Source organism: Allorhizocola rhizosphaerae (assembly GCF_003426775.1).
GTDB classification, from domain to species: domain Bacteria; phylum Actinomycetota; class Actinomycetes; order Mycobacteriales; family Micromonosporaceae; genus Allorhizocola; species Allorhizocola rhizosphaerae.
In genome coordinates this window covers 1-42,453 of record NZ_QJUG01000054.1, presented here as the reverse complement: position 1 = coordinate 42,453, position 42,453 = coordinate 1, and the positions used below count along the sequence as shown (strand labels likewise).

General features: G+C 68.4%; 39 protein-coding genes, 2 pseudogenes and 1 riboswitch. Of the genes and pseudogenes, 15 read left to right on the top strand and 26 right to left on the bottom strand.

Features of this window, described 5'->3' with window-relative positions; translation table 11 throughout:
- Window positions 1-299, top strand: a pseudogene (locus tag DM816_RS14110) (hypothetical protein); the annotation flags it as partial.
- Window positions 300-412: 113 nt separating this feature from the next.
- Here the strand turns inward: DM816_RS14110 and DM816_RS14105 are convergent.
- Entirely contained in the window at window positions 413-1,564 is a 1,152-nt protein-coding gene (locus DM816_RS14105; protein WP_117210682.1) for an FAD-dependent monooxygenase, read from the bottom strand.
- Window positions 1,565-1,628: 64 nt separating this feature from the next.
- Between DM816_RS14105 and DM816_RS14100 the strand changes: the two genes are divergently transcribed.
- The 4 genes from DM816_RS14100 (at window position 1,629) to DM816_RS14085 (ending at window position 6,027) form a co-directional block, all read left to right on the top strand.
- Window positions 1,629-2,267, top strand: coding sequence for a TetR/AcrR family transcriptional regulator (locus DM816_RS14100; protein WP_117210681.1), 639 nt, complete (start codon window positions 1,629-1,631; stop codon window positions 2,265-2,267).
- 101 nt (window positions 2,268-2,368) lie between these two features.
- Window positions 2,369-3,541, top strand: a complete 1,173-nt coding sequence (locus DM816_RS14095) for a sensor histidine kinase (RefSeq protein ID WP_211588686.1) — start codon at window positions 2,369-2,371, stop codon at window positions 3,539-3,541.
- Between the two features lie 159 nt (window positions 3,542-3,700).
- On the top strand, window positions 3,701-5,209 hold the full coding sequence (locus tag DM816_RS14090) for a multicopper oxidase family protein (RefSeq protein ID WP_117210679.1): 1,509 nt from the start codon (window positions 3,701-3,703) through the stop codon (window positions 5,207-5,209).
- A 152-nt stretch (window positions 5,210-5,361) separates the two neighbouring features.
- A complete protein-coding gene (locus DM816_RS14085) occupies window positions 5,362-6,027 on the top strand; it encodes a response regulator (protein ID WP_117210678.1) in 666 nt (221 codons plus the stop codon).
- A gap of 78 nt (window positions 6,028-6,105) precedes the next feature.
- Here DM816_RS14085 and DM816_RS14080 read toward each other — a convergent pair whose 3' ends face one another.
- Genes DM816_RS14080 through DM816_RS14070 form a run of 3 tightly spaced genes read right to left on the bottom strand, consistent with a single transcriptional unit; the run spans window position 6,106 to window position 9,798 of the window.
- A complete protein-coding gene (locus DM816_RS14080) occupies window positions 6,106-8,004 on the bottom strand; it encodes an acyl-CoA dehydrogenase family protein (RefSeq protein WP_117210677.1) in 1,899 nt (632 codons plus the stop codon).
- Between the two features lie 40 nt (window positions 8,005-8,044).
- Window positions 8,045-8,782, bottom strand: a complete 738-nt coding sequence (locus tag DM816_RS14075; RefSeq protein ID WP_117210676.1) for a TIGR03943 family putative permease subunit — start codon at window positions 8,780-8,782, stop codon at window positions 8,045-8,047.
- Window positions 8,779-9,798: a permease gene (locus tag DM816_RS14070; protein WP_117210675.1), complete on the bottom strand. Its 1,020-nt coding sequence runs from the start codon at window positions 9,796-9,798 to the stop codon at window positions 8,779-8,781. Before DM816_RS14070 ends, DM816_RS14075 begins: the two co-directional genes overlap by 4 nt.
- A 30-nt stretch (window positions 9,799-9,828) precedes the next feature.
- Window positions 9,829-9,931: riboswitch (TPP riboswitch) on the top strand.
- Between DM816_RS14070 and DM816_RS14065 the strand changes: the two genes are divergently transcribed.
- From DM816_RS14065 to DM816_RS14050, 4 genes are all read left to right on the top strand, one after another.
- Window positions 9,930-10,511: an ECF transporter S component gene (locus tag DM816_RS14065; RefSeq protein ID WP_117210674.1), complete on the top strand. Its 582-nt coding sequence runs from the start codon at window positions 9,930-9,932 to the stop codon at window positions 10,509-10,511. Its footprint overlaps the riboswitch before it by 2 nt.
- Window positions 10,508-11,788, top strand: coding sequence for an ABC transporter ATP-binding protein (locus DM816_RS14060; protein ID WP_117210673.1), 1,281 nt, complete (start codon window positions 10,508-10,510; stop codon window positions 11,786-11,788). Before DM816_RS14065 ends, DM816_RS14060 begins: the two co-directional genes overlap by 4 nt.
- Window positions 11,785-12,492, top strand: a complete 708-nt coding sequence (locus DM816_RS14055) for an energy-coupling factor transporter transmembrane component T family protein (RefSeq protein ID WP_281274324.1) — start codon at window positions 11,785-11,787, stop codon at window positions 12,490-12,492. The genes DM816_RS14060 and DM816_RS14055 overlap by 4 nt, the downstream gene beginning before the upstream one ends.
- 35 nt (window positions 12,493-12,527) lie before the next feature.
- Window positions 12,528-13,718 (top strand): S8 family peptidase, encoded by a 1,191-nt coding sequence (locus DM816_RS14050; protein ID WP_117210672.1) that lies wholly within the window; start codon window positions 12,528-12,530, stop codon window positions 13,716-13,718.
- Here the strand turns inward: DM816_RS14050 and DM816_RS14045 are convergent.
- Genes DM816_RS14045 through DM816_RS42540 form a run of 4 tightly spaced genes read right to left on the bottom strand, consistent with a single transcriptional unit; the run spans window position 13,708 to window position 16,290 of the window.
- Window positions 13,708-14,499, bottom strand: a complete 792-nt coding sequence (locus DM816_RS14045) for an isoprenyl transferase (RefSeq protein WP_117210671.1) — start codon at window positions 14,497-14,499, stop codon at window positions 13,708-13,710. The two genes, DM816_RS14050 and DM816_RS14045, sit on opposite strands and share 11 nt — an antisense overlap.
- Window positions 14,496-15,248 carry a DNA repair protein RecO gene (gene recO / locus DM816_RS14040; protein WP_117210670.1) on the bottom strand — a complete coding sequence of 251 codons (753 nt, stop codon included), beginning with the start codon at window positions 15,246-15,248 and terminating at the stop codon, window positions 14,496-14,498. The genes DM816_RS14045 and recO overlap by 4 nt, the downstream gene beginning before the upstream one ends.
- Window positions 15,249-15,250: 2 nt before the next feature.
- On the bottom strand, window positions 15,251-16,126 hold the full coding sequence (gene era / locus DM816_RS14035) for a GTPase Era (RefSeq protein ID WP_117210669.1): 876 nt from the start codon (window positions 16,124-16,126) through the stop codon (window positions 15,251-15,253).
- A gap of 26 nt (window positions 16,127-16,152) precedes the next feature.
- Window positions 16,153-16,290, bottom strand: coding sequence for a hypothetical protein (locus DM816_RS42540; RefSeq protein ID WP_162907452.1), 138 nt, complete (start codon window positions 16,288-16,290; stop codon window positions 16,153-16,155).
- A gap of 126 nt (window positions 16,291-16,416) precedes the next feature.
- Between DM816_RS42540 and DM816_RS14030 the strand changes: the two genes are divergently transcribed.
- Together DM816_RS14030 and DM816_RS14025 are read left to right on the top strand one after the other, a co-directional pair.
- Window positions 16,417-17,010 (top strand): ClpP family protease, encoded by a 594-nt coding sequence (locus tag DM816_RS14030; protein WP_117210668.1) that lies wholly within the window; start codon window positions 16,417-16,419, stop codon window positions 17,008-17,010.
- A gap of 2 nt (window positions 17,011-17,012) precedes the next feature.
- Window positions 17,013-17,657, top strand: a complete 645-nt coding sequence (locus tag DM816_RS14025; protein ID WP_117210667.1) for an ATP-dependent Clp protease proteolytic subunit — start codon at window positions 17,013-17,015, stop codon at window positions 17,655-17,657.
- A gap of 382 nt (window positions 17,658-18,039) precedes the next feature.
- On the opposite strand, the pseudogene DM816_RS45500 reads toward DM816_RS14025, so the two are convergent.
- The 12 genes and pseudogenes from DM816_RS45500 to DM816_RS13965 all read right to left on the bottom strand — a co-directional run.
- Window positions 18,040-18,294: pseudogene (locus DM816_RS45500) on the bottom strand (helix-turn-helix domain-containing protein); the annotation flags it as partial.
- A gap of 224 nt (window positions 18,295-18,518) precedes the next feature.
- Window positions 18,519-19,313: an HpcH/HpaI aldolase/citrate lyase family protein gene (locus tag DM816_RS14015; RefSeq protein ID WP_117210665.1), complete on the bottom strand. Its 795-nt coding sequence runs from the start codon at window positions 19,311-19,313 to the stop codon at window positions 18,519-18,521.
- A gap of 109 nt (window positions 19,314-19,422) precedes the next feature.
- The gene (locus tag DM816_RS14010; protein WP_117210664.1) at window positions 19,423-20,601 is read right to left on the bottom strand and encodes a CaiB/BaiF CoA transferase family protein; all 1,179 of its coding nucleotides are present in this window, start codon (window positions 20,599-20,601) and stop codon (window positions 19,423-19,425) included.
- Window positions 20,602-20,644: 43 nt separating this feature from the next.
- On the bottom strand, window positions 20,645-22,489 hold the full coding sequence (locus DM816_RS14005) for an alpha/beta hydrolase-fold protein (RefSeq protein WP_117210663.1): 1,845 nt from the start codon (window positions 22,487-22,489) through the stop codon (window positions 20,645-20,647).
- A gap of 2 nt (window positions 22,490-22,491) precedes the next feature.
- Entirely contained in the window at window positions 22,492-24,357 is a 1,866-nt protein-coding gene (locus tag DM816_RS14000) for a formylglycine-generating enzyme family protein (RefSeq protein ID WP_117210662.1), read from the bottom strand.
- Entirely contained in the window at window positions 24,354-25,208 is an 855-nt protein-coding gene (locus tag DM816_RS13995) for a ribokinase (RefSeq protein WP_281274323.1), read from the bottom strand. Before DM816_RS13995 ends, DM816_RS14000 begins: the two co-directional genes overlap by 4 nt.
- Before the next feature lie 117 nt (window positions 25,209-25,325).
- Complete coding sequence (locus DM816_RS13990) at window positions 25,326-26,639, bottom strand: ADP-ribosylglycohydrolase family protein (protein WP_117210660.1); 1,314 nt, start codon at window positions 26,637-26,639, stop codon at window positions 25,326-25,328.
- Window positions 26,636-27,802: an ADP-ribosylglycohydrolase family protein gene (locus tag DM816_RS13985; RefSeq protein ID WP_117210659.1), complete on the bottom strand. Its 1,167-nt coding sequence runs from the start codon at window positions 27,800-27,802 to the stop codon at window positions 26,636-26,638. Before DM816_RS13985 ends, DM816_RS13990 begins: the two co-directional genes overlap by 4 nt.
- Window positions 27,799-29,061 (bottom strand): ABC transporter substrate-binding protein, encoded by a 1,263-nt coding sequence (locus DM816_RS13980; RefSeq protein WP_117210683.1) that lies wholly within the window; start codon window positions 29,059-29,061, stop codon window positions 27,799-27,801. The genes DM816_RS13985 and DM816_RS13980 overlap by 4 nt, the downstream gene beginning before the upstream one ends.
- Window positions 29,062-29,092: 31 nt before the next feature.
- On the bottom strand, window positions 29,093-29,914 hold the full coding sequence (locus DM816_RS13975) for a carbohydrate ABC transporter permease (RefSeq protein WP_246001936.1): 822 nt from the start codon (window positions 29,912-29,914) through the stop codon (window positions 29,093-29,095).
- Window positions 29,911-30,786, bottom strand: a complete 876-nt coding sequence (locus tag DM816_RS13970) for a carbohydrate ABC transporter permease (RefSeq protein ID WP_117210657.1) — start codon at window positions 30,784-30,786, stop codon at window positions 29,911-29,913. Before DM816_RS13970 ends, DM816_RS13975 begins: the two co-directional genes overlap by 4 nt.
- Window positions 30,783-31,787 carry a LacI family DNA-binding transcriptional regulator gene (locus DM816_RS13965; protein WP_246001935.1) on the bottom strand — a complete coding sequence of 335 codons (1,005 nt, stop codon included), beginning with the start codon at window positions 31,785-31,787 and terminating at the stop codon, window positions 30,783-30,785. Before DM816_RS13965 ends, DM816_RS13970 begins: the two co-directional genes overlap by 4 nt.
- Window positions 31,788-32,034: 247 nt before the next feature.
- Here DM816_RS13965 and DM816_RS13960 point away from each other — a divergent pair, with 247 nt between their 5' ends.
- Window positions 32,035-33,426 carry an FAD-dependent oxidoreductase gene (locus DM816_RS13960; RefSeq protein WP_117210655.1) on the top strand — a complete coding sequence of 464 codons (1,392 nt, stop codon included), beginning with the start codon at window positions 32,035-32,037 and terminating at the stop codon, window positions 33,424-33,426.
- Window positions 33,427-33,568: 142 nt separating this feature from the next.
- Here the strand turns inward: DM816_RS13960 and DM816_RS13950 are convergent, their stop codons facing one another.
- Window positions 33,569-34,558 (bottom strand): LacI family DNA-binding transcriptional regulator, encoded by a 990-nt coding sequence (locus tag DM816_RS13950; RefSeq protein WP_162907453.1) that lies wholly within the window; start codon window positions 34,556-34,558, stop codon window positions 33,569-33,571.
- A gap of 78 nt (window positions 34,559-34,636) precedes the next feature.
- Between DM816_RS13950 and DM816_RS13945 the strand changes: the two genes are divergently transcribed.
- The 3 genes from DM816_RS13945 to DM816_RS13935 are packed head-to-tail and all read left to right on the top strand — an operon-like array spanning window position 34,637 to window position 37,608.
- Window positions 34,637-35,782, top strand: coding sequence for a Gfo/Idh/MocA family protein (locus DM816_RS13945; protein WP_117210653.1), 1,146 nt, complete (start codon window positions 34,637-34,639; stop codon window positions 35,780-35,782).
- A 49-nt stretch (window positions 35,783-35,831) separates the two neighbouring features.
- A complete protein-coding gene (locus tag DM816_RS13940; protein ID WP_117210652.1) occupies window positions 35,832-36,830 on the top strand; it encodes a dihydrodipicolinate synthase family protein in 999 nt (332 codons plus the stop codon).
- On the top strand, window positions 36,814-37,608 hold the full coding sequence (locus tag DM816_RS13935) for a sugar phosphate isomerase/epimerase family protein (RefSeq protein ID WP_117210651.1): 795 nt from the start codon (window positions 36,814-36,816) through the stop codon (window positions 37,606-37,608). Before DM816_RS13940 ends, DM816_RS13935 begins: the two co-directional genes overlap by 17 nt.
- Window positions 37,609-37,621: 13 nt before the next feature.
- On the opposite strand, the gene DM816_RS13930 is transcribed toward DM816_RS13935, so the two are convergent.
- From DM816_RS13930 to DM816_RS13910, 5 genes are read right to left on the bottom strand one after another with little or no spacing between them, the layout of a single operon-like run.
- A complete protein-coding gene (locus DM816_RS13930) occupies window positions 37,622-39,094 on the bottom strand; it encodes a glycosyltransferase family 39 protein (RefSeq protein WP_117210650.1) in 1,473 nt (490 codons plus the stop codon).
- A gap of 27 nt (window positions 39,095-39,121) precedes the next feature.
- A complete protein-coding gene (locus DM816_RS13925; protein ID WP_117210649.1) occupies window positions 39,122-39,421 on the bottom strand; it encodes a cytidine deaminase in 300 nt (99 codons plus the stop codon).
- Window positions 39,414-40,721 (bottom strand): hemolysin family protein, encoded by a 1,308-nt coding sequence (locus tag DM816_RS13920; protein ID WP_117210648.1) that lies wholly within the window; start codon window positions 40,719-40,721, stop codon window positions 39,414-39,416. The genes DM816_RS13925 and DM816_RS13920 overlap by 8 nt, the downstream gene beginning before the upstream one ends.
- Window positions 40,722-40,757: 36 nt before the next feature.
- Entirely contained in the window at window positions 40,758-41,279 is a 522-nt protein-coding gene (ybeY, locus tag DM816_RS13915) for an rRNA maturation RNase YbeY (RefSeq protein ID WP_117210647.1), read from the bottom strand.
- A gap of 4 nt (window positions 41,280-41,283) precedes the next feature.
- Window positions 41,284-42,309, bottom strand: a complete 1,026-nt coding sequence (locus DM816_RS13910; RefSeq protein ID WP_117210646.1) for a PhoH family protein — start codon at window positions 42,307-42,309, stop codon at window positions 41,284-41,286.
- Window positions 42,310-42,453: the final 144 nt, after the last annotated feature.

Below are 42,453 nucleotides of genomic sequence, written 5' to 3'. Positions count from 1 at the left end.
GCGATCTGGCGACCGTGCTGGCGTGGCTCACCGGCGGGGTGCCCATCCTGATCGCGCTCGCGCTGTGGTTACCGTTTCGTGCCTTGTGGATCCGCGCGGCGTCGGCCGCGGCCCGGGTGCGCAGGCGGCCCGGCGGGCAGGAGCTGCTGGCGTTGCGCGCGCTGGCCAACGCCCCGCTGCGTCGGCTGTCCAATTTGGACGAGGACGTGGTGGCGGGCTGGCGCACCGGCGACCCGTCGTGCGTCGACGCGCTGGCCCGCCTGGAGCTCCGCCGGCTCGGGCTCAAACCTTCGCTCTAAGACCTTGTGCGGTGGCGTGCGCCTTTTCCAGCGGCAGCTCGCCGCCGTCGAGACGCCGCTACGGCGGCACCACCGACCGAGCCGAACAGACCCTCGCCGCCACCTGCCCTTGTTCACTGACTTAGCGGTTCACAGCCGGGTGGGGGTCGCCAGTCGGCGTGGCGGCTCATCGAGCGCAGCGCCAGCCGCGGTGGCGTCAGCCGCATGATGGTGTTGCGGGCGGCCACGGCGATGGGGTTTTCCAGTTGCTGCCCGAAGCGGCCGATCATGCGGGACGCCTTCGCGACCTGCTGGCTGCGCGGACGACGCTGCTGGTCATAGGCGGTGAGCCCGTCCGGCCGGCCGGCGAGGCAAGCCAGGACGATCGCGTCCTCGAGCGCCTGGTTGGCACCCTGGCCGAGATTGGGTGTCATCGCGTGCGCGGCGTCACCGAGCAGGGCGACCCGGCCCTTGACGTACGTCGTGAGTGGCTTGTCGAGACATGCGAGGTCGTCGCGCAGGACGGTGCTAGTCGCCGTGATGAGGGCGGGGATCGGGTCGTGCCAGTTGCCGAACCGGGCACGGACCCGGGCCATGTCGTCGCCGGCCGGTCCGCCGGCCGGGGCGTTGACGGCGGCGAACCAGTAGACGCGACCGTCGATGAGCGGCACCATGCCGAACTCTGCGCCCCGGCCCCAGCTGATCGCGACGGCAAGGTCGCCGTCCCAAACCGGCGTGACGCCGCGCCACGCGGTCACGCCGATGTGTGCCGGTGCGGCGGCCTCAGGCCAGAGCAGCTTGCGCACTGCGCTGTGGATGCCGTCGGCACCGACCACGAGATCGGCATTTACTTGAACTGCCATGTCCTTGTTTTGATAGGTGACGTCGCCGTCCGTGGTGACGGCACGCACCTCCGCGCCGGTCACGACGACACCGTCTGGCAGGGCTCCAAGCAGGATCTCGTGCAGGGCGGCGCGATGGATGCCGATCGCGGGTGTGCCCAGCATGCGTTCCAGCACGCCGGCCTCGATGCGGGCCAGCCACCTGCCGTCGCATCTGCGGGTGCCACCGGACACGTCGGCGTGGCCCTGCTTGCGCACGTCGGCGCCGAGGCCCAGCGCGTCGAGACAGCGCAGTCCGTTGGCCTGCAGGACCAAGCCCGCCCCGACGGGTGCAAAGGCGGCGGCACGTTCGAGGACGGTCACCTGCCAGCCCGTGCGATGTAGACCGATCGCCGCGGTCAGCCCACCGATGCCCGCCCCGATCACCACTGCCGTCCGTGTCATCACTCTCTCCTTCTACAAATGTAGAAGTCCATACTACAGCCGTAGAAAGGGGTGGCCAAACACCATGCCTACCGACCGCTTCGCGGCCCTGACCGACGCCGCGATCGCAGTACTCGCCGAGCGCGGGATGCGCGGCCTGACTCACCGTGCCGTCGACACGCGCGCCGCGCTGCCGCAGGGCACCACATCGGCGTATTTCCGTACTCGCAAGGCGCTCATCGAGGCGGTGGTGCGCCGGCTCGCCGACCTCGACCGGGCCGACTTGGACGAGGCCCGGCTGCCGACCGAAGCCGGTATGTCGGTGACGGCGATAGAAGACATCGACGCGTTCGCCGCGGGCATCGCCGCCCTCCTGGATCGATGGATGAGTACCGAACGCGACCGCGTCCTCGCCCGCTACGCGTGCCTGCTGGAGGCCACGCACCACCCCGAACTGCGGACCATCCTCCGGTATGGGGAAGCCTCACGCGCGCAATCGACGGCGATGTTGGCCGCCGCCGGTGCCCGGCATCCGGAGCAGGCCGGCGCTCACCTCGTTGCCTGCATCGACGGGCTGCTGTTCGACCGGCTGGCCGGAGCAGGCAGCAGCAGCGCGCCGGCACCCGGAACAGCCGCCAACCGTGCGGACCTGACCATCGCGATCGCCACACTGCTGCGGGCCTTCGCCGGTCAACGCCCCGAGGTGGCGACTTCCGGTTCATAATCGGCACCTCACGGCGCTCGAGGTCACGGTCCCGGGCTAAATGGACGCGCGAGCGCGTGCGGGCGGGGGCGGTGCGCGGCGGGCTGCTTACAGTAGTCGCCATGCGGCCCTGGGAGTGGACGCCGATGCGGCGCGACATGGTGCTGGCGGCGCTGATCCTCATCCTGGATGTCGTCACCGTGCTGAACGCGGACGCAGGCGGCCGTCCGCTGTTCCCGGTCGGTTGGGCTCTGCTGGTGCTCAGCGCCGGTGCGCTGGTCGTGCGCCAGCGCCACCCGATTCCGGTCCTGGTGGTGAGCAGCGTCTGCGCGCTGCTCTACTACCCGCTGGGCTTCCCGGACTCGCCGATGGCCCTCTCGTTCGTGCTGACGCTCTATGTCGTCGCCCGCGACTGCCGTCGCCCGGTGTCCATCTGCGCCGCCCTGGTAATGGCGATCGGCTTTCCGCTGGCGCCCGTCGTCGTCCACCGGCTGGCCGGTGAGCGGAGCGAGGCCGCGCAGGCGCAGACCGGCGTGGCCATCGGCGCTATCGTGCTCCTCACGATCGCCCTCGGCGAGATGGCCCGCGGCCGGCGTGACCGTGTCGCCGCCGCCGAGCAGCGGGCCGCTGAGGCGGAAGCGACGCGGGAGCACGAGGCGTGGCGGCGGGCCACGGCGGAACGCCTGCGCATCGCGCGGGAGTTGCACGACGTCATGGCGCACCAGATCTCACTGATCAACGTCCAGGCCGGTGCCGCCCTGCACACCCGCGACCCGGATGGGGCTTTCGCTGCGCTGGAGGCGATCCGCGCCGCAAGCAAGGAGGCGTTGCGCGAAGTCCGAGAGGTGCTGGGCGTGCTGCGCCAGGTTGACTCGCAGGACCCCGTGCGACCCGCACCGTCGTTGTCCCGGTTGCCGGAGCTGATTGCACAAACTGAGGCATCCGGTCTGCCGGTCCGGCTTACCGGTGCCGGCGCGGTGCCGGCCCTGCCCGCGCCGATCGACCTGGCGGCGTACCGGATCGTGCAGGAGGCGTTGACCAACGCCGTCCGGCACGCGCCGGCGAGCACGGTGCGGGTGGATCTCCGGCACACCGGCACGGACATGATCATCGAGGTCGAGAATGACCGGACGGCGCGGGGGGACACCGTCGCGATGCGACCCGGCAACGGTCTGCTGGGCATGAGGGAGCGGGCCGCGGCCGTCGGGGGAGAGCTGCACGCGTGTCCCACCGCCGGGGGAGGTTTCCGGGTGCGGGCACGGCTGCCGGTGGAGCCCGAGGACGGCACCGGTTGAGGCTGCTTGTGTTTGAACACGCACTGGAAATACACCTCCGGTCGTACCGGGCCGATTCGGTGTACCTCTGAGGTTGTACGTTGCAGCACAAGGAATCCGGGGACTTTTCGGGGACGCTCAGGCGATCGATTCGCGCCGGAGCCTGGAACCATCGTTGATATGAAGCGCAGAAGTGTTCTCCTCCTTGCGGGATTGTCCGGTGCGTCCGTCACCAGCCTGGCCGGTGCCTGCAGCGCCGGATCCGACAGGAACTCCGGCAACGAGAGCTCCTCCGGCGGCGCGGACGGCTTCGGCAACGCCCTGCGGATCCCGCCACTGCTCATGCCGGAGGTGGGCGCCGACGGGGTGAAGCAGTTCACGATGACCATGCAGAGCGGGGGCCGCTCGGAGTTCCTGCCGGGCAAGACCACCCAGACCTGGGGCATCAATGGTGCCTACCTCGGTCCCACGCTGCGGGCATCCCGCGGCGACAAGGTGCGTATGCGGGTGACCAATCGGCTCGGCGAGACCACAACCCTGCACTGGCACGGGGTGCGCGTCCCCGCGAAGATGGACGGCGGCCCGCACCAGATGATCGAGCCCGGCGCCACCTGGAGTCCGGAGTGGACGATCGACCAGCCGGCCATGACCGGGTGGTACCACCCGCACCTTCACAAGAAGACAGCCATGCAGGTGTACCGCGGCCTGGCGGGCTTGATCATCCTTGACGACCCGGACGAGCCGGACCTGCCCGGCGAGTACGGCGTCGACGACGTCCCCCTGATCGTCCAGGACAAGAGATTCAAGCGCGACGGCCGGCTGGACGAGGGCGGCGTGGAGGACGGCACCTGGGGATTGCTCGGCGACAGCATCCTCGTCAACGGCACGCTCGGCGCGCATTTCCGCGTCACCACGCAGGCGGTGCGCCTCCGGATTCTCAACGCCTCCAACGCACGGATCTACCGCGTGGGGTTCGCCGACAACCGCACATTCCACGTGATCGGCACCGACGGCGGACTGCTGGAGCGACCCGCCGAAGTGGACCGGGTCAAGCTCAGCCCCGGCGAGCGCGCGCAGATCGTGGTGCGGTTCGCCCCCGGCGAGCAGGTCGTGCTCAACAGCATCGGCGAGACGGCGCGGGAGGCCGGCGACCCGGAGGAGGACGATTTCGCGCTGATGAAGTTCGTCGCGGCGCCGCAACTGGCCCCCTCGGCCGTGCTGCCCTCGGCCCTCGGCGGGGTACCCGCCACCCCACCGCCACCCGGTGCCCGCGTGCGCACCTTCAAACTCTCCGGTTCGGAGATCAATGACAAAGAGATGGACATGAACCGGATCGACGAGGTGGTACCCGCCGGGGCGCACGAAATCTGGGAGATCAACAATGCCTCGTACGCGCACAACTTCCACATCCACGAGGTGCATTTTCGAGTCCTGGAGATAAACGGCGCGCCGCCACCGGCGTACCAGCGGGGGCCCAAGGACACCGTCTTCATAGCCAAGGGCGTGAAGGCCCGGCTGGCGGTCTCGTTCGGCAGCTACGTCGACCCCGTGTCGCCGTACATGTACCACTGCCACATCCTGCGGCACGAGGACAAAGGCATGATGGGCCAGTTCGTCGTCGTCGAACCGGGGACCGAGGAGCAGGTCTCGCGGACGCTTTTGGCCAGGGCCACGCATCACCACCGTTGATGCTTTCGCCAAAGCCGCTCCGGGTGATTCGGTGTGCCCGGGCGGAAGCCCACGCCCCGCAATACGATGGGCATCATGCGCCGTACCGGGCTCACCTCACCGCACCTTAGCGCGCCGTGGTCCGTCCGGACGCCGACCGAGGGCGAGACCGCGTGATCAGGGTGGTCCTCGCTGACGATCAGACCCTGGTCCGGGCAGGTTTCCGCTCGATCCTGCAGGGTGAGGCCGACATGACCGTCGTTGCCGAGGCCGGTGACGGCCTCGAGGCGGTGCGACTCACCGCCGAACACCACCCCGACGTGGTATTCATGGACATCCGGATGCCCAACGTGGACGGGCTGGAGGCGACCCGGCGGATCGTCTCGGACAAGCGACTGGACGCCGTCAAGATCGTCATTCTCACCACCTTCGAACAGGACGAATACCTTTACGGCGCGATCCGCGCCGGCGCGAGTGGCTTCCTGGTCAAGGATGTGGAGCCAACCGAACTGGTCCACTGCGTGCGGGTGGTGGCCCGGGGCGACGCGTTGCTGGCCCCCTCGCTCACCCGCCGGCTCATCGCCGACGTGGCCGCCCGGATGGCCGCACCGGCACCGGCGGCCGAAGTGGCCAGCCTGACGGCCCGCGAGGCGGAAGTCCTGGACCTGGTGGCCGCCGGACTGTCCAATGACGAGATAGCGCAACGCCTAATGATCAACTATGCGACGGCCAAGACCCACGTGAGCCGGATCCTGTCCAAACTCGACCTCCGCGATCGCGCCCAGCTGGTCGTCTGGGCGTACGAGTCGGGCCGGATCCAGCCGCGCTGGATGCGCTGACCCGCTCCAGGGGGAAGCTGGCCGGGCGACGCCGATGGCGTGTACCCCGAAAGGCACACGCCACCAGCACACAAAAATCTACGTGAGCTTGCGTAAAAGGTTGGGCTCGGTGGACGGGCCGGGCTGCCAGTGGGTGACCCACTCCCCCTGCTGCAGGGGCGGCGGCACGATGCCCTGCTCGGTGAACGCGTAGCGGCCGTCGAGGAGCTTGCGCGCCAGCGCCACGTCGTCGGCGTCGGTGTTGTTCCACAGGGCGTGCTCGAGGATCACGACGCGCTGCCGCGCCTGGCGGCAGAACAGATCGGCGAGCTCGACCTCCTCGGCGCGCCCGCTGTGCCGCGCCCGCGAGCACACGGCCGCGATGGCGAACAGCTCCGCCCCGATGTCGACGATGCGCGCCAGGAACGCCTGCCGGTGCTCCAGGCGGCCCTGCCACCGGGCCATGCCCTTGAACGTCTGGCGGGCCAGGCGGCGCGCGGCCCGCTCGGCATAGCGGACGTGAGGGGCCAGCGCGCCGTAGCGACGGTATCCGCCGAAGAGTCCAGGACCGACGAAAAGCGTTGGCAGCCAACGGGCGTAGAATCCGGTCGCCTTGAGCAATGCCTTGGCCTTCTGGCCGGGCTTCGCCTTCGGGTTGATGATATCGCCGGCCACCGACAGGTGCTTGTCCACCGCTTCGCGCGCGATGAACAAATGCATGATCTCGGTCGATCCCTCGAAGATGCGGTTGATCCGCAGATCGCGCAGGATCTGTTCGATGCCAAGGGGTTTCTCGCCCCGGGCGGCCAGCGACTCGGCGGTCTCGTAGCCGCGCCCGCCGCGCACCTGCACCAGCTCATCGGCGACCGTCCACGCCTTCTCCGAGCCGAACAGCTTGACCAGCGCCGCCTCGATCCGGATGTCGTTACGGTCGTCGTCGGCGAGCAGGCAGCACAGCTCCAGCATGGTTTCGATGCCGTAGGACGTGGCGGCGATGAACCCGAGTTTGGTCGCCACCGCCTCGTGCTGGCCCACCGCGCGTCCCCATTGGACCCGCTCAGCGCTCCAGCCCCGGCCGACGGCCATGCACCACTTCGTTGCGGCGACACACATCGCGGGCAGCGAGAGCCGGCCCGTGTTGAGCGTGGTGAGCGCGATTTTGAGGCCCTGGCCCTCGCCGCCGATGACATTTTCGGCCGGCACGAACACGTCGTGAAAACGCGTCACGCTGTTTTCCAGGCCGCGCAGGCCCATGAACGCGTTGCGCCGCTCGACCGTCACGCCCTCGGCCGTGCCCTCGACCACGAATGCGGTGATCCCGCCACGGTGACCGTCGCTCTTCGGTACCTGTGCCATGACCACGAGAAGCGTTGACACGGAACCGTTTGTGGCCCAGAGCTTCACGCCGTTGAGCTTGTATCCGCCCTCGACCGGCACCGCGGTCGATGACAGCCGCGCCGGGTCGGAGCCCACGTCGGGCTCGGTGAGCAGGAACGCCGACACCTCGCCCGCGGCCAGGCGGGGCAGGAACTTCTGCTTCTGCTCCTCGGTGCCGAACAGCTTGAGCGGCTGCGGCACGCCGATCGACTGGTGGGCCGACAGCAGCGCGCCAATGGTCGGGCTGGCCGAACCGACGAGCGTCAGGGCGCGGCAGTAGTCGAGATTGGACAGCCCAAGACCGCCGTATTTCCTGTCGATTTTCATGCCGAAGCAGCCGAGCTCGGCCAACCCACGGAACACCTCGTCGGGGATGCGGGCGTCCCGCTCGATCTGCATCCCGTCGATGTGGTTGGCCGCATACTCCCCCAGCTGCTCCAGGAAGCGCTGGGCGTCCTCGCTCGTCTTCGCCTCCGGCCAGGGATCGATCAGATCCATCCGGAGCTTGCCGAGGAACAGCTGTTTGCCGAAGCTCGGCTTGCGCCACTCGGTCTCCCGCGCCGCCTCTGCCACGCTGCGGGCCTGCTCGGCGGTGACCTCTGCTCGCTGCGTCGTGGTCATACCACACACGCTAGCGCGATAGGTTACCGCGTGGTAGTAATCACTCGTATTGGTTTCGGGGCGGCTCGATCGGCTTCCACTCCAGGACGTCGATGAACGGGATGTCGTTGTTGCTCACCGGATCCTTGGCGGTGGTGGCCGTGTAGATCCCGACGACCTCGACCCACTGGTTCTCGCTCAGGCCCTCCGGCGGGCGGCCGGTCATGCCCACCTTGATCGCGCGGGCGTCGGCGGCGCAGCACGACAGCATCATGCGGGTGAGCACCTGCTTGCCGTCCGGGCCCTGCGAGATGAATCCGGAGATCTGCACCTTGCGATCCTTGCCCGCGCCGTCCTTCATGGACACGCCCTTGTCGAAGATCGCGCGGGTGGCGTAGTCGAGCACACTGATCTTCGCCGGGTCGCCCTCGGGCAGCGGCGGGTACAGGTCGGCCTCCTGCAGCTTGGCCGACCCGCTCTGCCCGGCCGCGAACGCGCCCAGCGCGGGTGGGGCGACCAGCAGCAGGCCCAGCACGGGCGCGATCAGCATCCAGCCGACGCGCGGCTCGTGGTGCTTCTCGTGGCCATGGTCGTGGCCGTGGTCGTGCTCCTCATGGTCGCTCTTGCGCAGGTCGTGATAGATGGTCATGAGTGCGGCGACGACCAGCAGCGCGCCCGCCGCGATCAGGAAGGGCTGCAACGACTCCTTGACGTAGCGCAGATACATGTCGGTGAGGCTGGCCTTGAGCACGGCCCCACCGAGGAGCAGCAGCACGACGCCTTGCGCTTGTCGGTTCATGAGAACACCAACCATCCGGTGAGAGTGGCGATGCCGGTCGCGACGACGAGGGTGGTCGGCGCGAACCGGAACGCGAAGCGGCGGCCGAACACGCCCGCCTGCATCGAGATCAGCTTGAGGTCGACCATCGGCCCGACGACAAGGAAGACCAATCGCGAGGTGAGGGAAAACTGGCTGAGCGACGCGGCGACGAAGGCGTCGGCTTCAGAGCAGATTGATAGCAGTACGGCGAGAATCGCCAGCGCTATGACGGACAACCACGGGTTGTCGGCGATGGCCTGCAGCCACTGGGCCGGCACGATCACGTTGATCGTGGCGGCGGCCATCGCGCCGAGCACGAGGAACCCGCCCGCGTGCACGACGTCGTGGCGCAGCGCGCCGAAGAACGCCCGCGTCTTGGACAGGCCGTCCAGCTCGGGCCGGTGCGGCAGCTTGATCCACTCGGTCTTGCCGAGCCGGAGCCACAGCCAACCCATGATCATGGCGACGACCAGGGACGCGAGCCCGCGCCCGACCACCATCTCTGGGTTGCGCGGGAACGCGACGGCCGTGGCGGTGAGCACGATCGGGTTGATCGCGGGCGCGGCGAGCAGGAACGCCAGCGCCGCGGCCGGGGTGACGCCGCGCCGGATGAGCGAGCCCGCGATCGGCACCGACCCGCACTCGCAGCCCGGCAGGACCACGCCCGCGCAGCTGGCCACCGGCACGGCCAGCGCCGGGTGCTTGGGCAGCGCCTTGGACCAGAACGAGCGGGGCACGTAGACGGCGATCACGGCCGACAGCGCCACACCGAACACGAGGAACGGCATCGCCTGCACCATGATCGAGACGAAGACGGTCGTCCATGTCTGGAGCAGCGGGAACTCGACGATCTTCTGTGCGATCGGCCCGCGGAAGACCACGAGAGCGATCAGCAGCAGGGCCAGAACCTCGACAGACCCGATCCGGCGCTCCTTTTTGGGACCCGGGGGTGTGTCGGCCGCTACGTCGGGGCGTTCGGTGACGGTCACGCGCATAGGTTAGCTGCTCCGGCCGGTGTAGTCTCTAGTCCACGACAGGGGAGCGTCCAAACGGACGCTGAGAGTGCATGTGCAGACCCTCGGACCTGAACTGGGTAATGCCAGCGTAGGGAGTCAGGAGTAGTGCTATGAACAGGTTCGCGTGGCGGACCGTCGATATAGTCGTCGCATCCGTGATCGCCGTCGCGTTCGGCGTCGTCTTCTGGGCCTGGAACCAGCTGTGGCTCGCGACCACACCCGCGTTCACGTTCTACCCGCCCGCCCAGGGCCTGATCTACGGGGTGTGGCTGGTGCCGGCCGTGCTCGGGGCGTGGATCATCCGCAAGCCGGGCGCCGCCCTGTACTGCGAGTGGCTCGCGGCCATCATCTCCGTTGCCCTGGGCAACGCGTGGGGCGGCAGCGTCATCTGGCAGGGGCTCGTGCAGGGCATCGGGGCCGAGCTGGTGTTCCTGATCGTGCTCTATCGCGTGTGGACGATGCCGGTGGCGCTGCTCGCCGCGGCGGCGAGCGGGATCGGCGCGGCGCTGTGGGACACGTTCGTCTGGTGGGCCACGGCCGACTGGGCCACATTCCGGCTCCCGCTCATCGTGGCGACGGTGGTCAGCGCGATCGTGATCGCCGGGTTCGGGTCGCCGTTACTGGCGCGCGCGCTGGCCGCCACCGGTGTGCTGGACCGGTTCCCGGCCGGGCGGAGCCGAGCGCTGGTTTGATCCGGCTACGGGGATTCGGCTGGCGGCACGCCGGGCGTCGCGCGTGGGCGGTGCGCGGGCTTGACCTGAGCATCGAGCGCGGTGAGCGGGTGCTGCTGCTCGGGCCATCCGGTGCGGGCAAGTCCACGCTCCTGCAGGCGATGGCCGGACTGCTGCCCCCGGACTCGGGCCAAGGCGAGGGCTCGATCCAGGTCGATGGCCGGGCCGGGATCGTGTTCCAGGACCCGCAGTCGCAGATCGTGATGTCGCGCGCCGGGGACGAGGTCGCGTTCGGCCTGGAAAACCTGGGCTGGCCGGCTTCGCGCATCTGGGCACGGGTCGATGAGGTGCTCGGCCGGGTGGGGTTCCCCCATGGTCGGGAGCGGGACACCTCCGCGCTGTCCGGGGGCGAACAGCAACGGCTGGTCCTCGCGGGCGCGCTCGCCGCGCGGCCCGACGTGCTGCTGCTGGACGAGCCCACGGCCAACCTCGACCCGGCGGGAGCTGCCATCGTGCGGGATGTGCTCGCGACCGTCGAGACCATGGTGCTTGTCGAACACCGCATCGCCGAGATGCTCCCGTTGGTGACTCGCGTGGTCGTGCTGACTCGCGACGGGGTCGTGGCCGACGGGCCGCCGTCGATTTTGGACGGTTCGCTTGGCGATGAGCTCGCGGCGGGAGGGGTGTGGGTGCCGGGACGGCCGCTGCCCCAAATCCGCGCCGTCAAAGCGCCCGGTGACCGTCTGGTGTGGACGGACACGCTTGAGTGCCGTGAAGGCGAGGTGGTCGCGCTCACCGGGCCCAACGGCTCGGGCAAGACGACACTCGCACTCGCGCTCGGCGGTCTCGCCCCGCCGCGCGGGGGTCGCGTGATGACTCCCGACGGCGATCCGTTGCGGTTCAAGCCCAGGGCGCTCGCGGCCCGAATCGGCTCGGTGTTCCAGAACCCGGAGCACCAGTTCGTCGCCGCAACCGTGCGCGAGGAGCTGGCGCTGGGCGGTGTGTCGCCAGGACGTGTCGAAGAACTGCTGGCGCGCCTGCATCTTGAGCGCCTGGCCGCGGCCAGCCCGTTCACCCTGTCGGGCGGTGAGGCGCGCAGGCTCAGCGTGGCAACGGCTCTGGCGCGGGCACCCCGGCTGCTGATCCTCGACGAGCCCACGTTCGGGCAGGACCGTCGCACATGGATCGAGCTTGTCAAACTGCTTGCGTCGCTGCGCGACGCGGGGCACGGAATCGTCGTGGCGACACATGATCCGGACGTGGTGGCGTGCCTGGCGGATCGCGAGGTGGCGCTGTGAAACACAGGGCTCCGGTGGCCAAGCTCGCGGCGGCACTCATCTTGCCGGTGATGCTGCTGTTCAGTCTCAATCCTCTGGTACCGGCGATCGCCCTGGCCGCTGAGCTGGCGTGCGTGCCGCTGTTTGGCCTGAGCTATCGCTCGCTGCTGCGCAAAGCCGCGCCGCTGTGGTTGTCGGCGGCCGCAATGCTTGTCATCTACACGGTTTTCGGCACCGCACGCGGTGGCGAAACCCTGTTGGCGCTCGGCCCGTTCACCGTCACCACCGAAACCCTCGCCACGGGCGGCGCGCTGGCGTTGCGGCTGCTGGCCGTCGCGCTCCCCGCGGTGGTCGTGTTCGCCACCACCGACCCGACCGATCTGGCCGACTCGCTGATCCAGCACGCCCGTGTGTCGCCCCGCTTCGCCATCGGCGCGCTGGCCGCGTTCCGCCTGGTTGGCATGCTGCGCGACGACTGGGCAATGATCACGATGGCGCGCCGGGCTCGCGGTGTGCGGCCCGGATTCGCCCGGATCGCGTTCGTGTTGCTGGTCGGCGCGATCCGGCGCGGTGTGCGCCTGTCGATCGCCATGGACGCCCGCGGTTTCGACTCCCGCACGCCCCGGACCGTCGCACGCCCCCAGTCGTTCACGATGGCTGACGCGATGCTCGTGGTCGGCGCGATAGTCCTTGGGGCGCTTGCGCTCTGGCTCGGTACCAAATGATAGAAATTTATGGATTCGTTGGTTAGAATCGCCGCATGAGGTGGCTCGCAGCCTTCACGGCCGGTCTGATGGTGGCGACGTATTCGAGCGCGGCTCCGGCATCCGCCGCCAATTATGGCGAGATCCTGGATTCCGGAGGGGCGACGGCGATCGCGGACAGCTACATCGTCGTGCTGAAGGACGCCGCCGACGTGCGATCGGTCGCCCAGTCCATCGCGAGCGAACACGGCGCAAAGGTGGGCCACGTCTACACGGCCGCGTTGCGCGGGTTCTCACTGACCGTGAGCGCGGCCGAGGCGAAGCGGATCGCCGCGCGCCCCGAGGTCGCGTATGTGTCGCAGGATCACCGGATGAGTCCTCAAGGCACGCAACCGAACCCACCATCGTGGGGGCTGGACCGCATCGATCAGCGCGCGCTCCCCTTGAGCCAAAGCTACACCTTCGCCAATATGGCGGGCGACGTCACCGCATACGTCATCGACTCCGGCATCTACATTGGACATCCCGACTTCGGTGGGCGGGCGCGGTACGGATGGGACTTCGTCGACAACGACGGCATCGCCAACGATTGCACCGGGCACGGGACTCACATCGCGGGCATCATCGGCGGCAGCGTCCACGGCGTGGCCAAGCAGGCGAAGCTGGTCGCCGTCCGAGTCCTGTCCGGAGGGGCATGCGGTGGCGCGAGCTCGTCGGTCGCCATCGTCATCGCCGGGATCGACTGGGTCACCCAAAACGCGATCCGCCCGGCCGTGGCAAACCTGAGCATCGCCACCGCTCCCCACACGGCCCTGGACAACGCCACGGCGAACTCCATCGCCAGCCGCATCACCTACACGGCCGCGGCCGGCAACAGCGCCACGAACGCGTGCAACTTCAGCCCGGCTCGGGTCCCGCTTGCGGTCACCGTGGCCGCCAGCACGATCACGGGCGGCTGGGACGCCAGGGCGTCGTTCTCGAATCACGGCACGTGTGTCGACCTGTTCGCGCCCGGCGTGAACATCGTCTCGACCTGGATCACGAGCGGGACCAACACGATGAGCGGCACCTCCAGCGCGGCCGCGCACGCCGCCGGGGTCGCCGCGCTCTACCTGCAGGTCTACCCCACCGCGACGCCGCAACAGGTGCGCGACGCGATGGTGGGCAACGCGACCGTGAACGCCATCGCGCCGGCGCCGCCGGCCGGGACCGCGAACCGCCTGCTCTACAGCGGCTTCATCCCCTAGGGATCTCCGACTTCGCGGGCGCGACCGGGTTGGGGATGGCCCCGCCGAAGCGGCGGTCGCGCTGGGCATACAGCTCGCACGCGTACCACAGGTGGCGGCGATCGAAGTCGGGCCACAGGGTGTCGAGATAAATGTGCTCCGCGTAGGCCGACTGCCACAGCAGGAAGTTGCTCGTCCGCTGCTCCCCGGATGGGCGCAGGAATAGGTCGACGTCGGGCACCTCGGGGTGGTAAAGGTACCGGCTGAAAAGCTTCTCGGTTATCTTCTCGGGTCGGATGCGGCCGGCGGCGACCTCGCGCCCGATGGCCGCGGCGGCATCGGCGATCTCGGCCTGACCGCCGTAGTTCACGCAGAACTGGAGCGTGAGCTTGGAGTTGCGCCGGCTCATCTGCTCGGCCGTTTCGAGCTCGTCGATGACGCTCTTCCACAACCGACCGCGCCGCCCCGACCACACGACCCGCACTCCGAGCTCGATGAGCTGATCGCGGCGGCGCCGAATCACGTCGCGGTTGAAGCCCATGAGGAAGCGCACCTCCTCGGGCGAGCGCTTCCAGTTCTCGGTGGAAAACGCGTAGGCGGACAGGAACGGCACCCCGATTTCGAGCGCACCCTCGATGGTGTCGAACAGCGAGAACTCGCCCCGCCGGTGTCCCTCGGTGCGCGGCAGGCCACGCTCCTTGGCCCAGCGGCCGTTGCCGTCCATGACGATGGCGACGTGATTGGGCAACACGGGCAGTCTGGGCGGCTTTGCCCCGGACGGGTGCGGGCTCGGCGGTCTCATCGGTTCTGGCTCTCTCTTCGATCAACTAGCGGCAGGGATCGTAACCCGCGTTCGAGGTGCCACTGCAGATGCGCCGCAACAAATCCACTGGATTCACCCCGGACCTTCACATCCGACGCGTCGGCCGCCACCCAGTCGCCCTCAAGCAGGGCGCACATGAGATCGAGCGAGGCCTGGCTCGGATGGGCGGCGCCGGGCGGGCGGCAGTTGGGGCACACGACCCCGCCCGCGGCGATGGAGAAGGCGCGGTGCGGGCCGGGGTTGGCGCAGACCGCGCAGTCGCGCAGGGCCGGTGCCCAGCCCGCGTGGGCCATGGCCCGCAGGAGATAGGCGTCGAGCACGAGCGTCGTCGCCCGCTCCCGCCCGGCGAGCGCGCGCAGCGCGCCCACGGTCAGCAGGTAGAGGCGTAATGCCGGTTCGCGCTCGACCGGCGTGAGCCGCTCGGCCGTCTCGGCGATCGCGTTGGCGGCCGTGTAGCGCGGATAGTCGTCCAGGAAGTGCCGGCCGAACAGATCCTTGCCCTCCACCTGGGTCACGGTGTCCAACGTGGACCCCTCACTGCACTGCACGTCGACCAGGCCGAACGGTTCGAGCCGACCGCCGAAGCGGGAGGTTGTCTTGCGTACCCCCTTGGCGACCGCCCGGACCCGGCCGTGCCGGCGGGTCAGCAGCGTGATGATCCGGTCCGCCTCGCCCAGCCGCTGCACCCGCAGCACGAGGGCGTCGTCGCGGTAGAGGGGTCGGCGCATGCCTAGAAGCCTAGTTTGCGTAACTGCTTCGGATCGCGCTGCCAGTCCTTGGCCACCCGGACGTGCAGGTCGAGGTAGACCTTCGTGCCGAGCAGCTCCTCGATCTGCGCCCGGGCCCGGGTGCCGACCTCTTTCAGACGGGTCGCGCGGGCCCCGATGACGATCGCCTTCTGCGACTGCCGCTCGACGTAGATGTCCGCGTAGACCTTCGTCAAACCGTTGGCAGGAATGATTTCCTCGACCAGTACCGCTATCGAGTGCGGCAACTCGTCACGCACACCTTCGAGCGCCGCCTCGCGGATCATCTCCGCGATCAGCACATGCTCCGGCTCGTCGGTGAGCATGCTGTCCGGGTACAGCTGAGGAGACTCGGGCAGATGGCTGATCATCACGTCGGTCAGCACATCGAGCTGGTCGGCGGTGACGGCGCTGACGGGAACGACGTCGGCGAAATCGCCCAGCCGGCTGACCGCCATCAGCTGCTCGGTCAGCTCCTTCTTGCCCACCAGGTCGGTCTTGGTCACGACCGCGACGAGCTTGGCCTTCAGCGCGGCGATCTCGGAGGCGATGAACGTGTCGCCCTTGCCCACCGGCTCATTCGCGGGAATGCACAACCCGATCACGTCGACCTCGCTCCACGTGGAGCGGACCAGATCGTTGAGCCGCTCGCCGAGCAGCGTGCGCGGGCGGTGCAGACCGGGCGTGTCGACGAGCACCAGCTGCGCCTCGGGGCGGTGCAGCACCCCGCGAATGATGTGCCGCGTGGTTTGGGGCTTGCTCGAGGTAATCGCGATCTTCTGACCGACGATGGCGTTGGTCAGGGTCGATTTGCCCGCGTTGGGGCGGCCAACGAAACAGGCGAAACCGGCGCGATACATCCCTGGAGGTTATCTCGACCGGGCCGTTATGCCTTGCCCTGACGCGCTTTCTTCGCCACGCGCCGCGCCTGCCTGGGTGTGAGCTCCTTGCGCCCGGTCTGCGCCTTGTAGGCGGCGACCCGCTGCTCGTTGGCCAGGTAACCGATCTTCTTGTCCGTTGCCATGGCACGAAGGCTAACACGCGACCTTGACTCTGCTGAGAGCAGAGTAGCTGTCAGCAGATTGCCTTGGATCGGGTCGCCGCGTGCACGACCGTTGAGGCCGAATCACCGACGGAATAGGAGATCGCCATGCACGCGGGAACGCTCGATGATCAGTTAGCCACACGCCTGCTCCACGAGCGCATCATCGTCCTGGGCTCCGATGTCGAGGACGAGATCGCCAACCGCATCTGCACCCAACTGTTGCTGCTGTCGGCGGAGGACCCGCGCCGCGACATCGGCCTTTACATCAACTCGCGCGGCGGTTCCGTGCTCGCCGGGCTGGCGATCTACGACGCCATGCGGCTGATCCCGAACGACGTCATCACGGTGGCGATGGGATTGGCGGGCAGCATGGGGCAGTTCCTGCTGTGCGCGGGGACGGCGGGCAAGCGGTTCGCGCTGCCGCACGCGCAGATCCTGATGCACCAGGGTTCGGCCGGGCTGGGCGGGACGGCCGCCGATGTCGAAATCTACGCCGGGCAGCTGGAGCGGCTCGGCAACCTGATGAGCGCACTGACGGCACAGCACACCGGGCAGACCGTGGAAACCATCAAGAACGACGGCAAGCGCGACCGCTGGTTCAGCGCACGGGAGGCGCTCGAATACGGGATCGTCGACCACATCGTGGAGCGGGTCGACGACGTGCGACCGCACGTCGCCAAGCGGAAAGTGGGGATCTGACAATGGGCCAGTACACGATACCGACGGTCATAGAAAGGACGTCGCGGGGCGAGCGAGCCTACGACATCTACTCGCGCTTACTGTCGGAAAGAATCGTCTTTCTTGGTACGGAGATCGACGACGGCGTTGCCAATGTCGTCATCGCACAATTGCTGCACCTGCAGGCCGAGAGCGCGGAGCTCGAAATCGGCTTCTACATCAACTCCCCCGGCGGCTCCTACAGTGCGCTGACGGCCATCTATGACACGATGCAGTACGTCCGCCCGGACATCGCCACCTTCTGCGTGGGCCAAGCCTCAAGCGCGGCCGCCGTGCTGCTGGCGGCGGGCACGCCCGGCAAGCGGTCCATGCTCCGGCACGCCAAAGTGGTCCTGCATCAGCCTTCTACGGAGGATGGTTGGTTCAACGTCGCCCAGGGCACACTTCCCGACCTGGCGATCCGGGCCAAAGACGTGGCCCGCATGCGAGCCGAGATGGACGAGATCCTGAGCCAGCACACCGGCCACCCTATGGACAAAATCCACCACGACATCGACCGCCAACGCACCTTCACCGCCCCCGAAGCCGTCGCCTACGGCCTCGCCGACCAGATCATCACCACCACGAAACTCAACACCCCGAGGTCGGCACAACTGGCGGCCGCCTGACACCCGGCGGCCGTTGAAGTTCTTCGCGGGGCTGCATCTCGGCGCCGAGTTACCGGTGCAGAGATGTAGCCCGCGCGACAGTTCATCCGACCCTTTTGATGCGGCAACCTTCACGACACCGCCACACACGGCCAGCCGGCTCAAACAGCCACACACCCGCGTCCCCGCGGCAGCACCACCACACCGCTACACACGACCGGCCGGCTCAGGCAGCCAACGCATACGCGTCGCCGCGGCGGCGCATCGGCGGCGCCACCACGCCGGGACCGTTGCCGGCCGCCGTGCCCAGCCCGTCAACGGCCACGCGGCGGCCCACGGCCAGCGATGCCACAATGCTCTCGCCGGCCACGCTTTCACCGTTGAGGTGAAGGACGACGGCGACCAGCAGATCGGACAGGTCGATGCCCAACGCGTCGCAGAGCGCGGCCAGGACCTCCGACGAGACCTCCTTGCGCCCACGCTCCACCTCGGACAGGTAGGGCAGCGAAATCCTCGCGGCCATCGCCACGTCGGCCAGTGTGCGCCCCTGCTCAAGCCGCTCCTGGCGCAGCGCCTCGCCCAGCACCGAGCGCAACAATGCTCGCGTGCGCCGACCCCTGCCCCACTCGGGGGCGGCCGGTATCACCGGATCCGCCATGATGTCCTCTCATCGCGCACGACTTAGCTTCGTCCTGTATAGCGGTTAACCGGCACGCAGGGGCAGCCCTTTCGCTCAAGGCGAACCCGGCGAGCTCGGCAGTAGACCCCCGGCGCACCCACCCGCTACGCCGCATCAGCCAAACACGGTCAACCCGCGCGGACCGCCGCCAGGCGGGGGGCACCCACCTCGACCACCCGCTGCGCCGCATCAGCCAAACACGGTCAACCCGCGCGGACCGCCGCTTGGCAGTGGGCGTCCAGCTCGACCACCCGCTGCGCGGCGGCGACGAGGGCACGGTCGGCGAAGCGGCCGTCGGGCAGGACCAGTGCGCCGGAGTCTTCCGTCACCGATGCGAGCAGAGCCTGCGCACGGCTCACCTCCTCGGCCGGTGGGCGGAAGCCGTCGACGATGGCCGGGAGTTGCTTGGGGTGCAATGCCGTCCGGCCGAGGAATCCGTGCCGCCGCCCCTGCGCACAGCTTGCCCGCAGACCGTCGAGATCGGACAGATCACTGTAGACGGACATAGCGGGCGGAGGCAGGCCCGCCGCGCGGGCCGCCACGACGATGCGGCTGCGCGCCCACAGCAGACCTTCGTCGCCCACGAGGCCGAGGTCTGAGCGCAAGTCTTCTTCCCCAAGCCCGATCGCACCGACGCCCGCGACCCGCGCGATGTCGAGCACCACCTCCAGCCCGAACGCCGACTCGATCAGGCAGTGCAGCGGCGCGTCGGTGAGGGCGGCGGCCGCGAGCACCTGCGCCCGCGACTCGACCTTGGGCAGCCGCCACCCTGCCACGCCTGGCGCGGTGAACAGGTCGTCGAGGGTGTTGATCCGCACGAAGGCCGGCACGTCGCAAGCGTCGGACAGGAATTCGCGCACCGCATCCCGGGCGTAGGCCTTGCGCCCCGAGGGCACACCGTCTTCGAGATCGAGTATCACCGCGTCGGCACCGGACGCGACGGCCTTGGCGAACCGCTCGGGCCGGTCGCCGGGCACATAAAGCCAGGTGAGCAACATCAGCCGCCCCCCGCTCCGGCGACAACCGCGTCACCGGACCCGCGCAAAGCGCGATCCCCGGGTGCCGCCGGCTCCGGACCGCCGCTCGTGTCACGCCACCCGAACACCATCAGATGACTCCCCTCTCCCGCAGGTCGTCCAATTCGGACGGTCCGAGGAATCCGAACACCTCGGCGGTATCCTGCCCATGCGCCCGCCCCGCGAACCGGATCTCGCCGGGCGTGGCCGACATCCGGAACGGGATGTTTTGCATCTTCACCGAGCCGAAGTCGTCATCGTGCACCTCGATCACGGTCGAAAGCGCCTGATATTGCGGGTCGGCCACGATGTCGCGCACGTCGTAGACGGGTGCGATGGCCGCCTGCGCCCGCTCGAACGCCGCGATCACCTCGTCGCGCCCCCGCACGCCGATCCAGTCGGCCACGGCCTTGTCGAGCAGCTCGCCGTGTGCCGCCCGCCCGGAACCGCTGGCAAACCACGGCTCCGCGATCACCTCCGGCCGCCCGACCAACCGCATCACCCGCTCGGCGATGCTGTGCGAGCTGGTCGACACGGCCACCCATCGCCCGTCCGCGCACCGATAGGTATTGCGCGGCGCGTTGTTGTTGGACCGGTTGCCCAGCCGCGGCTGGACGTAGCCGAGCTGATCGAGCCACGTGATCTGCGGACCGAGCATGGCCATGATGGGCTCGATGATGGCCAGATCGATCACCTGGCCGGACCCGCCGCGCGAACGGGCGGTCAGTGCGAGCATGACGGCGTATGCCGTGGCCAGCCCGCTGATCGAGTCGGCAAGCCCGAACGGGGGCAGGGTCGGCGGACCGTCCGGCTCGCCGGTGGCCGTGGCGAACCCGCTCATCGCCTCGGCCAGCGTGCCGAATCCGGGCCGCGAAGCGTAGGGCCCGAACTGGCCGAACCCCGAGATCCGCGCGATCACCAGGCCCGGGTTGGCCGCGTGCAGCTCGCTTGGCCCGACGCCCCAGCGCTCCAACGTCCCCGGGCGGAAATTCTCGATCAGCACATCGGTCTCGGCGGCCAAGCGAAGCAGCAGGGCCGCACCGTCCGGGTGGGACAGGTTGAGCGTCGCCGTGCGTTTGTTGCGCCCCAACACCTTCCACCACAGCCCGATGCCGTCCTTGGCCGGTCCGTGCCAGCGCGCCGGGTCGGGCTTGGCCGGGTGTTCAAGCTTGATAACGTCGGCGCCGAAGTCGCCCAGGAACGCGCCCGCCATCGGCCCGGCGAAGATGGTCGCCAGCTCCAGCACTCGCACACCCTCTAACGGCTTCATCACACCCCAACCCCACTCGGCACGGCGGCACATCCCCATGGCGTCACGGCAACCCCACCTCGCCGAAGAACACGTCGCCGTCGCCCGAAAGCCCGGTCACGAGCAGCCTGCCGATGCTGGAGTAGGCCGCGTATAGGTTTTCCTCGCTGAACGCGTCGGCGCCGTCGGCCCGCCCCGTGCCGAACTGCAGCACCGATGTCTGCCGCCCGCGCCGGTCGAGCCGGATCACCACCACGTCGTGGGCGCCCGCCGGCACGGTCCACACCGCGTCGCTGAACCCGGCCACCGCCACGCCGCCATCGGGCAGCGCCACGACGTCGGCCCCGGTCCCCCGGCCCAACGCCGCGCGCCACACCTCCTTGCCGCTCGCGTCGTAGGCGATCGTCGTGAGATCCGCGCCGGTCGCCACGGCCCGCCCGGACCCATCGATCGCCACCCCGGCGAGCATGCCGCCGGGCGCGGCCCACCGCCGCGCCCCATCAGGCGCGTACGCCGCGATCCCGAACGTGCCCACCACGTAGACCTCGCTCGCTGTTGCCGCGACCGCGAACCCCTTGTCTTCGCTCGTGGCCTCACCAAACGTCGTCTGCCACACGATCTCGCCGCTGCCTGCCACCCGCGCCAGCACGACCTGCTTCTCCGACCCCGTGTAACCGGTGACGTAAACGCCGTCGCCACCCGGCACCGCGGTCAGCCCATAGATCCGGTCCGGCTGCGCCGGATCCCCAAACGTCTTGCGCCACAGAACTTCACCGGTCGCCGACACCCGCGCCAGGAGCATGTCGCGCCCGCTGTATCCGCCCGTGACGACCCCGCCGTCGGGCAGGGCCACCACGCCGTAGAGCCGGTCGGCCACCCCGTCCGCGCCGAACGTGACCGTCCAGCCGCCCACGCGTTTGACCACCGCGTCCTGCCCACCCAGCGCGAGCGTGACGGACCCGTCCGGGTGGGCGGCGACTCCCCCGGCCCGGTTGGCCGTCGGGCTGCCGTAAAGCGCGCCCGGCAACCCCATCGGCGGGGTGATGCTCAACGTCCGTCCCAGGTGACTCAGGCCTTCGGCGAACCCGGCCCGCCACACGCTCCAGTCATGCCCGCCGTCGAGCACGCGGAACTGCGCGGCGATGCCCGGCACCCGCCGGACCGCGTTGTATAACTTGGCCGCCTCGAAGTCCAGGTCGTGCTGCGGCTCCGGCCCGGCCCACTCGTCGTCGCCCACCGCGATGAACAGGCGCACCGGCAGGTCATCGTCCACTTGCGACAGCAGCGCGGGGTAGTTGAGCCGCGCATAGACCGCCTCGTCGAACAGCACGTCGCCGTTGCCGAACGCCCCGAACCCGCGCGCCGACGAGTCGGCCGGTGGTTGTGGCGTATACACAGCCGGGCTCAGCACCAGCGCATGGGCGAACAGGTCCGGGTGGGCCAGCGCGTATCGGATCGCGCCGAACCCGCCCATCGAATAACCGCCGATGAGCCGGGCCTGCCGGTGGGCCGCCGTCCGATAGGTGGCGTCGACGTGCGCGACCAGATCGCGGGTCAGCGCGGTCTCCACGGCGAACCCGTCGACGTGCTGCGAGTCCACGTAGTAGTTGCCACGCTCGCTCCACGGCGCGTCCGGCATGACCGCGATGACCGCCGGCACCGTGCCCTTCGCGATGAGCGCGTCGAGATCGGACTTCACCTGCGTCCACGCCTGCATGGTGTCGCCCCGCCCGTGCAGCAGATAGAGCACGGGATAGCGCTGGTCTCCGCGCTCATACCCATGCGGCAGATAAACGTTGTAGGTCTGCGTCGCGTGCAGCGTGCCCTCCTGCACCCGCTTCGCCGGAGCCGCGCCCGGCAGCACGGCGACCAAAGCCAGCGCCACGACCGTGGCAGCGAACCACCTCATGCTCACTCCAGATCTATTGCACAGCGGAAACCGATGGAGGGCGAGCGGGTCAGGCCCGCTCCGAGTAGGAGTAACTTTGCGGACACACAAGGCGCTTGCGGGCCCCCGTCGAAGTACCACTCCGACCCACTGGCCCGAAATTCGCTGCCGCCCTTGACAATACAGAACCGGGTGCGCCCATCGGAGTGTTCGCTCTCGGTGAGGTTCCACACGTGAGGTTTGGCTCGGCTGACCAGACCCGCCCCGAACGCGATCTGCCACTCATCCTCCGTCGGCAGCCGCATCCCGGCCCAGCGCGCGTAGGCACGCGCATCCTCCAGGTCGACACCCGTTGCGGGCGCATCATCCTCACCAAGGTGGCCGGGATCAAACTCGCGATACTGCGCGTTCGTCACTTCGCGCACACCGATGGCAAACCGTCCAATCTCGACCGTGCGCCGCATCGTCGCCCGGTTGTGCAGCCTCGGTGGCAACGGCTTCCACTCGTCGACATACGGAGTCTCGCCATACAGCCCGGTTTCGCGCTGCCTGTACTCCACCGTCAGTTCGAATCTTCCACCCTCAACGGCTACCATCCCTTGCGGCACTTCAGACCTACGCACGACGGGCGTCGGCCTTCGCACCGCCATGCGCGCCGGAAATGCTGGATCACCAAGCTCGATCCGTTCCGGAGAAATCGGCTCCAGCGCTGGAAACACGGCGGCCACGCCCCCCGCCGGAATCCGGCCACCGATCTCCACGAAGCCACCGCCCAACGCGGTCACAGTCAGCGCGATCCCGGCGGCCGGATCGACCCAGTGCCGTCCGGGCACGTCCTCGGTGATCAGCCAAGGCCCGTCATACACATCGGAATGTCGATTCACGACAGTCCAAAGCGGAAGGCCATTGTGGACCCATCGAGAAGAGAAGACCTTTTCTCCGGTACCGGATAACGGCGTCCACGATTCCGATCGCAGCCACTCCGGATAGGCCTTCTGCACGCGGCGCATCGCCCGCAGCACCGACCGGTCGCGCTCGTTCCAGCCCACCCACACCCCGAAAACGCTCTCCCACACGAGCATGCCGCACCCGTTGAGCCACGCCGAGTGCAACTCCTCAAGATGGTCGCGGTGCCAGCGGCGCGTGTGGTGCATCATGTGCCGCCGCTCGAACCACTTGGCGCGCAACACACCCGGCACCGCCGAGTCGGCAAACCACTGTGCCCACGACATCGCATGGTCCCCGACGCGGGCCAGCGGAACGCGCGATTCGCCCTCCAGCACGACCCGCTCCGGAAGTGCACCCCGCAGATCGCTCTCCTTGAGCGTGTCGAGGAAGACGCCGTCCACACCGAGCTGTTCGACCAGCTTGGCGAGCTCTTCGGCGTGCGGCCCGCCGGGCAGGGTGTCCCACGGGTTGTAGTCCACAAAGACCCGAACACCCCTGCGCTGGAAGGCCTCCACCACTGCGGGCAGATCTGGTACCTCATGATAGAAATCGAATTGATTCCGGCTGTCGATTCCTATCACCGGGTACGCGTGCCAGAGCACAACGCCGTCGAACCCACCGAAGTCACGGTCGGCCGCGTCCAGGAAGCTGTCCACAGTGAACACTTTGCGCCGGTGGTCGTAGAGTGTCTCGTCCCACAGCCACGCCAAGCAGATGGTGAAGCAGTCCAACGGGATGGAGTCGTAGTGCGATCCGTCGTAGGCGATCCGGTCGCGTGCCTCGGCCCGCCAACGCGCCAGCTGGTCCCTCCACAGAGGCCAGTCAGCGGGATTGTCGGGTGCAGCAAAGACTTTCGCCTCGTCCAATGCGGACAGATCGGCGCCCGGCACGAGCGGCAACGGCGTCGGCAGGTCGATCGGCCGTGGCACATAGGGATTCATCGGATCGCCGCCTCGATCTCCTCGCGGGTGGGCGGTGACGCCCCTCGCTTCATCGTGGACAGCGCACCGGCGGCACACGCCCGATGCAGCGCTTGCACGATCTTCCGGCCCTCCGCCCAGGCGACGGCGAGCGCTCCCGCGAACGCGTCACCGGCACCCGTCGTGTCCACGGCCGGCACGCGAGGCGCGGGCACGGTGATGCCCGCGCCCGTGCGGGAGTAATAGGCGGCACCGCGCGCACCCAACGTCATGACCACGTGCGGCACCGTCTCCAGGATGCCGGGCATCGACGCCGCCTCATGCTCATTCACGATGAGCACGTCGACCGCGGCAAGCAATTCGGGCGGCAGCGGCCGGGCCGGTGCGGCGTTGAGCATCACGATCGTGCCCGCCGAACGGGCCGCGGTGGCGGCCTGTGCGACCGTCGGGAGTGGAATCTCCAGCTGGCACAGCAGCACATCCGCAGCCTCGATGACCATGCGATCCTGCACGTCCAGGCGGGTGAGCGTGGCATTGGCGCCGGGCGCGACCACAATCAAGTTCTCCGCGTTGGCGTCGACCGCGATCAGCGCCACACCTGACGGGCCGGGCACAGTCCTCAGCCGAGCCACATCGACCCCGGCATCGATCAGGTGGTCGCGCAACGCCTTCCCAAACACGTCCTGCCCGACCGCGCCCACAAACGCGCACCGCCCACCGGCCTTGGCCGCCGCGACCGCCTGATTCGCGCCCTTCCCACCCGGAATCGTCGCGAAACTGTCGCCCAGCACCGTCTCCCCCGGAGCCGGCAACGCCTCCGCCGTCACCACCAAATCCATGTTGGCACTACCGACAACCACAACCCTACTCAACGGCGTCCCTCCGCTTCGCTCCGCGGCGCATGCCTACCGATTCGCTCGGGCAAACCCTCACCACAATGGCGTCCCTCCGCTGCACATATCCTTTGGTTCGCTCGGGCAAGCCCTCACTCACGTCGCAAGCCTCCTCGTCCAGGCCGCGAGCTCGCTGAACGTCACTCCATCCAGGCCCGCTATGCTCGTGTGCAACGTGTCGCGCAACGGATCGGTCCACACTTTCGGAAGCGTCCCGGCGAGTGCACCCGTCACCGAGCCGACGGTCGCCCCGTTGGAGTCGGTGTCCCAGCCGCCGCTGACCACCGCGCAAATCGATGTGCTGAAGTCCCCCTTGCCATGGGCCAACGCCGCGGCCACCAGGGCGGCGTTATTTCTCACGTGCACCCAATGAAGTTGCCCGTGCTCCCGATAGAGCTCGTCCACAATGCTCTCCCAGTCGCCCGTCAGCCCTCGGGCGCGCCGAATCACCTCCCGGAACCGTCCCGCCGGGAGCACACTGTCTCCGGCGTCCAAAACATCGTCCACGGTGGACGCTGTCAGCGCTGCGGCGGTCATGGCCGCGACCCAGCGGGCGCCAAGAATCCCGTCCCCCACATGGCTCACGGCCGCGTCACGCGCCGCCATCTCCGCCGCGTCGCCCGGCCGGCCCGGATTCACCCACCCATACGCATCGGCCCGAATCTGCGCCCCGATCCACTCCCGGAACGGATTGTGGCGGTTCGCGGTCTCCGGCGGGGTCAATCCCAGCAGCATATTCCGATAGGCGACACGCTCCGCGGTGAACACGCGACCCGCCGGCAGCCAATCCAACCACGCCTGCGCCACGTCACTACTAGTGAAGTCCGGACCATACGTGGAAAGGATTTTCAGCGCGAGCACGGCAAAATTCAGGTCGTCGTCTTCCGGCATCCCGTCGATGTTCTCGGCCAGCGAGTTCGGCGCGCTGCGCCGGTTCCACGGCCAGCGCTCGGCCACCTCGTCCGGCAGGCCGACCGCGGTAAAGTAGCCGTCCAGTGGCCACCGCCCGGTCACCTGCAAGATCTGCCGGATCCCCAGCCGCGGGATCTTCTCCACCGGCTTGCCCAACAAACACCCCACGGCGCGCCCAACCCACGCGCCGTGTAGCCTGCGCAGCTCATCGCCTGGCACACCACCCATTGCCACCGCACCGCTCGATGAACCGGCCACACCCGTCGCACCGCCGCTTTCGGCTGCTCGCAGCGCATCGCACGCGTCGAGCAGTTCGAGAGCAAGCGCACGGAGTCCTGGCGAGGCAGGCACGGGCGAGGCCCCGCTGACCGGGGGCTTGAGCGAGCCGCCCGCAGCCACCCATCGGCGCTCCAGCTCCGACACGTCGCGCCCCTCATCGCGAGACGTGCCGAACTCGTGCGGCAGCAGATCCTCCGGCTGCACCCACGTGAGCCTCACGTCGGCACCCCCTGCGCTTCGGTCACCATGCGCGACCCCGTTAGCGAGCCCATTGCCGCGGCCCGCTTGGCGAACCGGAGTTCGTCGCGCGCAAGGACTTCGGTCGCGACCTCCGCCAGCACGCGACCCGGCGCCGCGAGGTCCAGTTTAGAGGCGGCCGAAACCGTTGCCGCCCAATCCTCAGGGATTGGACTGACACCAAGCGCTCCCGCCAACGCACCGGCCATGGTCGCCGTCGAGTCCGCGTCCCGCCCGTAATTGACCGCGCCCAAAACCGCGCCCTCGAAGGAGCCCCGCGCCACCAACAGCATCCCCAACGCGATGGGCAGTTCCTCAATCGAGTGCAGCCGGCTTGGCCGCCGCGCACCGAGCCCGGGACTGCGATACGCCTCACCGACCGTGTCAAACGGCGCAATCGCCGCCCGCAACGGCCCGATCGCCTCCCGCCAGTCCTCATAGGACCGGGCGGCAGACACGACGGCGGCAATCGCCGCACGCGTCCCGTCCTTGGCCAACGCAAGGCACGCATCCACCACATCCGACGCCGCGGCACCCGGCGTCATCGCGGCCGCAACCCCCGCCGCGAAAACGGCCGCGGCCTCCCGCCCGTACGAGTGCTGATGCGCTCCGGCGATAGAAGCCGCCTCGTCATAAGCGCCCACCGGATCCCCCGCGTTCACGACCCCAACCGGAGCCATGTACATCGCCGCTCCGCAATTGCAGATGTTCCCGACCCCCGCCTCCCTCGGGTCGGCGTGCGCATGCCACAACCGTGTCACCAACCACCGCTCCGCGGCCGCGAGGCGATGGAAGGCCACCGCCTCGCGCCCCATGTCCGGGATGTGCACCACCTGCTCGATCAGGTCGGGCACCAGCAGCTCCGCCACGTCAAACGCGTCCAGGTGGTCGCGCTTGCGCGCATACACCCGCACCAGCGCATGCGTGAGCAGCGTGTCATCGGTGATGTGCCCGTCGCCCTTGTGATACGGGGCCAGCGGCCGCGCCGCCCAGTTCTCGTGGAACGGCGGCACGATGCCCGTGACCCAACCGCCGTACCGCGCGCGAATCTCCTCGGGCAGCGCGGTTTCGGTCGCACCGCCCAGCGCATCGCCCACGGCCGCGCCGACCAGGCACCCCACCGACCGGTCGAGCAGTTGCGTCATCCCCTGAAACCGTCCTCTAGCTGCTTCGCCAGCTGCTCCAACGTGATTTTGTCGGCGAAGTACTGTTGCAGCGCGGGCGTCGCGTGCTTGCTCTTCCACTCCGGATACCCATTGACCTTCTGGAATGCCGAGATGGTCAGATCCGCCGCACTGTCGGCAGCCACGTCCCAGCCCTGCTTGCCGCCCGTCAGCTTCACGAGCTCGTCATTGGCCTTCTTCCCCGTCGGCACGAGCCAGTCGCCCTTGGCCAGAGTCGCCATATTCGCGGGGTTCAAGAAATACTCGATGAATTGCATGGCCTGCTTCTTGGCCTTGCTGTCCTCCGAAATGGACAGTGTCTGCGGATTCGCCGCCTGCTGCGAAGAGGCACCCTTCAGCGGCGGAATCGTCACCCACTCAAACCCCGCCGGCGCCTGCTCGACCATCTGCTGCCGCAGCGACACCGATCCGGGCAGCATCGCGTATTTGCCACCGAAGAATCCGGGCAGACTGTCCGCCCCGCTCATCCCCAGCGCCGCCGGGGACGCCGTCTTCGAAACATAAAGCATGTCGTGTATCCGTTGCGGCACCGCCTTTTCGGCGTCCGTCACCTTGACGACGGTCTTACCGCCCTCCTCGTAGAAGAACTTGCCACCGAAGTTCAGCGACAGGTTCATCACCCGGTTGGTCGGTGACTTCAGCGCCCACGCCACGCCAAACGTCTCGCCGGCCGTCAGCTTCTGCGCGTTGGCCTGGAACTCGTCCCAGGTCCACCCGCCCGTCGCCGGCGGCACCGCGATCCCGGCCGCGTCGAGCAGCTTCTTGTTGGCGATCACCACCTGCGACTCCAGCAGGAACGGGACTCCGGTCACCTTCCCGTCGAACGTCGTGGTGTCCCACACTCCCGGGGCGATCTGCCCCTTCAGCTCGCTTGAGACAAGTGACGAAAGGTCGGCGAGGTATCCCTGCTTGCTGAACTCGCCGAGCGCCGCCGCCTCGTAGTGGAAGATGTCCGGTGCGTCGCCGCCCTCAAACGACGTGAGCAGCTGGTCGTGCACCGAATTCCAGTCGCCCTGCACATATTCGATCTGAATGTCCGGGTGTTCCGCGTTCCACTTCGTGACGATTTCCTTGTTGGCCGCCAACGACTCTTTCTGCCACGCGAGCGACAGGAAGCGCAGTTTCACCGGCCCGCTGGTCTCCTCCTGCGGCGCATTGCCACCACTGCACGCGGCCAGTCCTAACAGCAGCGCTGCCGCCACCGCGAGTCGACGTAACATGAATTCCAACCTCCTGTGTTTGTATGCCAGTTCAGCCTTTCACCGCTCCGGCTAGGGATCCGGAGGACAGACGGCGTTGCATGAAGGCGAAAAAGAGCAGGCTCGGGATGGTGGCCAGCAGCGATCCCGCGGCCAGCGGCCCGAGCCGGGCCGTTCCTTCGATTCCGACGAACCGCGCCAGGGTCACCGGCAGAGTCGCCAGGTCGGGGTTCTTGATGAGCACCAGCGCGAAGAAAAACTCGTTCCACGCCGAGATGAAGGCGAACAGAGCGGTCGCGACAACACCCGGCGCGAGCAACGGAAACACCACGCGCCACAGCACTTGCAAGCGCGTCGCACCGTCGACAGCGGCCGCCTCCTCCAGCTCCCGCGGGATGTTGCGCACGAACCCCTGCAGCATCCACAGCGCGAACGGCAGCGCCCACACCACGTAGATCAACACCAGCCCGGCGTGCGTGTTGGCGAGCCCGACCTCCCGCAGCACCAGGAAAATCGGGATGATCAGGAGCACGAACGGGAACAGCTGCGACAGCAGCACCCAGCCCAGCGCGGCCGTGCCGACCCGAGTCTTGAAGCGCGCCAACGCATAGGACGCGGGCAGCGCGACAATCACGGTCAACACAGCCGACCCGAGCGCGACCTTCAGACTGTTGAACGCGGCCCGGTCCAACTGCTGCTCGCTGAACGCCTGCACATAGTTCATCAGCGTCGGCGCGTCCGGCACGAGAGTCGGGTGCAGCTTCACCAGCTCCGGTGGCGGCTTCAATGAGGTCGAAAGCATCCACACCAAGGGAAAGCCGAGGAAGATGAGGTACCCCATCAAAGCCACGTATTGAAGGAAACGCTTCATCATTTCGCCTCCCTCAGCCGGCGCCGCAGGTAGATCGCGAGCAGCGCCACGATGATCAGGACCATCACGTTGCCGAGCGCGGCCGCGTAGCCGTAATTGCCATACCGGAACGCCTCCTCGTAGGCGAACAGCATGGGCAGCATGGTCTTACCGCCCGGCCCGCCCTGCGTGAGCACATACACCAGCCCGAAGGAATTGAAGTTCCAGATGAAGTCCAGCGACGTGATGGCCACGATGACCGGGGCAATCCCGGGCAGCGTCACGTTTCTGAAACGCTGCCACGCCGAGGCCCCATCGGTCGCCGCCGCCTCGTGCAGTTCCTTTGGCACGCCTTGCAACCCGGCCAGCAGCACGACCGTCGTCTGAGGCATGCCCGCCCACACACCGACGATGATGACCGCGGGCAGCGCGGTGGCGAAGTCGCCCAACCAGTTGCTGCGCAAGCCTTCCGCGCCCACGCGGTGCAGCGCCTCGTTGAGCAGCCCGGCGTCCGGGTGATAGACCAGCCGCCACAGGATGCCAACGACGACCGGCGGCATGGCCCACGGCACGAGCGCCAGAACCCTTGCCAGTCCACGGAATCGCAGCGGCTGGTTCAGCAGCAGTGCCAGCCCGAGCGCGAGCAGGAACTGCAGCACGGTCACGCCGAACGCCCACAGCAGTCCAATCCGGAATGAGCCCCAGAAGAGCTCGTCCTTCAGCAACTCCTGATAGTTGGCGAAGCCCGTGAAGTTGACCTCAACGTTGCGCCCGGCGCGCGCGTCGGTGAAGCCCAAGTACATCCCGCGCAGCAACGGAAACACCGACAGCGCGAGGATCGGTATGAGACTCGGCAGGAGCAGGAGATAGACCCCCGTGCGGTCGGAGCGCCTCATGAGCTCTCCCGCACGACGAGCTGCGGCGGCACGAGTTCGCGCCGCGCCTTGAGCGCCGGATCCTTGATCCGTTCGAGCAGGAGTTGTGCCGCGAGCCGCCCGCGGGCCGCCGAGCCCAGTGACACGCTTGAAATCTGCGGGTACGACATGCGCGCCAGCTCGGTGTCGTCCATGCCCACCAGCGCGACGTCTTGCGGGACCCGCACCCCGGCCACCAGCAGCGCGTGCAGCGCGCCCACCGCGATCAGGTCGTTGGCGCAGATGATCGCGTCTGGTTGTCCCGAACCGAGCAGCCGCTCGGCCGCGACCCGCCCCGCCTCATACTGAAACTCGCCGACCTCGATCCGATGCTCCAACCCATGCCGCCGCATGGCCTCCCGGTAACCGCTATCACGCGCCGCCCCCGGCACGGTGTCCAGCGGCCCGTTGATAAACGCGATCCGCTTGCGCCCACCCGATACAAGATGATCAACCGCAAGCGCAATGCCCGTCCGCGAATCGGTGCGCACATTGTCGACCTGCACCTCATCCGGCAACTGTCCAATCACGACCACCGGGGCGGGTGACGCCACCATCGCCGCAACATGAGCATCCGTCAGCCGGATCGGCGAAATGATCATGCCGTCCACATAGCGGTGAGCGAGCCGTTTGAGCAGGGCGGTCTCCTGCCCCACCTGCCCGCCCGTGGCGTGCACCACCAGCTGGCGCCCCGATTCGGCGACCACCGACTCGATGGCGCGCATCATCTCGACGTAAACCGGGTTGCCGATGTCCTCGACGGCGAACGCGATGAGGTCGGTCCGCTGGGATTGCAGCGAACGCGCGATCGCGTTGGGCACGTAGCCCACGGTCTCGGCCGCCTCGCGCACCTTCGCCACCGTCTCGGGACTCCCGCCGTGCCCATTGAGCACACGCGACGCCGACGCGATGGACACGCCCGCCAGCGCGGCGACCGTGTGCACGGTCGGCCTTTCGCCAGGTCGTAAACGTTTACGATCCACGATGCGCTGCTCCCGGTAGCTAGTTGTAAACGTTTCCGGCGAGTCTGCCCCCACAACCCCCACCCGTCAACCCCCTTTTCCGGTTGATCATGAACTTAAATCCATGCCCAGCGGCGTGTCGTCACGCCAACTTCATGATCAACCCTGGCGAATCGACCATGGAGTTGATGCCGCGACACACCGTCGAACATGGACGTGAGGTCGTGATCAACGCGGGGGGGGTGACGAGCGGCTAGGCTTCGGTGTCATGGGGAGTGAAGGCGGCGCCGTCGTCATCGGCGCGAGCGTGGCGGGTCTGACCGCCGCAACCGTTCTGGCCCAACGATTCGCACACGTCACCGTCATCGAGCGGGATTCGCTGGACGGCTCGGCCCTGCCGCGCCGGGGAGTCCCGCAGGGGCACCATCCGCACGTGCTGCTCGCCGCCGGCCAGCGCGCGCTGGAGGAACTCTTTCCGGGCATCTGCGACGAGATGATCGCCGAGGGCGCCGTCCCGTTCGACCCGGGCCTGGATCTGATCTTCCACCGTTTCGGCGGTGCGTGGCCCCGGGCGCGCATCGGCATGGAGCTCATCTCGTTCAGCCGCCCACTGCTGGACGCGTTGCTGTACAAGCGCATCAGCCAGCTGTCCAATGTGGTCGTCCGGCCCGGCACGGCGGTCAGCGGCCTGGCCGGCGACGCCAACCGGATCACCGGTGTCGTGCTCGGCGACGGCACCACCGTCGATGCGGGCCTCGTGGTCGACGCCTCCGGGCGCGGCGGCCGGTCCGGGCGGTGGCTGGCCGATCTCGGCTGCGCCGTACCGTCCACTGTGGAGGTGAACATCGGGGTCGGCTACGCGAGCCGGTTCCTCAAGCGCGAGCCCGGCGGCGAGGGCGAGGCACTCGGCTATTTCACACTCCCGACCGCGCCCGCCAAGCGGACCGGAATCCTCCTGCCGGTGGAGGGCGATCGCTGGCTGGTGTCGATGGGCGGCTGGCACGGCGACTTCCCGCGCGACGAGGCGCAGATGCTCGCGTTCGCGGCCGAGCTCCCGCTGCCTCAGATCCACACCGCGCTGCGCGAGGCCGAGCCGCTGACCGAGGTGATGAGCATGACGTTCCCGTCGAGCAAGCGGCGATACTTCGAGAAGCTGACCGCCGTGCCGGCGGGCTACGTGGCCGCGGGCGACGCGGTGTGCAGCTTCAACCCGATTTACGGGCAGGGCATGACGTGCGCGACGCTGGAGGCGCTCGCGCTCGGCCGGCTGCTCGACCGATACGGCGGCGCGTCGCCCGACCTGACCCGCGCCTACTACCGTGAGGTCGGCACCATTCTCACCACGCCGTGGCGGTTCGCGGTCGGCGGCGACTTCGTCTTCCCCGAGACCACGGGGCCGCGGCCGCGCGGCATCTCACTGCTCAACGGATACTCCAAGCGGGTGCAGCTGGCCGCCCGCGCCGACCCGGAGGTGCGCAAGGTCTTCACGGCCATACAACACCTGCTCATCCCGCCCAGCGCGCTGTTCAAACCGTCGTTCGTGTTGCGCGTGCTACGCGCCTCCAAGGGCGCGCAAACGCAGCAGGGCGCGCAAACGCAGCAAGGCCCCCAACCGCAGCAAGGCCCCCAACCGCAGCAGGGCATGCAGACGCGGCAATGACCGTCATCCTCGTCACCGGCATCCAGGCGGCCGGCAAGTCCACGGTCGCGCAGGCGCTGGCCGATCGGCTGGACAGGCGCCGCGCTCTCCCGGACCACCCACACGGCCTCCGGCGTCGCGTTTGGACAGAGAGACAGCTCGGCTAGCCGACAGGCGAGGTGCTCTCCCGGACCACCAACACGGCCTCGGCCGAGATGCTGCGGCCCGGCGGGTGGTCGGACAGCACGAGCTCCATCGCGCTCGCGCCGATGGCGTCAAGGTCCAGCCGGACGGTCGTCAGCGCGGGTGTGACGTCCACGGCCACCGGCAGGTCGTCGAAGCCCACCACCGACACACCCGTCCGCCCGAGCTCACGCAGCGCGGCCAGCGCCCCCACCGCCATCAGATCGTTGTGCGCGAATATCGCGGTGGGCCGGTGCTTGCGCAGCAACGTGACCGCCGCCGAGTGCCCGCCCTCCCGGGTGAAGTCGGACTCGGCCACCGCCACCGGCTTGACGACCGACGCGAACCCGTCGAGCCGCGACTGCGACGTGGCCAATGTGGACGGTCCGCAGATGACCCCGATCCGCTTGTGCCCCAGCGAAACCAGGTGCTGAGCCACCTGTTGCGCGCCGCCGAAGTTGTCCAGCGCCACGGTGTCGAACCCCGTGCCGTGCCCGCCGATCGCCGCGACCCGCCCACCGGACTCCGCGAACGCCGTCAGCTCCGCCGCCATCGAGAAATCGTTGAACGCCGATCCGGCGAGCAGCACCGCCCGCGCCCGCTGTGCCCGCAACCTGGCCACATAATCGCGCTCCAGCGAGGGGTCCCGAAAGGTGTTCGCTACGAGCACCATCAGGTCGTGCTCACGCGCGACCCGCATCGCCCCGGCCGCGATCGCCGCGAAATATGGATCGGCGATGTCGTGCACCAGCAGCCCGACCATCGTGCTGCGCGAGCGCGCCAGCGACTGGGCCGGCGCGTGGGCGACATAACGTAGCTGTGCCGCGGCATCGACGACGCGGGAGGTGAGTGACGGGTCCACGCGCCGCCCGCCGCTGCCGTGCAGGACGCGCGACGCGGTCGCGAGGGAGACCCCGGCCAGCGTGGCGACCTGCTGCAGCGTCGGACCGGTTGACGTCAGGCGAGCCATGTGCGTAGGGTACCGCATGGCCCGGAAAGCGCTTTCCAGACTCCGGGCCAAGGCGCGGACAGCGGAAGTAGGGACGTTATGGACCGCAAATCAATCGGCATCATCATGAACGGCGTGACCGGGCGGATGGGCTACCGTCAGCACCTCGTGCGCTCCATCCTGGCCATCCGGGAGCAGGGCGGGCTGGCGCTGCCCGACGGCACCCGGGTCTGGCCGGAGCCGATCCTCGTCGGCCGCAGCGCGGCGAAGCTCTCCCAGCTCGCCGAGCAGCACGGCCTGACCCGCTACACCACCGATCTCGAAGCGGCGCTCGACGACGAGGCCAACGAGATCTACTTCGACTCGCAGGTGACCACCGCCCGGACCAAGGCGCTGCGCAAGGCGATCGACAAGGGCAAGCACATCTACACCGAAAAGCCGGTCGCCGAATCCCTCGAAGACGCGCTCGACCTGGCCCGCCGCGCCGACGAGAAGGGCATCATCCACGGCGTGGTCGCCGACAAGCTGTACCTTCCCGGGCTGCGCAAGCTCAAGCGCCTGGTCGATTCCGGCTTCTTCGGGCGCATCCTGGCGGTGCGGGTCGACTTCGGGTACTGGGTGTTCGAGGGCGACTGGCAGCCCGCCCAGCGCCCCAGCTGGAACTACCGCGCCGAGGACGGCGGCGGCATCATCCTGGACATGTTCCCGCACTGGCGTTACGTGCTCGACCACATCATCGCTCCCGTCAAGTCCGTCTATGCGCATGCCAGCACGCACATCCCGCAGCGCTGGGACGAGGCCGGAAACGCCTACGCCGCAACGGCCGACGACGCCGCCTACGCGGTGCTCGAGCTCGAGGGCGGGATCGTCGCACAGGTCAACAGCTCCTGGGCGACCCGCGTGGACCGCACCGAGCTCGTGTCCTTCCACGTCGACGGCACCCTCGGCAGCGCGGTCGCCGGGCTGCGCGACTGCCGCATCCAGCACCGCAACACCACCCCCAAGCCGGTCTGGAACCCCGACCTTCCGGTCACCCACGACTTCCGTGCACAGTGGACAGACGTGCCCGACAACGACTCCTACGACAACGGTTTCAAGGCGCAGTGGGAGGAGTTCCTCGCGGCCGTCGTTACCGGCACCCCCTACGCACACGACCTGCGCAGCGGTGCCAAGGGCGTCCAGCTCGCCGAGCTCGGCCTGCGCTCGGCCCGGGAGGGCCGCCGCCTGGAGGTCCTCGCTTTATGAAAAAGCCCGCAGGTCGTCGCCTTATGAAAAACCCGGAGGTCCCCGCCCCATGAAACGGACCTTCTATGCCGCCGCACACGTCGTGGCGACGAGCGACACCGACATCGACTGGGACGCGACGCTCGCGTTCCGCCGTCACCTGTGGTCGCTCGGGCTCGGCGTGGCCGACGCCATGGACACCGCGCAGCGCGGCATGGGCCTTCCCTGGGACGCGACGCAGCAGCTGATCAAGCTGAGTGCCGCGGAGGCCGGGTCCGTTGGGGGCCTTCTCGCTTGCGGAGTGGGTACCGACCAACTGCCCGCCGGTTCCCATCCACTCGCGAAAATCGAGGCGGCATATCGCGCCCAGCTGGAGGTGGTGCAGTCCGCCGGAGCCGGCGCCATCCTCATGGCCTCCCGCGCGCTGGCCGCCTCCGCCAAGTCCGAAAAGGACTACCACACCGTCTACGGCAACCTGCTGTCGCAAGTGGACGCTCCGGTGATCCTGCACTGGCTCGGCGAGATGTTCGACCCGCAGCTGGAAGGCTACTGGGGCCCCAACCCCGATGAGTCGGTCCTGGAGCTCATCCACAATTACGCGTCCAAAGTAGACGGCGTCAAGGTGTCCGTTTTGGACGCGGACCGCGAGATAGCGTTGCGCAGCAAGCTTCCCGATGGCGTGAAGCTCTACACGGGCGACGACTTCAACTATCCGTCGCTCATCGAGTCCGGATCGCACGCCCTGCTCGGCATCTTCGACGCCATCGCCGTGCCCGCAGCGCGGGCACGCGAAGCGCTGGACGCCGGCGACACCGCGGGCTTCCGGGCCATCCTCGACCCGACGGTGCCGTTGGCCCGCCACATCTTCGAGGCGCCGACCTACAACTACAAGACCGGCATCGTCTACCTTGCCTGGCTCAACGGCCACCAGGAGCACTTCCACATGGTCGGCGGCCTGCAGACCGCGCGCTCCAAGGAGCACCTCGACAAGCTCTACCGCCTCGCGCTCGAAGCAGGCGTCATCACCGATCTCGACCTCGCGGCGGCCAGACATGCTTCTCTCGCTTAACACCGCCACGATCAAGCGGGCCACCCTCGCCGAGGCCGCCCGCCTGTGCGTGGAGCACGGCATCACGGGCATCGGCCCGTGGCGCGACGTTATTGAAGGTGCGGGCGGCGCGGCCGCCGCCCGCACCGTGCTCGACGACCACGGCCTGACCGTCACGACCCTGTGCCGGGGCGGGTTTTTCACCACGCCCGACGGGGTCGACGACACCCGGCGCGCCCTCGACGAGGCCGCCACACTGGGCACGCGCGAGCTCGTGCTCGTGGTCGGCGGCCTGCACGCGGGTTCCAAAGACCTGCCCGCAGCGCGCCAAACGGTCGCCGACGCACTGGAACAGCTTGTCCCACAAGCCAACGCAACGGGCGTGCGGCTGGCCATCGAGCCGCTGCACCCCATGTTCTGCGCCGACCGCGCGGTCGTCTCGACCCTCGGCCAGGCGCTCGACCTGGCCGAGCCGTTCGCGCCGCACGAGGTGGGCGTGGTCGTCGACACATACCACGTCTGGTGGGATCCCGACCTGTTCGCCCAACTCAAGAGGGCGCGCGGTCGCATCTCGTCCTATCAGGTGTGCGACTGGGTCGTACCGCTCCCGGCCGACATGCTGCTGGGCCGAGGCCACGTCGGCGACGGCCACATCGACTTCCCGCCCATCACCAGGGCCGTGCTCGACGCGGACTACGACGGCTACGTCGAGGTCGAAATCTTCAACCAGTCCATTTGGGACACCCCGCCCGCCGAGACCGTCGCCACAATGGTGGAGCGCCACCGCCTCATCGACTGATACGTTGCCGTCGCTAGCCGCGCCGCTCATAGAGCACGAGGGTCAGGTTCCCGATCACGGTCACGGTGATGCGCTCGTAACGTGACTGAAGCTCACCGGCCAACGGCGCGGGCGCCGGAGCCAGCGGATGCTCGCGCTGGTCGAACGGGCGGACCACCCACAGGCGCGCGGTGTCGCCAAGGCACGCGGGCATATCCGTGGCGGGCGATCCCCACAGGTGGTCGCGTTGCGGGCCGGTCTTGTCGCGGCACACCGTCCTGAGCCGTTCTTCGCCCAGACCGTGGTAGTCCAGCGCGGCATCGATCGCCATCCAGCTGTCGTCCTGCAGGTACAACCGCGCGTCGCCCGGCCGCACCTGCCCGCCAAGCCAGCCGATGGCTTCGCTGTAGCGCACGTTCCCCTGCCCCACCGACACGGGGCCTCTGATCGCTCGCTGGTCATCGATGCCCAGCACGGCTACCAACCCCAGCACAGCCACGGCTGCCCACGGCCGCGCTCGCGCCAGGGCCGTCGCCGCGAGGACGACCAGACCCACCAGGCTGAACGCCAGGTACCTCCCAAACCAATAGGACGAGTACTGGGAGATGAGCCATATCAGCAAGATTGGCGCCGCTGTCAGGCCGAGGCCCAAAGCCGTCGTTTTGGCATTGTCGAACAGGCCGATCGCCGCGAGCGTCACGGCCGCCGCGGCCACCAACCCGGACATGACGATCGATTGAGGCGCTTGGATCAGGTCACGCAGTCCCGGTTTGACGGTGAGCCAGTAAAGCTGGTCACCATGCTGCCGCATGGCCATGACGCCCACCGGCAGCGCGAGCATCAGCCCGGCCGGCGCCGCGACTAGCCATCGAAGCATTCGCCTGTCACGCTGCAACAGAAACCAAGCACCCACGGCGACCGCGTGGCCCGCCACGACCATCGCCGCGACGAGATGGAACATCGCCGTCGCGCCCACCGCGACCCCATACGGCACCCATCGCCGCCACTGCGGCCGCTGCAACGCGCGCACCAGAAGCCATGTGGCCACAGCGGTTCCGAGCGTGGCGAACGCATATGACCGCGCCTGCTGCGCAAAGTAGCTCATCACCGGCAGCAGGGCGAATAACAATCCGGCCAGTACCGCCTGCAGCCGCCCATACCACACCCGGACCAAGCAGGCCATGACCGCCGCCGCGGCCGCGATGGCCAGGGCCGACGGCGCACGCATCGCGACCGCCGAGTCGCCGAAGACGGCCATCCAGGCATGCAGCACGAGGTAGTACACGATCGACGTCGCGTCGATATTTTGCGCCAGCGCCAGCAGTTCGGGCAACGACCGGCCCGCCGCGCTCCACGACGCCAGCTCATCCCGCCACAGATCGGGCTCGCCGATCCGGAACGAGACCACGGCCAGGGTCACCAGGAACACCCACGCCCAGTACAGATCCGCGAGCCGCCCGGCCCAAGACCGCCGGCTCGCGGCAACGCCCGCGCCGTCGTGAATCACCGGGCGACGGTAACACCCGTGCCGGCGCTAGGGCACGACGACCAGAACGGGCGCGTCCGGCGTGAGGTCAGAAACCGGCGTCTCGTCCACTTTGGACTCCTCCGTCACGACCACCGCCGCTTCCAGCATCGTTGCCCCGGCCGCGATGGCGTTGGCCACCGCGAGCTGCAGCGCCGTGATCACGAACGTCGGCCGGGCCACGGTGACGCCCGTGTAGCTGCGCCCGTCGCCGTCGCGCACAGCCGCGCCCTCGGCCGCGCCCACCCGCGCCCGCGCCGACTTCGCCAGCGTCACCAACTTGGCGTCTTCCGCAGACAGGTCAGACATCGGCCAGATCCCTCTCGTTGTCGGCAACGGTGCGCTTGACCAGCACCGTGTCTATGTGGTTGCGCCGCCCGGTGGTGCCCTCCGCCACGAGCGACAGCCCGCCGATCGTGGCAGCCGAGCCGGGGATCGGCACCCGCCCCAGCGCCTGCGCGAGCAGCCCGCCCACGGTCTCGACCTCGTCGGCCGGAAGCTCCACGTCGAACAGCTCACCGAGGTCTTCAATGGGCAGCCGCGCGGTGACCCGGAACTCCTCCTCGGACAGGCGCTCGACCGGCGGCCGCTCGACGTCGTACTCATCGGTGATCTCGCCGACGATCTCCTCCAGGATGTCCTCGATCGTCACCAACCCCGCGGTCCCACCGTACTCATCAATGACAATCGCGATATGCGTCCGCGCCGCCTGCATCTCCGACAGCAAATCATCGACAGGCTTTGATTCTGGTACGAACACCGCCTCGCGCATCAGCACGGAGACGGCCGTGGATTTGGCGTTGCCCTGCTGCATGCGCCGGGCCAGATCCTTCAGATAGACGACCCCCAGCACGTCGTCGACCGACTCCCCGATCACCGGGATGCGCGAGAAGCCCGACCGCAGCGCCAGGGTGATCGCCTGCTCGACGGTCTTCGACGCCTCGATCCAGACCATCTCCGTGCGCGGCACCATCACCTCACGGGCGATCGTGTCACCGAGCGTGAACACCGAGTGGATCATCTCCCGCTCGCCGTGCTCCACCACGCCGCGCTGCTCGGCCAGGTCCACCAGCTCCCGCAGCTCGACCTGGGTGGCGAACGGCCCCTCCCGGAAACCGCGCCCCGGCGTCATCGCGTTACCGATGACGATCAGCAAGCGGGCCAACGGGTTCAGCGCGCGCCCGAGCCAGCGCACGATCGGCGCGCTGTATCGGCCCACCGCGTACGCATGCTGCCGCCCGATCGTCCGCGGCGCCACACCGACCACGATGAAGCTCAGCACGGTCATCGCGCCGGCCGTCACCACCGCCGCGATCCACGCCACCCCGCGAAACGTCTCGACCGCCACCAGCGTGACCAGCGTGGTGGCCGTCAGCTCGCACATTAGGCGCAGCAACAGCAGCAGGTTGATGTGCCGCACCGCGTCCTTGGCCACGGTGTGCAGGGCCATCGCGCCCCGCCACCCCTCGCGGGCCAGCTCCGCGGCGCGCGCGGGCGACACCGCGCCCAGCGCGGCCTCGCTCATCGCGAACAGGCCCGCCAGCACCACCAAACCGGCGGCCGTGCCCAACAGGGTGGCGTCGGGCAGGCCGCCTAAATCACCTGACATTGCCGTCCCACCTGTGTCCGCGGCTATGGTGACCGGTCACCGCCGGGCCTGCCAGGCGTCGAGCAGCTTGCCCTGCAGGGCGAACATCTCCCGCTCCTCCTCCGGCTCGGCGTGGTCGTAGCCGAGCAGGTGCAGCACCCCATGGATGGTCAGCATGGTCAGCTCGTCGGCCATGCCGTAGTTTCCATCCACGGGTTTGACTATCTCAGCCGAATCGGCACGCATGCGCGGGTCGGGACTGCCATATTTCGCCGCCTGCGCCTGCGCAACCTCCGGGCAAAGCACGATGTCACCCAAAAGCGTTGGCGCGCCCGTGTTTTCGGCCGGCCCATGGTCGATCGAGGTGTTTTCGTCCATGGGGAAGGCGAGCACGTCGGTCGGGCCGTCCTTGCCCATCCACTGGTGATTGAGCACCGCCATGTAGTCCGCGTCGACGAGCAGCACCGACAGCTCGGCTAACGGGTTGACGCCCATCTGTGCCAGGGTGTGCCGGGCGACCGCGACGATCGCGTCGGCATCCACGTCCACCCCGGACTCGTTGGCGATCTCAATCGACATCTATCTACCTTCGTCTGCCGCCACGGCGCCCCGGAACGGCGTGAACATTGGCGGTGGCCGGCGGTTCCTGCGCGGCGTCCCACTTCTCATACGCGTCAACGATCTCGCTCACCAGCCGGTGGCGCACCACGTCGGCGCTGCTCAGCCGCGCGAAGTGCACGTCCTCGACGCCGTCGAGGATGTCCTGCACCACCCGCAGGCCGCTCTTCGTCCCGCCGGGCAGATCGACCTGCGTGATATCACCGGTGACCACGATCTTCGACCCGAACCCGAGCCGCGTCAGAAACATCTTCATCTGCTCGGGCGTCGTGTTCTGCGCCTCGTCGAGAATGATGAACGCGTCGTTCAACGTCCTCCCCCGCATGTACGCCAGCGGCGCGACCTCGATGGTCCCCTGCGTCATCAGCCGCGGAATCGAATCCGGGTCGATCATGTCATGCAGAGCGTCATACAACGGCCGAAGATAAGGATCTATCTTTTCATTGAGAGTACCGGGCAGGAAGCCCAGCCGCTCACCCGCCTCCACCGCGGGCCGGGTCAGGATGATCCGGTTCATCTGCTTGGCCTGCAACGCCTGCACGGCCTTGGCCATGGCCAGGTAGGTCTTGCCGGTGCCGGCCGGCCCGATGCCGAACACGATGGTGTGCTGGTCGATGGCGTCGACGTAGCGCTTCTGCCCGAGCGTCTTGGGCCGAATGGTGCGGCCCCGCCGGGACAGGATGTTGAGCGTGAGCACCTCGGCCGGGCGCTCGGCCGTCCCTTGGTTGAGCATGTCGACAGTGCGGCGCACCGCGTCCTCGGTCAGAGTCTCCCCCTTGGAAATCAATTCCAGCAGCTCACCAAAGACGCGCTCAGCGAGCGCATTGTCGGCCGCGGGTCCACTGATGGTGATCTCGTTGCCCCGCACCATGATGTCGCTGGCCAGCGCCTTCTCGATGAGCCGGAGTGTCTTGTCCCCGGCACCAAGCAGCTGGACCATGACTCGCGGGTCGGCAACGGTGATTTTGGTTTGTGTGGAAGCAACGCTCATAACTCGGCCGCTTGGCCTCCCGCCACCCGCTCTCTCACTCGGCACAACTGTGGTGCGTCCATGGTAGTTCCTCTACCCACCTACGCCATACGGCTTTGCCGGGCCGCCGCCCTCTCGCCTCGGCCGCCGCCGCGATACCGGCCG

What these genes read in the sequence shown, in the direction of transcription:
- DM816_RS13950 (WP_162907453.1), bottom strand. Translation starts at nt 34,558, where the DNA reads ATGGCTCGCCTGACGTCAACCGGTCCGACGCTGCAGCAGGTCGCCACG.
- DM816_RS13940 (WP_117210652.1), top strand. Translation starts at nt 35,832, where the DNA reads ATGAAACGGACCTTCTATGCCGCCGCACACGTCGTGGCGACGAGCGAC.
- DM816_RS14025 (WP_117210667.1), top strand. Translation starts at nt 17,013, where the DNA reads ATGGGCCAGTACACGATACCGACGGTCATAGAAAGGACGTCGCGGGGC.
- DM816_RS13970 (WP_117210657.1), bottom strand. Translation starts at nt 30,786, where the DNA reads ATGAGGCGCTCCGACCGCACGGGGGTCTATCTCCTGCTCCTGCCGAGT.
- DM816_RS42540 (WP_162907452.1), bottom strand. Translation starts at nt 16,290, where the DNA reads ATGGCAACGGACAAGAAGATCGGTTACCTGGCCAACGAGCAGCGGGTC.
- DM816_RS14010 (WP_117210664.1), bottom strand. Translation starts at nt 20,601, where the DNA reads ATGAAGCCGTTAGAGGGTGTGCGAGTGCTGGAGCTGGCGACCATCTTC.
- DM816_RS14005 (WP_117210663.1), bottom strand. Translation starts at nt 22,489, where the DNA reads ATGAGGTGGTTCGCTGCCACGGTCGTGGCGCTGGCTTTGGTCGCCGTG.
- DM816_RS14100 (WP_117210681.1), top strand. Translation starts at nt 1,629, where the DNA reads ATGCCTACCGACCGCTTCGCGGCCCTGACCGACGCCGCGATCGCAGTA.
- DM816_RS13980 (WP_117210683.1), bottom strand. Translation starts at nt 29,061, where the DNA reads ATGTTACGTCGACTCGCGGTGGCGGCAGCGCTGCTGTTAGGACTGGCC.
- era (WP_117210669.1), bottom strand. Translation starts at nt 16,126, where the DNA reads ATGTATCGCGCCGGTTTCGCCTGTTTCGTTGGCCGCCCCAACGCGGGC.
- DM816_RS14075 (WP_117210676.1), bottom strand. Translation starts at nt 8,782, where the DNA reads ATGAACCGACAAGCGCAAGGCGTCGTGCTGCTGCTCCTCGGTGGGGCC.
- DM816_RS14065 (WP_117210674.1), top strand. Translation starts at nt 9,930, where the DNA reads ATGAACAGGTTCGCGTGGCGGACCGTCGATATAGTCGTCGCATCCGTG.
- DM816_RS14050 (WP_117210672.1), top strand. Translation starts at nt 12,528, where the DNA reads ATGAGGTGGCTCGCAGCCTTCACGGCCGGTCTGATGGTGGCGACGTAT.
- DM816_RS13945 (WP_117210653.1), top strand. Translation starts at nt 34,637, where the DNA reads ATGGACCGCAAATCAATCGGCATCATCATGAACGGCGTGACCGGGCGG.
- DM816_RS13975 (WP_246001936.1), bottom strand. Translation starts at nt 29,914, where the DNA reads ATGATGAAGCGTTTCCTTCAATACGTGGCTTTGATGGGGTACCTCATC.
- DM816_RS14000 (WP_117210662.1), bottom strand. Translation starts at nt 24,357, where the DNA reads ATGAATCCCTATGTGCCACGGCCGATCGACCTGCCGACGCCGTTGCCG.
- DM816_RS13920 (WP_117210648.1), bottom strand. Translation starts at nt 40,721, where the DNA reads ATGTCAGGTGATTTAGGCGGCCTGCCCGACGCCACCCTGTTGGGCACG.
- DM816_RS13925 (WP_117210649.1), bottom strand. Translation starts at nt 39,421, where the DNA reads ATGTCTGACCTGTCTGCGGAAGACGCCAAGTTGGTGACGCTGGCGAAG.
- DM816_RS14030 (WP_117210668.1), top strand. Translation starts at nt 16,417, where the DNA reads ATGCACGCGGGAACGCTCGATGATCAGTTAGCCACACGCCTGCTCCAC.
- ybeY (WP_117210647.1), bottom strand. Translation starts at nt 41,279, where the DNA reads ATGTCGATTGAGATCGCCAACGAGTCCGGGGTGGACGTGGATGCCGAC.
- DM816_RS14105 (WP_117210682.1), bottom strand. Translation starts at nt 1,564, where the DNA reads ATGACACGGACGGCAGTGGTGATCGGGGCGGGCATCGGTGGGCTGACC.
- recO (WP_117210670.1), bottom strand. Translation starts at nt 15,248, where the DNA reads ATGCGCCGACCCCTCTACCGCGACGACGCCCTCGTGCTGCGGGTGCAG.
- DM816_RS14045 (WP_117210671.1), bottom strand. Translation starts at nt 14,499, where the DNA reads ATGAGACCGCCGAGCCCGCACCCGTCCGGGGCAAAGCCGCCCAGACTG.
- DM816_RS13935 (WP_117210651.1), top strand. Translation starts at nt 36,814, where the DNA reads ATGCTTCTCTCGCTTAACACCGCCACGATCAAGCGGGCCACCCTCGCC.
- DM816_RS14090 (WP_117210679.1), top strand. Translation starts at nt 3,701, where the DNA reads ATGAAGCGCAGAAGTGTTCTCCTCCTTGCGGGATTGTCCGGTGCGTCC.
- DM816_RS13960 (WP_117210655.1), top strand. Translation starts at nt 32,035, where the DNA reads ATGGGGAGTGAAGGCGGCGCCGTCGTCATCGGCGCGAGCGTGGCGGGT.
- DM816_RS13985 (WP_117210659.1), bottom strand. Translation starts at nt 27,802, where the DNA reads ATGACGCAACTGCTCGACCGGTCGGTGGGGTGCCTGGTCGGCGCGGCC.
- DM816_RS14095 (WP_211588686.1), top strand. Translation starts at nt 2,369, where the DNA reads ATGCGGCCCTGGGAGTGGACGCCGATGCGGCGCGACATGGTGCTGGCG.
- DM816_RS14070 (WP_117210675.1), bottom strand. Translation starts at nt 9,798, where the DNA reads ATGCGCGTGACCGTCACCGAACGCCCCGACGTAGCGGCCGACACACCC.
- DM816_RS14015 (WP_117210665.1), bottom strand. Translation starts at nt 19,313, where the DNA reads ATGTTGCTCACCTGGCTTTATGTGCCCGGCGACCGGCCCGAGCGGTTC.
- DM816_RS14080 (WP_117210677.1), bottom strand. Translation starts at nt 8,004, where the DNA reads ATGACCACGACGCAGCGAGCAGAGGTCACCGCCGAGCAGGCCCGCAGC.
- DM816_RS13910 (WP_117210646.1), bottom strand. Translation starts at nt 42,309, where the DNA reads ATGAGCGTTGCTTCCACACAAACCAAAATCACCGTTGCCGACCCGCGA.